Source organism: Shewanella waksmanii ATCC BAA-643, from assembly GCF_000518805.1.
Classification (GTDB): Bacteria; Pseudomonadota; Gammaproteobacteria; order Enterobacterales; family Shewanellaceae; genus Shewanella; species Shewanella waksmanii.
Map to the genome: position 1 here is coordinate 1 of NZ_JAEH01000040.1, position 56,211 is coordinate 56,211.

Genomic DNA, 56,211 nt, shown 5'->3' on the forward strand with positions numbered 1-56,211 from the left:
AAAAGTGCTAATACATTCCGATCAAGGTGTGCAATATACCTGTTCAGATTGGCGTAGTTTTCTTAAAGAACACAACCTTGAAGCAAGTATGAGCCGCAGAGGGAACTGCCATGATAACGCTGTTGCAGAGAGTTTTTTCTCACTCCTAAAGAAGGATAGAGTTAAGCGAAAAGTCTATAAAACCAGAGATGAAGCACGCTCAGAAATATTTAACTATATCGAATATTTCTATAATCCAGTGCGCCATCATGGTAGTAATAACGGACTGTCACCAATGAAGTTCGAAAAGCAGTATTTTGAGAAACTAGAAAGTGTCTAGATAACTAGGGGCTTACCACTGTGATCAGAAACTACAATTCCTACATCGTTGGGCTAAGAAGTGTTTCTTGGCTCACAGATTTCTACTTTGCTCTGCAAATCTCCTTGCTCAACCAATAACATTTGGTTATTTTGCTAAATAAGAAAATGTTGACTGAGATAAGCACCTTATGACTGAACAACAACTACTGCAATTAACTGCCCGTGCGGCAGTGCTAAAAGCACTGGCTCACCCCACAAGGTTATGGTTAGTGGAACAACTGCAGCAACAAGAGCGCTGTGTTTGCGAATTAACCGATGGGGTCAACACCGATATTTCCACAGTGTCTAAGCATCTCAGCGTGTTGCGCCATGCAGGCATTATCAGCAGCCGTCGTGAAGGCAAGCAGATCTATTACCGTCTGCAAACACCCTGCTTGCTAAAAATGCTTAGCTGCGTTGAAAACGTGATTGAGCAAAATGCATCTGCTCAGGCCAAGTTAGTTTAGCTAAACAGTTCGCAATAATGATCAAATCTGAGGTATGAAAATGAATATTGAAATTTTAGGTAGTGGCTGCAAAAAGTGTACGAATCTCGCCGAGGAAGTCTCACAGGTTGCCCAGCAAATGGACAGCGAGTTTAACTTAGACAAAGTCACGGATATGGCAAAAATTCTTGAGTACGGCGTGATGTCAACACCCGCTATTGTCATTAATGGCGCGGTCATTACCGCGGGCAGTGTGCCGTCAACAAAAGAGATTGAGAGCCTACTGCAAGCCCATTGCTAACACGTCACAACAAATTGGGGGATTTGAACATGACAACTTCTAAACAAGTGATTAAGTGGCTAACAGCCCTTGCCGTTTTACTTAGTTTAGCTTCATCACCACTATACGCCAAAAGCGACTTAGCGATTGCGCCAACAATTATCACGCTGGCTGACAACCAAGTATTGGCCGTGTACTACTTTCACGGCAATGTGCGCTGCCACTCTTGCAAACAAATAGAAGCACTCACCCGTGATGCCATTGAACAGGCCTATTCTCCGCAGTTACAAGCTGGGCAAGTAAACTTAACCATGGCCAACCTAGAAGCGGACGGAAATGCTCACTATATTGCCGATTTTCAATTGATCACCCGCTCAGTGGTTATTGCGGTTGAAGAAGCCGATCAGATAGTCGAATATCATCGCCTCGACGGAGTGTGGCAGCTTTACAACCAACCTCAACAGTTCACCAATTACATCTACCAACAAATAGGCAGCCTAATTGGCGAGCCGCAAACCCAGCTACCAGGATAAACAGTCATGGTTGAGTGGTTTATTATATTAGGCAGTGCGCTATGGTTTGGCGTGCTGACCTCAATTTCACCGTGCCCGCTTGCCACTAATATTGCTGCGGTATCGTTTCTCAGTAAGCAGGTTAATCACACCACCCAGTCGTTGTGGATGGGCGCGGCATACAGTAGCGGTAGAATGTCGAGTTATATGGTGCTAGCAGCATTACTGCTGTACGGCGTTGCCTCAACACCTAAGCTGTCTCACTTCCTACAAACCCAAATGAACATCCTACTTGGGCCAGTACTGTTGTTAGTCGGGGCTTGTTTGCTTGGGCTTATTCGCCTGCCAAGCAGTTCGTGGGGGTTATCAAACCAACTGCAGCAGCATTTAGCCAAGCAGGGTCAATGGGGCGCGTTTGCGCTGGGCAGTATTTTTGCACTGTCTTTTTGCCCCACTTCTGCGGCGTTATTTTTCGCCTCTTTATTACCGTTAATCATGGCGCAGCAATCAAGCTTTTGGGTACCTGCCATCTATGGTGTTGGCACCGCAATGCCGGTGCTCATTATCAGTGCGTTACTCACATTGGGAACGATTCAGGTAGCCAATATTTATAACCAATTAACCTTGGTTGAACGTTGTGCACGCCGCGCATCCGGAGCTATTTTCTTGCTAGCAGGGTTTTACTACTGCTGGCTCTACCTGATGCCATTTTTAAGGTAAGTCTATGTTTATTTGGTTTACATTACTGGCTGATTGGCTAGTTTATGATTGCTTAGGGCTTTCGAATCAAAGCCAGTTAGCCCAAGCGCTGCATTTTTTTGTTGAAGATACCAGCAAGATTTTCGCCCTGCTGATAATAATGATTTACGCGATTGGCTGGCTGCGCGCGGCGTTGAATGTCGAGCGAGTTCGCGGATATTTAGCCGGCAAGCCAAAATGGATAGGCTATACCATGGGCTCAGGTTTTGGCGCTGTCACGCCGTTTTGCTCATGCTCCAGTATTCCTGTGTTTCTTGGTTTTACCTCGGCAGGCATACCTATTGGTATCACCATGGCTTTCTTGCTCACTTCACCGTTAATTAATGAAGTGGCAATTTTACTGCTGTTTAGTTTGCTTGGGCTAGAAATTACCTTGCTTTACATCGCTACAGGCATGGCTATTGGCATTGTAGGTGGCGCTATTCTCGATCTATTAAGGGCTGAGCGTTGGCTACAACCGATCGCCGCCAAGGCCTATGCAATGGGGCAAGAGTCCAGCCAAGTGGCGACAAATCCGGCCAATGGCAACGCAGAGACAATCACCTGGCGACATCGGCATCAGTTTGCTAAATCTGAAACCAAAGAGATTTTTGGTCGGGTATGGAAGTGGGTGGTTATCGGTGTTGGTCTCGGTGCCGCATTACATGGGTTTGTGCCAGCCGGTTGGCTAGAGGCAAACTTAGGTGACGGTCAATGGTGGAGCGTACCACTGGCCGTTTTGGCAGGCATACCGCTGTACGCCAATGCCACAGGAGTCATCCCAGTCATGGAAAGCTTGCTGATACAAGGAGTACCACTTGGGACGACATTGGCATTTTGCATGAGCACGGTAGCAGCCAGTTTTCCAGAATTTGTCATGCTTAAACAAGTGATGCAATGGCGATTGTTAGCGCTGGTTTTTGCGCTGTTGCTCACATCGTTTACGCTAATGGGTTGGGTGCTTAACCTATTGCAGTAGTTAACACATTGCTGCAGAACCATGGGAGCTTTTCTATGATTCTGCAGTAATAAGTACATTAAGCAGTAAATCGGCAAGTTAATAAAGCATCTATCACTTAGATGCTAATATGGTCTTGCTGTTGTGACTGTGTCCCGCCAATACCAATAACCCAGCTAATATGCCCAAGTTTTTGACAAAGTTTTGCATCTCATGAGCCGCTTCTATACCGCTAAAGTTCCAAAAATCATGCAGACACAAGTTGATGACCACAACCATCAAAGCTAAACCCAGTGACACCATATAAGTATAGCGATTCGCTAATAGGGCAATAGCGGCTAAAACCTGTAGGGTGCCCGCCACGGCTAATAGCGGTTCAATTGCCGGCATGTTGTGCTTGGCCATCAACGCCACATGCATGTTCCAGCTAACAAACTTCATGATCCCGGGTAGCAAGAAATACAGCGCCAGCATCACCCGGCCGGCAGTCACTAACATATTGGCTTTGCTCATAAAGATTTCCCTATCGTGGCCAATTAAATCACTACACCGTTAACAGTCAGCGCCACATCAATGTTACCGCGCACCGCATTGGAATAAGGACAGACTTGATGTGCCAGCTTCACTAATTGCTGTGCTTGTGCCGCTTCGAGGTCAAGTTGAACATCAAGACTCACGCTAAGAGCAAAACCACCGGCTTCACGCGGGCCTATGCCAACCAGTGCGGTTACAGGTGCTTGCTTAAGGGCAACTTTAGATTCACGAGCTACATGCAAAATAGCATTAGAGAAGCACGCACTATAACCGGCCGCAAACAACTGCTCGGGATTAGTGGCCTCACCCGTTCCGCCCATGGCCTTAGGGTAACTTAATGCCACATCAAGTAGGCCATCGTCAGATTTTACGTTGCCGTTGCGCCCTGCACTTGCTGTGGCTTGCGTTTGATAAAGTGTTGTCATGGTTAATCCTATATTTGGCTATTTCATCGTATGTGGCGGCAAACACTTAGGTTGCGCACAATCTATTTTACAACGATACCAGCAAATTAAATTGCGCACAATTTAAATATCGAGATTCATTGGTGATTAAAAAACCATCGCATTCAGGTTCAGTTAAGGCGCGCCTCTCTACACTAGCCGCAACTACACACCAAAACATCAAATGAGGACAACCAGTATGAAGCAAGTTATCATCATTTCGACATTATTGGGTGCCGCGGCTTTCGGTGCACTTGCGCTGACAACTAACGTTGCTGATGCACAAGAGTTAAACCGTGATACTTGGACTCAAGTTGAAGACGGCAAACGTGAACAGGCCGCTATTATTGCTAAACTGGGCTATCAACAGATGCGGTTGGTCGCAATGGGTGATGAAGCTGCAGTGTTATTTACCAATGTAAATGATCAACTGTATTGCAACCGCCAAGATGCACTGTTCGAACCGATTGAGGCAAGCATCAATGTTAATTTAAACATGAATAATCAATCACAAACTGTATCACTGCCCGCTAAAATTGGTTGTGAGGCCGGATACTCTTTTGCATTAGTAGAAACCGACCAAAGCCAACAATTGATTGCGATGATGCAAGATGCAAAATCACTGCAGTTTTACGATCAAAGCTATTCACTAAAAGGCTTTGATGAAGCGGTTCAGTCGGTGATTGACTAGCTGCGCAATATATTCACGTAGCCGTTAAGCCTACTAGTTTTATAATGCGCTACAAAACGTCACAGTAAAACACTTTGTCTCTGCCATCGTGGGCGATATGCTTAAGCTATCACCCACACAACCTAAGGTGGCAATGGATGCAACACCCCAAACTCTGCGCAGATAACCTACTTTCCATTGCAACTAACTATGCTGGTAAGTGCAGCGTCAGCATGTTGTTCCCGGTATTACTGCTTATGGGCGCCCCAGCTCAAGCGGGGCAATGGCATTTACAACTCGACAACGACATTATTTATGGAGATGACGGTAATTATACCAATGGAATGGTGCTGGGTTGGTCAGCCGACTTACAGCAAGACTTAACTGCTGCCCCACGCTGGTTTCAGTGGCAAAATAAAGCCATGTTTAACCAAGACGTGACCCTCCAAAATTGGGGGATAACGTTAACCCAACAGATGTGGACGCCAGGCGAGATAGAATTAGACACCCCCCAGCCCTATGATCGACCTTATGCGGGCTACCTAGCCATTGAAGCTTTTAGTGCAAGTTACCATGACTCTCTTGCCCAAAAAAACTGGCTATCAGTCGGCGTAATTGGTCCAGCTTCGGGCACAGAGCACTTACAGAGTTTTGTGCACAAAATCACCGGATCAAGTGAGCCTAAAGGCTGGGATCATCAAATAGGCAATCAACTAACCCTACAAGCGGCATATGAAATTGATACGCTACTGTATCGCCAAAGCATCACTGAGCAAACTCAGTGGGAACTGTCTGGTTTTGGTCATGCTCAGGCAGGAAATTTTCGCAGCCAAGCAGATGTGGGGATGATCGTCCGCTGGGGTAATCAACTCAGCAATAACTTTGGCCACTTAAGCCAGCATACTGGCCACGTAGGGAACATAACCAGTGTCAGTCAGTCCAGCAGCTGGTTTACTTATGCGCGCGGTTTTGTTGGATATCGATTTAACGATTTAACCTTAGATGGCGATCTGAGTTACGACAGCCATGCCGAGCTAGAAAACAAACAAGCAGGGTTAGATATTGGTATTGTATGGGCCCAGTCAAACTGGTCAGTAGCATGGCGCTTTGCCACCTACACCAAAGAGTATCAGTCCGATCCAGACAGATGGCATGGCTATGGCTCGCTGCTTTTTGCCTGGTCGCTGTGATCAATGACTTTAGAAGCTAGAATCTAAAAACTAAAAGCCCAACCCAACATCGGCCCTTGTTGAACAAAGTCCATTGTTGAAGAGATCCCCTCTTGCTCAGTATCGTTACCTATTTGCAGGTAACGATATCCAAACCACACATTATGCAAATGACCAAAACGATACAAGCCCACGGCATTGAAGCCATAATTGCGATCATTGTCACCGACAATTTTGCTGTCTGCCGATATACCAAGTCCCCAATTATCCGTTAACCAATAGCGATATGAAATACCCACCAGCCAATCAAATTGATGCGATTTCGATAAAGGTATATTGGCCTCTACCTGAATCAGCCCTTCATCGACCACAGGTCTTACGTATAAATCAACTTGATTGAACACATGTCTGACACCTGTCAGTAGCCTTAGGCCAGGATAGACCTCATAACCAACCAATAGGTCGTTAACTGCCATATGCATATCTGTTTCGATAGAATGCTCGGGCGCAATAATCCCACCAGTAATTGGGCCTTTAAGGCCTTCGGTACGGGTTTCACTTCTTACATGCAGATAATTAACCCGCAAACTATATAACCAGCGACCTTTCTGCGCATACAGTTCGCCAATAACACCAAAGGTCAAATTATCGAGAATATTTTCAAACGGCACTTCAATATCTACACGTTCACTATCGGCTTCAATTTCGCCTTGAATACTTGGTGCCCAAATCATTGGAAATGCCACCAAGTAATGCCAATCATCTGCAGCTTGTATATAGCTCTCGGGGCCGATTTCATAATCAACTTGACCATAAACAGGCATAGTTAGCCCGTAAAAAGCCATCACTGCTGCAAACTTTGGCACATATCGAAACACTCTACTGAACGTCTGCAACCTATTCCCTCACTCTCATTACAGGTTCGTTATGGCTTAATCTTCAACCCAGTGCAGCACATCTTTTATCACCGACCATCGAGGTTGTTTGGGCTTGGCATTTTCACCCAGAATCCAATAATTATACAGTTTATCGACGTAGCCACTCGATTTTTGCAGCTCTAGCCAGCTGTTCATAAAGCTTTGTAATGATTGATTTTCCAACGCCACCACATAAGATGCAGGAAAGGAGCGGATCTCTTCTCGATTATATAAAGTCGTATAGCTAGGATACAAAATAGTCCACGTTTTTCCTGCCTCTAAACTCAATAATAACCCGTCCCACGTCTTGCCATCATCGTCAAAAAACACTTTATCCGAGGCAATACTGTCAAACTGCCAGTGTGGGTATTTGAGCTTAAGCATAGGGATAATGGAGTAATCACCCACCGAGGCAACTCGCAAATTAAGTTTGTTGATTTTCTCGGGCGTATCAAAGTCATCTGCGCGGTGATCTTTCACTACAAAGGTATAATGCAACGACAGTACCGGATTAGTGAAACTGACATACTGCAGACGCTTAGTTGTCATTTGAATGCCCGATATTGCCAAATCAAATTGCGCCGTGTTTAACGAATCCACCGCGGTATTAGGGCTATAGGGGATAAACTTAACTTCAACCCCTAACTCTAAGGCGAGCTTTTTCATCATCTCAATATCAAAACCTACCAGTTCATCCTTAGCGTTAAAGTAAGAGAACGGCACCTGAATCGGGTTATAGCCGACTCGCAGCTCGCCACTATCTACAATTTGCTTAATTGAACGTGGCTCGCCCGCCGCGATTGGCGTAGCATCAAGATCGATACTGGCCTCTGGAAGTTTAGTTGCCGCACTCATGTGCGCTACGACTTCATCCATTTTGTATTCGGTATTAACAATCTTATTCAGCGCCATTGATGTCACCAAGAGGCAGACACCAAATACCACCGGGGTCAATGCACTGTATATCAGCAAACGTCTCATGCTGACTTTAGCAATACCGGCCAACATGGCGGTGCCGCCCACCGCAAGAATGAAGATGTTCATTGCCGCTAGCAATGACGTAAAGCGACTGGTAAACAGGCTCGACACCATATAAAGCTGGAACAGATCTGATGATAACTCCAACGAATCAAGCAACATTGGAATAGTTAGGTAAACACTACCAAATAAGCTAATTAGTCCATTAACAGCCATTGGGAAATAGGTAATAAAGTCGAGTTCCTGGCCCGAGAACCATGCAGCAAACAGGACAAAAACAATGGTTAACAGTTTGCCCAAATTAGGGAAACTAAACACCACAGGCACAATAATATTAGCGTAATCATCGGTGTCTTTATCACCTAAATTATACTTATGGAACAAATCTTTAGTTCTTTCAATTAACAGGGGTAATACGATAAAGATATTGCCTGCTGCAAATGCGGTAATAAGTGCATCTTTTGCAATGCCAGAGATATCGCGATACGAGAACGGCGTAATAACCGCAATCAGTGCTGGTAAAACCCAGTAAGTTAACAAGCCTGTCATCACCACATGTGCAGCAAAGTAGACTTGTAACTTTTGAAATTCATCAAAATCCATTGTACCGGCCGTTGCAGCCGTCATGGCAAATATGCCTATCGGCATCATAGTCACAATGTACTGGGTCACTTTATTGAAAGAGGCACCAAGCAATTGCATCGGCTTTAGCAAAGACTCTTTATCATCGATGGAAATAAGCGCAATACCCGTCGCCACACAGAACAATACAATGGCTGGAATGTAACTATTAGACAGCGAGAAGAAGGGGTTTGATGGAATGTATAAATCTAAAATATTGACCGACTTTGGATCTTCCAGTGCCGTTAAGCTGAAGAACTCACCGGCAACCCAGTCGGGAAAAGTATACTTAATCATATACATAGCAACCAGGCCAAACAGCCAAATCACTAACATGAGCTTACCGACCTTCACCCCTAATGAACGCGCCTGATCATAGGTAAGATTACCTAAGCTCGAAATCAGTGAAACAATAATATAAGGAATAATGGTCATTTGCAGTAGCTTGATAAAGGCATCACCAATTACCGACATCCACGCCAAACGTTCACCGAAAAACAACCCACTAATAATACCAGCCGCGAATGACAACAACACAATTGTCGACATACTCATTTTTTTCTTAGGAGCTGCTGGGCTCACGTCTGCTTCTGTTGTGGTTTTTGCTGTCATAATGACATCCTATTCTCTTTAAACGGCGAACAATCGTTACCTGTCTGCTTTACCGAAATGACCCACTTGCTTCAGCACGGCTACGATGCGGAAAACTCATCGATTGCTTCGCTATAGGTGGCTAAGTATTGTGCTATTTTTTCTTCAGGATTAAATAACTGTGCGGCCCGCAAACGCCCGGCCTGCCCCATGGTTTGTTGCAGATGATCATCGGACAGAATAGTGACAGTATGGGCTGCCAGCTGTTCGATGTTGTCGGGCTCTGTCATCAACCCGGTGACCCCATCTTGCATCACTTCAGGAATGCCATCGACGTTACTGGTCACTGTTGACACCGCACTGGCCATGGCTTCGAGCACAACTAAACTAAAGGACTCTTTATAGCTAGGCTGGATCACGCAATCGGCATTGGCTAAATAGGACTCAACATGGGTCACATCCCCTAAAAAGCTCACTTTATCGATGATCCCTAAGCGTCGACACTCGACCTTAAGGCCATCAACATCCGGACCTGAACCCAACAACACTAAACGCGCATCTAATTGTTGCTGAACAATATTAAACGCATGCACCACGGCTTGGGTGTTTTTAATGGCGCGAAAATTGGACACATGCATAATGATTTTTTCATCATCGCCGGCCAAAGTCCTTCGTACATCCGTTGACGCATTGTCAGGGGTGAATACGGCTAGATCGATAAAGTTGTGAATGACTTCAATAGGATTAGAAATTTCAAAATTCTGCTTTATGTACTCACTTTGAAAAGCTGATACCGTAGTGACTTTATCACTTTTATTGATACTAAATTGGTTCAATGGATACAAGGGTTTATCTTGGCCGATAACCGTGACATCTGTGCCATGAATAGTCGTAATAGTGGGGAATTTGTGCTGGCTAATTTCACAGGCTAAGTATGCACATAATGAGTGTGGAATCGAGTAATGTGCATGTACCACATCAAGTTGATACTGCTCCGCCACCTCAACAATTTTCGCTGTCAACGCAAATGTGTATAACGGATCGGTAAACAGCGGGTAATGAATCGCTTCAACACTGTGAAAGTGCACATTGTCTAAATCTTCTAATAATTTAAATGGGCGAGTTCGAGAAATAAAGTGAACTTCATGCCCTTGTTTGGCAATACCAAGGCCTAACTGTGTGGCTACGAGGCCAGATCCACCAATACTGGGGTGGCAAACAATCCCTATGCGCATATCCCACCTTAATCATGTTAGCAAAAAGTTATAGCTACATTATTGGAAACTAACATTAAATTTTGATTTCAACAAAAAAATCTTATCTTCATGCTACTAAAGACTTAGAAATCGATTTTAGGATGTTTATTCAGCATAGTTCAGCTGTGAGATAATTGTGGAGGCACTTATTAAACATGCACTTTGGAAAGAACAGGCTGAGTGATGACAGAACTTAACCCAAGGTAGGCATAGCAGTATTTCAAATCCATGCAAATTACTTACCTTGTTAGCAACAGCCAATTAAGCCACACAACGAAAAGATAAGCGCGCTACACCTTAACCAACAAAGCAAAAAAAGTAGCGCTATTACAGCAATACCTTTAACTTGGTATGGCTTGTAATAGGGTGTTTTCCGCTTTAAAAAAGTTGTTCTCTACGATAATAAAAAAGCCAATGCTCAATCAGTTGATCGTCAAGCAGTTCACAAACATCAATCCACTCATCATCGAGTTCGACCTTACGTAACTGACCATTTTGTTCAACGCAATAATCAGCCGCTGGATTGCTTTGGTTTAGCATCACATTAGCCGTTACCTCTGCGTGAATTGGCGAGGTATGGCACACTAATATTATTGCGGTCCAATACACCAGAAAAATACTCAATAAGCCCGTTAGTGCCCAGCCAACATTCGCTTTATTCATCACAACTCCTCAGCGGTTATCACTTAGTAGCGCACCCAACTAGCAAGGCTAGTTGGGTGCGCTTGTGACCGTATATACTTAAAAACGATAACCTACGGTGAACATCACAGTGCCAAGGTCTTTGTTGTCATATCCATTTTTGAAACGCTTCGAGCTCATCGAGCCTTTGTCATTGTTGATATAACCCGAGCCATTCACTTTCATGTCACGGTCACCACTTTGGAAGGTGTAATGTAAGTTGAAGTTAAACCCATTATTTAAGTAGTACCCGATGCCCACCATCGGGCTGAACTCATAACTGCTACTCGCATTTAAACCTAACCCCATATCAGCTTGCACCGCAGACCCCGGCATTGTTGCTGCTTGAAAACCTGCATTGGCACGATATTTCGAAAAATCAGCCCCCGCTTTGACCGCTAAGTGACCTCTGCCAACAGCAAATTGGTAACCGACGTATAATGAGTGTGCCTTGTACTTATCATCAGAATAGGCATTCACTTGTGCCGAGCTTTTTTCAAGACCAACAGACTCAGATAGTTGTGAACTATTCGCACCACCGGTATAGGTATAGCCAAACAGTACATCACTATAGCCAAGCTCAATACCCGCTGCGACATTGGATTTAAATGCCTTATTATGGGATACACCCAACAAAGGGTTTACGGTAAGCTCTGCTGCATGACTAACAGAAGATACTGAAACTAGACCCGTAAGCGTGGTAACAAGTAATAATTTTTTCATTTGCTCTCTCTCACATATTAAAATCGACAACAGCTATTGAGTAATACAGCTGACAACAGCAGCATTAGCTGAAACAGAATTTTCATCCGCTGCCCTATTGATGAGCGAATAATATGGAATGAGAATTTACTAAGCATTACTAAGTAAATTAGTAATGTTTGTAATAAGCGATAATGGCAAACTGTTCATATTGAAATAACACGAGTTTGGACCTCACCAATGATTACGGTGAAAGGAAAGCACAAACGGCATTAGGAAAAAGTCATGACTATGAAGCTATCGCAAAATGCTAAACTGGAACTCGGGACACTTATGGTTAACACCGACGAGTTGACCGACCTGCTAACCCTGTTACCTAAGGAAAGGTTAGCTCAGTATCCTCAACTGCAAAAAGAGCTTTTCAGTAAACACCCCAAGGTAAAAGCCTATAACAAAGCCATTAAAGATAAGCGGTTTAGCAAGGAGGAATATCTCGACCGAATTTTTGCTCGGCTAGATATATTTGCTTATGAACTGGCAATTGAAATGAATAATGACTTTTTGATTGACCGAGTCAGACTTATCGTCGGTGATGACATTGACCAAATCGATGAATTATCTATTCCTGACATAGGTGCCGACGTCATCGGCAGAATACTAAGTGGAATGGCTAACCAAGTGAACAAACAGTTTAGCCCCAAAACAGAACACCCCTTTTTAGCTGAGCGCGGCCGAATAGACCATAGCTTTTGGCGCCATGCTGATAAAGCATATTTAGCCTTTGAAGAGGGGTATGTCACTCAAGCAGCACTGGATGCATGGTGTCAATTGAACCTTAATACACGCTGCCCCCAGAGCTTTATACGCTGGCTTAAGACCCATGGTGACCCTAGGGAACTAAACAGTTGGCAACAATACGCCAAATAATCAAATCTCAGGCCTACACTTTCCAATGACAGTTAATGTAGGCCACATCTATCATTCTGCGAGTATCCAATGCGATGCGCTTTGCATTATGCGATATAACACCACTAGTTAACAACAATCACCTTTAAATACAATAATTTAAATATTGGCACCACTCGTGCATAGCTTATCCTACCTAGCTAATGTGAGGGATACATCATGCCAAGATTAACCACACCACTATCTTTAAGTTTGGGCTTAATAGCAATGAGCCAACTGACTTATGCAGGCGAATTTCAAGCCTGCCCTACGCAAGCATTTATCATCCAAACGCCTTCTTCTACACCTAAAACCTTTGGCGTTGATCTCGCAACCGGTAGCTATAACACGTTGTCTGCTGATATGGGCCGCACTAAAGCCTATAACGGCGTCGGTTTTAGCTACCATGACAACTACATTTATGGTTGGGATTATCAAAGTAATACCTTAGGCAAAGTCGGCGACGACTATCAGATCACCCCCTTGAATATGAGCAAAGATAACGATGCAAGTAGTGCGGGGGACTTCTTCGTCGGCGATGTCGCGATAGCCGAAAATGCGTGGTATGGCTACCGTAAAAACAAAGGTCTTTTTAAGGTAGACCTAAACGATAGCAACAACTATTCAATGAACATTGTTGCTGGTAGTAAAAACCGCGCGACTTTCAATATTACTGACTTTGCCTTTCATCCAACCGATGGTTACCTCTATGCACTCACTAACGGCAGTATTGGCCGACTAATCCGCATAGACCCTCAAACTGGGTCTGCCACTACCCTCGCCGATGTATTGACCTCGTCAGGAAGTAACTTTGTGTTCGGTGCACAATTTTTTGACCCCGATGGCAACCTGTATGTCAGTAACAATAGCAATGGTAATATCTACCGAGTCAACGTTAACGACGCTAATCCACAGGGTGAGTTATTTGCCTATGGTCCTTCATCATCAAGTAATGATGGGGCTCGCTGCGCACTCGCCGAAGTGCCAGTTGGCGACAATGTCGACTTCGGCGATGCACCTGACAGCTATGGCACGTCAATGCAGAGCAATGGTGCCCGTCATTCCATTGTGGCAGGGCTCAATTTAGGTAGCTCAGTTGACAATGAAGCCGATGCGTATGTTGCCCCGCTAAGTGATGACAGTAGCGACGGTAGCAATGATGACGATGGTATCAGTATGCCTACAGGGTTCGAGCTAGGCGAGACTGCAATCGTACTGGTTGATGTAACCGGCAATGATGGCTACCTCAATGCTTGGTTTGATTGGAACCGTAATGGTGAGTTTGAAGCTTCGGAGCAAGCCATCTTGGCAGAGCCCGTCGACAATGGCAGTAACACCATTTTTGTCGAAGTGCCTTCGTGGGCACAAACCGGTGACACCTGGGCGCGCTTTAGATTAAGCACTCAGCAAGATATTGCCGCTACGGGCGGTGTCGGTGACGGCGAAGTAGAAGACTACCAGATTAGCCTGACCGAAACGGGAGTCACAATAAACTACTACCCTTCCTCGTCCACTTACACTTCTATTGCCTATGAAGATCTTTACCCTGATCAAGGTGATTTTGATATGAACGATGTCGTGGTACAGCTGCAGTTTGCTGAATACATTAAAGACAACAAAGTTCGCCGTATCAGCATCAAAGCGCAACTCGCCGCAATGGGCGCAGCCTATCACAACGGTTTCGCAATCCAACTGCCTGCAGTTGCTCGTAGCAAGGTCAAAGAGTCGCTGGTTACCTTATATGTGGATGGGGTTAAGCAATCCGACAACCCACTTGAAGCGGGGCAAACCAATGCGGTGATGATATTCACCCAAGATCTTTCTGATCACGTCACATTAGCCCAGGGTTGCCAATACTTGCGTACCGAAGCTGGCTGTGACACGGCATATCGCACCACTTGGGAGATGCAAATTCCTTTCAACACGCCAATTGAGACAAGTGCAATGCCAGCGTTTCCTTATGATCCATTTATTTTTGCCACCCCCAATACCGACCATGGCGAAATTGCTAAATACTACACCGACGGTAACAACCCGGGACGAAAGTGGGAGGTTCACCTCAAAAACATGGCCCCCACAGATACATTTGAGCCTAGCTACATTGGTGCCCGTGATGATGCCGCAGATGCCAGTTTAGGTCGATATTTCCAAACGGAGAGTGGTATGGCGTGGGCACTAGAAGTCCCTGTTGATTGGCAGCACCCGATTGAGGAGCAGCGCCTTGACAGTGCCTATATCGACTTCGTTGACTTTGCAGCAGACTCCAGTGGTGAAACAAAACCAAACTGGTACTTAAATCCAAACAATCAACTTGTATTCGGCAATCAATAAGCAGCTAAGGATAAGACTATGAATACCTTAACAAACTCGTCAATGAACATGGTGTTAAAAAGCCTCAAAATAGCCCTAGCCGCTTTCGGTGTGATTGTATTATCTGCCTGTGGTGGAGGCGGTGGCGATGACGGTGGTAGCTCACCTAGTGCTGCTGCGCCGTCAACAACGACACCGCCGGCGACCACGACGCCACCAGCGACGACAACACCACCTCCGGCAACGACACCGGATCCAGTGCCCGACCCAAGCTCATTAGATGACTTAGCGGTGGACCCTGATAACATGTTGCAATCGGTTTTTGAGTTAGCCATAGATATTGATTTGGGCAGCACCGAACGGGCTTACTTCTCGCTTTGTGACCAGTTCCAAAACCAAGGTAGTGACTATAAAGTGAACTATAACTCTTGCTTGTATCGTGGGGCATTAACAGATGGAAAACTAAGCAGTGCCATCAAAGTGGCAAACCACCAAACAGAGTTATTGGCAGTGTTATGGAAATATGATGGCTCAGCGCCAAGGTTTCAGCTTTGGCAGCACCAGCAAGGCACCAACCCAAAACTAACCATCAACAACTAAAAACTAAAAAGGCGATACTTAACGTATCGCCTTTTTTATCTGACAAATAGCGCCACCTACATGACTTTAGCACTTGCCACAGCGTTAAAATCGCGGCTATATCGTAACTCAAACTCTTCTCGAGTTTGCGCAGATACCGGCATAGGAACGAGTGGTGACACTTGCAGACGCTTATCTAAATCTGCTGCACCATATCCAAGAGCAAATGCATCACTCGCCTCACCTGCTGCAAGCGTTTGCAACATACCCACATCATCACGCTCAGCAACAATCAGCGCTTGGTTGGTTATGCCACCGCCCATCCAATGAAATTTCACATCTTCAGGTAGCGGTGCGATAAACAGACTGCTGTTTTGGCTAGCTGTATAGACATTACGATAAATGTATCGACAGTACGTTGGATCTTCAGCACAAAACGGGCCACCACCGGTGTAAATTCGATCGGCATAGTGACCGACAAAATCCATTTGTTCAGTTGCGCCTTGAAGCTCAAAAGTCACCTGCGTAGCTAAATTATCTCCTTGGTCTTGATGTGATGGGAACTCAACATCAAGTTGGTAGTCACTAATATCATCAAATGTGATTTGCTGCGCTTGTGCTTGACGGCGTTGAGACCACATTTGTAGCTCATTAACGCTAGACTGGCGCACAATAATGGCGGCTTCATCATCAGCAACTGGCGCCCAAATTGTGGCATCCAGTGCTTCAGTCATTACGTCTGCAGCAAGTGGATACTGACTGTACTGTACGACAGTGCGATCAGCACTCATTGGTGATTCCACAGTCAATAGCTCGCTTTCAATTGAAGCAGTCACAGTGACTTCATCTTGAGCCTCAAAATCACGGGTATCAAACAACTCAGAGAACAGCAGTTGACCAGCGTCATCATGGCTAGTTACCAGCAATGGCGACTCTTCTGCGAGGTTAACTTGCAAAACATCTTGGCTCAGTACGCCGTTGGCGACATATTGCAGTTGCTGACCACCACTTTGATTGACAAAGCTCAGTGATTTAACTGAATCCTGAATTGCAGCACATTGAGCCACATCACCATCATCGATAGCATGCAGTAACACTTTACTTGCCTGAGAAATCAAGCTGATCTCATAAGTCGCGCTACTCCAAGTTTTAAAGTCGGGATTTTGGCTGCGATAAAAGTAACTCAAATAACGGCTATCTTCGGGTAGCTCTTCTAACAAAATGGCACCATTTTCATTAGACTCGCCACTGATTAGCACAGCACCTTGAGTATCATAAATCGTATACTCAACACCGGCGATACCACAGTTAGGGCTTTTCTCACTGCTGATATACAGTGCATGCACCAACTCTTCAGCTGGTGGCCAGTTGTCTTCCGGTGGAGTGGGCGTACCGTCGTTAGGGTTATTCGAGTCACACCCAACAATAAGCAATGACAACATGATGGCTAAACTAGTTTTTTTCATCAAAATTCCTTACTCATACCCGATGAAACTGGGTTTCACCGGATACGAAATGATAGGTGGATACTTAGAATTGGTAGTTAACTTTTAAGTTGAAGTAGCGCCCTGGCTGGCTGTAGGTCTCTTCGGTCACACCCAGATTAGACATCAAATACTTTGACTGACCGGCCACATCGGCATACTCCACATACTCAGTGTCAAACAGGTTGTAAACACCAGCACGCACGGTCCAATTATCAGATAAAGTCACACTCGCAGTTAGATCAAATACCGCGTAACCGGCGGTATTAAATACCTCATTAAACGCTTCTCCAACCGGGAAAATGTTCAGATCAGTGGTTCTGTCCATCTTGTCTGCAAAACGCACGGTTAAGCCAAAGTCGGTTTCTTTGTTGGCAAGGTATGCATAGTAGTTCAGGCCAACATTACCTTTTAATGGGCTCACACTATTGAGGTAATCACCGTTTTCATCTTCACCATGGGTGTAAGCTATGTTACCCCAGAGTTGAATATCATCATTTAACCATTGGCTGAACGATGCTTCCGCACCGTATAAGGTCACTTTGTCATAGTTAATATAGCGATACTCTAACGAAGCAGGCGCAAGACAACCTAGTGGTCCGCCACAACCTACAAACTCCCAATCAATGTAGTCATTAGCTTGGGTGTAGAAAGTCGTCAGTTCATACTGGGTATCACCATGGTGACCGCGCACACCAACTTCGATGGTGTGGCTAGACTCAGACTCTAGGTCATAGTTGGCTAAAATCTTTACAGGAAATGGCATTTTGCCATCTTTAACTTCTAGCTCGCCCCACTTTTGATCTGGGGTCGGCATCTTGTAACCGTATGCGTATTGCGCGTATACGTTAACGTTATCAGTCACATGGTAAACTAGGCCCAGTTTTGGCGACCAAAAACCATCACTCATCTCGGCAAAGTCTTCAGGATCACGTCCGGCATCTGCAGCTTGCTGCTGATCAGGAGTATTCTTGAAATAATCGTAACGTAAACCAAGAATGGCATTTAGCTTGCCATCATAGAACGTCATGTCATCTTGAAAGTAGGCCCCGACACGCAGACTTTTGGTATCAGCAAAAGAGAAAGTATCGGTATCAGACGGATTCCAATTACCATTGCCATCAATAACTTGATAGTCACGTGGACGGCTCATTTCTGATTGCTCAACATCTAAACCATAAACCATATTATGATCATGGCCTGTCAGTGACAGGGATTTGCTGAATGTGCTGGCAAAGCCGATACGATACTCATCAAATTGATAGTCACGGTGCTCATAAATATCACGCTCGTAACCTTGGCTGCCATTGTAGTAATCACGCTGCTCACTTTGATCAGTCTTACCATAGTACAGCACGAAATCGACATTATCGTGGATACCACGGTCTTTAGATGAGCGCAGGCGCAATGAAGTATTTAACACCTGAGTTTGACGGTCGTAGTCAACTGACTGAGTGTTATCTTGACTATCTTCCCAGCGGTCTAGCTGCTGGTTAAGGTAGTCAACGGTAAGCTGCAAATTAGTGTCATCGTTAAAATGGTACTTGCTCTTAACTAGGAAACTATCGGTGATTAAGTCGCTCAGGGGCAGCGTCTCATAATAGTTTTGCTGCTCTTCGCCGTAGCGGCGCTGATAGCTCACTAGATTGTCAAAGTTACCCGCGGCAAATGCACTAGTAAAACCACCACTATATTCATCGTTCATACCGGTGTAACCCGCGTTTGCAGAGAAATAGTAGTCACTGCCCTGTAGGTAATCATCGGCATCTTTTGAAGTCATAACCAAAACACCACCAAGGGCATCTGATCCATACATAGTTGAAGCTGCAGCTTTAAGTACTTCAACCTGCTTTAGGCCTTCAATTTCAGTTAAACCACGGCCGGTACCTTCAGCACCTGGGCCGAGTGGTGAGGCATATTGGTTATTAACCCTCACACCATCTTTAACCATCATGACGCGGTTGCCACCGATACCACGAATAGTGACCGAACTAGGTTTACCCGCACCACCTTTGACATCAACGGCAGCTTCGGTTCTAAACAAGGTTGAAAAATCAGTCGACATATTGCGAGCAATCGCTTCTTCGTCAATAACGACCACAGAACCGGCAACCTGATCGAGTGTCTGCTCCATACGAGAGCCAGAAACGACAATCACTTCGTGAAAATTTGAGTTTGTTGTTACTTCTTCTTCAGCCATGGCTTGTGGCGCTAAAACAGCTGCCACTGCGGCACTGATCGCTTTGATCGAAAGCTGCTTCATTAATCGCAATCCTTAATTAAACCTTAATAGGAATTAATCTCATCTATGGAGGCGCAGGAGTCTACCATGAACAAAAATTAACGAAGCGATCACGATCCCATTCTTCAATCGTTACAGAGTAAATTTACCGGCTTTTCAGCACCTTTGTTAACGACGGGTAAATAAGCGAAAAACCAACAACATTAGCAAACGCTCAAGCATTTATTTGGACAACAAATGTATTAAGATGTATCACGCTTTATTCACCAGATTTAACACACAATTGCTGTTCATCAGCTTAATCAAAATGAACCCGCTCCTGCTAACCATGTCGCGACAATTGCCACATATCTTGCTGCTAGCTAAAAATAATTTAAAAAGTATCTCACTGAGCGTACACGTGTAAGCTAATGAAAAAATTACCTTTATTAATCTTATTGCCGCCACAAATTCAAACAACCGTTTAAAAAGGTTGTTTAGTGTTATTGATCTAGTTCTCATTTTATGACGTAATGTGATTATTATTTCTGGTCGGATGAGAATAAAATGAGTATAAGAACCCAACTTAAAAAGATAATGCCAAGCATTTCAACAACCGAACAAGAAGCCCTTGATGCGGGAGATGTATGGCTAGAAGGCTCAATTTATCAAGGTATTCCTGACTTCGATGCACTACGTGCTATCCCGAATGCCAAACTGAGCGCTGAAGAGTCTGCTTTTTTAGCGGGACCTGTGACAACACTGCTGGAAATGATTGACGATTTCGCCATTCAAAGCAGCAAGCACTTACCCGACAATATTCTCGACTTTTTGAAGGCCAACAAATTCTTTTCCCTGATCATTCCCAAATCGTTTGGCGGCCTAGAATTTAGCCCCTATGCAAATTCAACCATCGTTGCCACTATTGCGGCGAAAAGTTCTGCCGTTGCGGTCACCGTCATGGTCCCTAACTCGTTAGGCCCTGGTGAGCTACTGATGCACTACGGCACCAGTGACCAGCAGCAATTCTGGTTACCTCGCCTTGCTGAAGGAACCGACATCCCTTGCTTTGCATTGACCAGCCCTGAAGCAGGTTCCGATGCCGGCGGCATCCCGGATATTGGCACGGTCACTATGGGCGAATATCAGGGTGAACAAGTACTCGGTTTATCAATAACTTGGGATAAACGCTATATCACGCTCGCCCCCATCGCTACGGTACTCGGCTTAGCATTTAAAGTACAAGACCCTCAAGGGCTGCTGGGTCAGCAACATGATTTAGGCATTACTTGCGCACTGATCCCACGCTCGCACCCAGGTGTTGAGCTGGGCAACCGTCACGACCCAATGGGCGTGAATTTCTACAACGGTACCACTCGCGGCCAAGATGTCTTCATCCCAATGGACTTTATTATTGGCGGCCAGAAAAACATCGGCCGAGGTTGGGCAATGTTAGTTGCTTGCCTAGGCGCAGGACGTGGTATTTCATTGCCGGCCTTAGGCGTTTCAGTGAGTCAATGCTCATTTAAGTCATCGACTGAGTACGCGGCTGTGCGTGAACAGTTTGGCCTATCTATCGGTAAGTTCGAAGGCATTCAGGAAAAGCTCGCCGACATTGCCGGTAAAACTTACTTGCAAGAGTCGATGCGGGTCCTGACAACTGAAGGTCTGGGTATCGGATTAAAACCCTCTGTGGTTACCGCAATTGCCAAATATCATATGACTGAGCTCGGTCGCGATATTCTTAACTCCGCAATGGATATCCAAGCAGGTAAAGCAATTCAGCGCGGCCCACAAAATACCTTAGCATCGGGCTATGTTGCGCAACCTATCGCCATTACCGTTGAGGGCGCGAATATCCTTACTCGAAATCTGATGATTTTTGGACAAGGTGTGATGCGTTGCCACCCTTACCTGCAAAACATGGTAGAAGCGATCCATAGCAACCATGACAATGCCGATAAAGTATTTAATGGAATTTTACGAAAAACTGTTGGCTACAGTGTCAACAATAGCTTGCGCGCACTGCGTCTAGGAGTACTGCCATTTACCGCTTCAGCAAACTCAAAGCTACCTGAAGTGGTCAGCTATGAGAAAAATGTCCATAAACTTGCGGCGAAACTTGCGGTATGTGCTGACTTTTCACTATTAGTGCTTGGTGGCAAGCTAAAGCAAGCCGAGATGCTATCTGCGCGTTTGGGCGATGTGATGAGCTATCTATACGCCGCCATGGCATCCATTCGCTACTATGAGACGAAACTCAGTGCTGAAGAGCGCGTTGAAGCCGCACCCTACTTCCATTATGCAACACGTTGGTCATTGACCCAGGCAGAGAATGCCTTAATGGCATTCTTAGATAACTTCCCAGCGTCTGCGCCGCGCAAACTGATGCGCACGCTAACGATGAGTTTTTCTCACAAAATGCCAAAGATCAACGATGACTTGGTACGCGAGCTTGCCGAGCAAGCTCAGCTAGACACTCAATTTAAACGTCATCTAACCCACTTAGTACAGCCTGTGGCTGGGGATGGTAATGACATCAATGAGCAGGCTTACCACGCCAAACTTGCCTGCTTACCTTTGCTGGCTAAAGTGAAAAAATCGCTTCGCCGAGGTGACTTTAAAGGCGGTGCACATTTTGCGGTGACATTAGAAAACGCCTTAGCTGCCAAAATCATCAACCAAGATGAGTTTAAGCAACTGATGGATTACAACAGCAAACGACTGCGTGCAATTCGAGTCGATGAATTTGACTTTGACCTGAACCCTATTGTCGTCAAAGCCGATTTAAAAATCGCTTAACACTTAAAAATAAAATGAAAGGCAGCCTTCGGGTTGCCTTTTTTGTATCGACATCCGAGTAATCTTGCCCCGCTTACCGTGGCAATTGCCACAACTTGATATACCGCAATACCGCATTTAATCCGCACAATGTCAGCGATTTCACACCATGTACCCTCAGCCACCAGCAAAAAGCACAATAACGACATATCAATAACTGGGTATCAATAACTTGTCGGTTGATATTTAAGCAACTATCTTCAATGTAGGCAGTTGTTTTCTTAGTGTAAAGAAGCAGCTGTATCATAATAATGTCAGCTAATGATAATTATGAATGCGCTGCCGTACTGAGCGAACGGTTAATACTTTCGATAATATTAAGGATGCATATATGAAAAAGATCAGCGTTGCACTTGTTGCCCTCATGCTTGCCGCGTGTGCTTCATCACCCGCCAATTGGAAAGGAATGTCTGAGCGCGAGATTGTTGATTGGAAAGAGATAGGATTTGATGCTGCCAAAGCCCAGGCTTGGCGCGGTGGTGGATTTACACCAGAGCTTTCCGAAATTTGGACTAAAGCCGGTTTTAGCTTAGAAGATGCTACCGCATGGAAAGGCCAATCTTTTAATGCAGAAGAAGCTAAGACTTGGCGTGGCAGTGGCTTTGATCTTGAAAAAGCTATCGAGTCTCGCGAACAAGGATTAACCCCGGTAAAAACCAACTAGCGCGGCCGTTATCTAGGCCCCGTTACCGCTTGAGCATCAACCAACAATACAGTTAGGCCATGTGTCCGCTACGTTTATCACCTTGATAAAAGCGTACCGACACATGGCCTAAAACAAGCAATCTAAAACATTGGATGGTTCCAAGCTTAGGGTAAGTGCAGCACAATACTGCGATTATCAGGTTTGACTCGGCCACCATCGATGGCATCCGCCATGTGCTTGATGATTGGGCTGACCGTATTGCCCGACTTATCGGTCAAAAAATAACTATGGCCTTTTAAGTCCAATTTATTGTTAAAGTCATCACAGTCAACTTCGTAGACTTTATTAGGTAACCGAGATAGCTTCTCAGGCCCTGTCATCCCCATCCGCCGTGAAAGGGTTTTGTTACGGATATTGGCAAGTTTCGACGCCGGCATTGATAAATCATCATTGGCAAAATACACCACCACATTTCTGCTACTATCGACGATATGCCTGCCGGGCTGATCTTGCTCTAAAATCTCATTTTTGACATCCGCTGCAACCATAAAAGTGTTACGGAACAACTGCGGCATATTGCCCGCAGCATGCTTTTCCGACCAGTCGTTTAGCGCATTTTTAAGCACCCGGTTACCCATTGAGTGTGCCAACACATTGATTCGCTTAAGGCAAGGCTCTGCTTGCTGCGCCTCAGCTCGGCGCCAACTATCAAATTTACCTAATAATCGCGCAAAAGCTGGACCGCTGGCATCTGCAGCATCTTGATCATCCCAATAGTCGTCAGCAAATGCGACTGCACTATCGTCATCACATGGCCAGATAAGCGGGATAACGTGCACTAGTCCGGGCCTTTCATTGTCCATCAGCTGTTGCAATTTAGCGGCATTATTGAAAATGTCCGGCTCCATATTATTGTTAAATCCATGAATATAGAACAGCAGCTGAGTCTCTGCTGGTAACGCTTTTAATCTTTTAAATAGTTCAGGGCTTTTAATCTCGACATAATCATCTTCACCGCGTCGTTCACAAAAATACAAATATTGTGCCGCAGCGGTATTGTCATAGTTGAAACTGATTTTTCGATTACGCTTTGATTTAGCTGATTGTTTTGGTGTGCGGCTGGTAATAAACAGCATCATCCACCTCCTTTTTAATTATGTTGGGCATCCTATTGCGATACAATGAGTAAATAACAAACATACAGTTTGGCGACCTTATTACCCATTGCATTAAAAAATAGCTGAGCAAATTGAGAACACCAACGACAACATCCCAATTTCAGCAATAATCAGTCTTTCGCCTACTCAAATAAAAAAAGATAGCCGGAGCGCAAAGCCCTATGGAAAACCTCAATTTAGATTTCAGCCAAACCGTCCATATTGATACCGAGCAGCAACCATGGCTGCCAAGCCCAATGCAGGGCGTTGAACGTAAACCATTAGCAAGGCAGCAGCAGGAATCAGGGCATGCAACAAGCATTGTACGTTATCTGCCTGGCGCTCGCTTTAAGCGTCACTTGCACCCTATGGGAGAGGAAATTCTGGTGCTATCGGGCACCTTTAGTGATGAGCACGGTAATTATGGGCCTGGCAGCTACATTCGCAACCCGCCTGGCAGTGCTCATGCGCCTTTTAGTGAGCAAGGATGCACTTTGTTTGTCAAACTAAACCAATTTGATAAACAGGATAGCGCCAGTGTGAGAATTGACACACAGACTACGCTTTGGCAACCGGGACAAGGCGGATTACAAGTGATGCCATTACACGATTATGCAGGTCAACACACGGCACTGGTTAAGTGGCCCGCTGGTGAGCGGTTTTTATCACACAAGCACTTTGGTGGCGAAGAGATATTAGTATTGAGTGGCTGTTTTGAGGATGAATACGGTAGTTACAACGCGATGAGCTGGCTTCGAAGTCCACACTTGAGCCAGCATCAGCCTTTCGTACAACAAGATACCATTATTTTTGTCAAGGTCGGACACCTGCCAGTCAGCTAGCCGACACCGAACCTAAAAACTTCTATTGGCTGTGTCATTACTTAACGCTATAGCCTTTAGCTTCTAAACAAGCTGCACGAGCACGCAGAAAATCTTGTTGTCCTTCGGCATTGCTTTGCTCAGCAGCCTGAACCGCCTGCTGTTCCGCCGCCACTTGTTGCTTTGCTTGTTGCTGGTTTGCACGGCGACTTTGGCGTCTTGCGGCGACTGCGCCAACCCAAGCACCATTCTGTGCCGCATCACTGCGATCATCATCTCCAAACTCTGCAACCACCGCACCGGTCGCCGCTCCCGCCATGGCACCGCGCATACCTGAGCCTCGCTCTGCACCTTGATCAACGTCTGTAGTCGCTGGTGTTACTGCAACCTGAGGGTTAGCAGGATCATAGTGGCTTTGTTCTATCGCCCAAGCATCACAGCTTGATTCATCGAGTTGTTGTTGCTCTGCAGATTGACCTTGCTCTGGAAACACGAACTGCTCATTCGCACTGACGGTCTGAGATAATGACGCGCCAAGTAAAAGCATCATGGTTAAGCCAAGCTTACCGATAATCGATGTTGCTAGATGAGATTGAGTCATAAAGATTCCTTTAAATAATATAGCTGTTTTGCAATCATCATTAGCAGAACAAGTGAGGCTTGCTCGCTAAACCGCGATAGTTCATTGCTTTGATTATTTAATCACCATTATAGTGTCATCATTTAAAACATAAACAGCAACCAATAGAACCAAAGGTTCTGAAATTCGGAACCCCTATTAATATAGACACACAACTTAAACCTATAAGCTGGAACCATGTTCTAAAGTCATGACCTAAAAATACGGTGACATAACCCCAAGGCAGGTGGTTTCCGCTGACAAGGTAAAATTCACTTCATTAGCCAACAAGGGGTACGTTGTTATTATTTTATTCACTATTGACCATTTTACTCACGCCAGTTTGCGCAGCCTGAGCGAGATCCATGTTGGCAAACTCGGCCACAATAAAATCGATAAAACGACGTTGCAACAATGGCATGAACTGATTGGATCGGTACAACAACCAGCTGTGTACTTCATATACTGGCGTTGAAGCATAAACACATTTTAGACTTCCCAGCTTGACCATCGCATCACCAATATGGACAGGCAGAGCGACGATACCGACCCCAGCAATTGCCGCATTAAGTATCGCACCCACATCATTACTGGTGAACACGGTACGCATATTCTGCGGTTTGAATTTGCTTGTCAGCGGCATACGCAGTAATTCTCCACCGGGCATTCTTGCTTGAATATAAGGCAGTTCAGCTAGCTGCTCTATATGACTCGGTAGATTGTGTTTAGCTAAAAATTCACTACTGGCATACAAGGATAATTGTGCAGTTTTTAGTTTACGCGCAATCATCTCACTATCAGGTAAGCTTTCACCATAATGAAAACCAACATCAACATGCTTAGCAATGATGCTTGTCGTATCGTTACTACTTAGTATCTCAACGGTAACCTGCGGATGACTCGCCATAAAACGGTAAACAAGATCATTAATAGCATGGCTGTGAGCACTGGCCGCTAATTGCACCTTTAAATGACCACTGACTTGTTGTTTGGGAAACTTAATCGCATTGATGGTATCGTCAAACTGTTGCAACATTGAGATAGCGTTATCGTAAAACACTTGCCCTTGCTCGGTAAGCTGCAAGGCGCGAGGCTGACGAACAAATAGCTTAGCCCCTAAAAAATGCTCCAGTGCTTGTATTCTGCGGCTCACATTAGACTTAGGTAAATCCAGTAACCCAGCAGCTTTCACTATGCTGCCACTGTCTACGACCTGAATAAACAGCTTAATGTCTTGAGTTTTCAAACGTGACCCTTTCCCAACCTATCACCCATCTAGTGTTCAAACCTATCACACTTAATGGCCCATTGGCATGGTCAACACCCGCTTCCATATTTGCGACTTAAGGAGTAATAGCAAAGATATTCCCGCCTATTCTAGGTTGGCATTGTCATGACGGTTTACTTCAAAATGCACTATGCTAAATTGGAATTAGTATCGACCAAACAAGGAAATGTCATGTCTGTAGTGAGAAATAAAATACTGATTTTATTTGCACACCCTTCACTTGAGCGCTCTGAAGTCAATAAACCCCTGTTTAATGCCAGTCTGCGCCATCAAGATGTCACCGCTATAGACCTTTACCGTGAATACCCCACTTTTGATATCGATATTGAAGTCGAGCAGCAACGTTTGTTAGACCATGATGTCATCATTTTTATGTTTCCACTATTTTGGTATTCAACCCCCGCTATTCTCAAACAATGGCAAGACTTGGTGCTTGAATATGGTTTTGCCTATGGAGCCAATGGCACTGCGTTAACGGACAAAGTGTTTTTCTGTGTCACAACCGCAGGTGGTGCTGAAGCCGCTTATCAGCAAGATGGCTATAATCACTTTACCTTAAGAGAGTTGCTTCACCCTATTGAGCAAACCGCCAATTTAACTCATATGAAGTACCTGCCTCCTTTTGCGCTATTTAGCAGTCGCAATGCTGCCGAACAGGGGCGGATAACCGAACATGTAGACCAATTTATTTCTCTGCTTACAGCCTGTGCTGAGCAGCGATTAGATATCCAGCATGCTGCCACTTTACCGCTGCTCAACCATGCACTGACTAGTGCCCATACCCCATTAACTGGCGAGTGAGGATTACACTATGACAGGCTATTTTATTGATGCATTTATCTACCTATGCGCAGCGGTAATTGCAGTCCCGCTAGCCAAGCGTTTTGGTTTAGGCTCTGTGCTGGGTTATTTGGTGGCTGGGGTAGTTATAGGTCCGATTGTTGGCAGTGAGAACACCAATAGCCTGCAACACTTTGCTGAGTTTGGTGTGGTCATGATGTTATTTTTAGTCGGGTTAGAATTAGAGCCCAAAAAACTGTGGGAAATGCGCAATCGCTTGATGGGTCTAGGTGGCCTTCAAATTGGCTTAACCACGGCAATCATTACTGCAGGCGGACTATTTTTTGACCTCGGCTGGACCGTGGCGCTAACCATCGGCCTGATATTCGCACTATCGTCTACGGCAATTGTGCTGCAAACCTTCAATGAAAAAAACCTCACTAAAACTGAAGGCGGCAATAACGCATTTTCGGTATTGCTGTCTCAAGATATTGCCGTCATTCCGATGTTGGCTTTATTGCCATTGTTGGCACTACCCGAACTCGTCGCGCAAGCTCAACATGCGACCGCGCAAGCAGCTGAACATCACGAAGAGTTATCATTAGTCGCAGGGCTACCGGGATGGGCTTACGCTGGTGTGCTTCTGCTCGCTATAGGTTTTGTCGGTGTTGGCGGCCATTACCTCAGCCGGCCATTATTTCGCTATGTTGCAAGCTCAGGGCTGCGAGAAATTTTTGTTGCGACGTCACTGATGTTAGTCATCGGCATCGCGGCGCTAATGAGCTTGGTGGGTCTCTCTCCAGCGCTCGGCGCATTCCTAGCCGGGGTGGTGTTAGCCAACAGTGAGTTCAGGCATGAACTTGAATCAAATATCGAGCCCTTTAAAGGATTATTGCTGGGATTGTTCTTTATAACCGTAGGTGCCGGTATTGATTTTGCCATTCTTGGTGAGAATTTATTGGTGGTTATCGCTCTGACACTTGCAGTCATGTTTATCAAAGCGTTGGTGTTGTACGTGCTGGCACTCATCTTCAAAATAAAAAATAGCGATCGCTGGTTGTTTACCTTAAGTCTTGCTCAGGCGGGGGAGTTCGGCTTTGTACTACTAAGCTTTACCGTGCAAAACAACATTCTTCCCGGTGATATTGCCAAAATACTCTTACTGGTGGTGGCGTTATCGATGTTCTTGACTCCAGCTCTGTTTATCTTTTTCGACAAAGTGATTTTGCCTAAATTTGAGCAAACTGAAAACCAAAGAGAGGCCGATGAGATCACCCACCAAGGCAGCGTGATTATCGCGGGAGTGGGTCGTTTCGGTCAGATGGTCAATCGTTTTCTCCGCGCTAACAAAATCGAAACCGTGGTACTCGACAGCCAAGTATCTCAAGTTGATAACTTGAAGAAAATCAATGTACAAAGTTACTATGGGGATGCTACCCAGCCAGATCTGTTGCATACCGCAGGTATCAGCAAGGCGGCCATGTTAGTCATTGCCATTGATAATAAAGAAGCCGCAATTGAACTGACAAAATATGTGAAGCATACCTACCCTAAAGTGAAAATTTTCGCTCGCGCATTCGACCGAGGGCATCACTTTGAACTTAAACATGCAGGGGCGGATTTTATTGTCAGTGAAACCTACCATTCAGCTCTGGAGTTAGGCAAAGAAGCGCTAATATCAATGGGCGTTCATCCTTATAAGGCAGAGCAGAAAAAGACCACCTTAAGACGATTGGAGCTTAGCTACAAAGACTCTTTATTTGATCTTTGGCGCAATAATACTGAAGACAGTAAGTACAGTATTCACTTTAGAGAACTGTTTATTGAGCTGGAAAACGCTATAGCTAAAGCGATGAAAAGTGAAAACGTAGATGAACAAGCTAAAGTCGAGCGAGGCTGGACTCCGCCACCGAAGAACTACCTCGATGATTTCAAGGACTAAGCTGCGCTGATGCAATGCTCAGCTGATGTGAGCACTGCACACGTATTAACGGTGTTCAGGACTGATGGCGGCAATTGTTGCAGCGAATTCCCCCATTTCAACCACAGTGTAACGACTCACAACTTTAGTATCGCTAGCAGGCTGATGCAGTAGACTCACCCCGTCACGGTAAGCCTGCTTAGGCCGAATAGGCCTAGGCGTAAAGCCACCGCCACAATTAGGACACACATTTTGTAATTGCTCAGCAACGCAGCGACGACAAAAAGTGCACTCGTAACTGCAGATCATCGCATCGGTAGAGTCCGGGCTAAGCTGCACTTCACAGCATTCACAGTTGGGTTTAATCATTAACATGTTTATGCCTCTGTGTTTGCTCAGTCACTTACGGGTTGACGATATTAGTAATGATGTTGGTTTTTACCGAATTGGCGATAAAGCACTGCTCATGGGCTAAATGATGTAAATGTGCTAACTGCTCTTCACTGGGTTTGTCTGCGCCATTGTTATTGCTAAATACCACTTTAGGATTTAATACCAATCAGTATAAACATTTAGTCACTCAGCGAGAGTTTAGCGGTACTGAGGCAAGGCAACGAGTGAAGAGCATAGTTGTTCTACGGTTAAACTCGTTAACACAGCATCAGAACCGCTAAAATTCGCCATTCTGGCGCGTTTTTGGCTACCTATTTCTGCGTTGAATAACCTCGCAAGGGAGCAACCATTGTTTCAGTTATTCGCCTTGAATTAGTTTGCCAAAAGCGCGCTGAGTTGATCAAATTCTTATACTGATTGGTATAACACTACTTCAGTCATGGCCAGTTTCCCTTGCTCATCCTACGCCATTTTTCCGCAAGCATTATCCTCATAGGACTGCACGATGTAACCCGCCTTTGCGGCAAAGTGCAGCAAAAATAGCATATGGCAACTGGATAATGAGGCAACAAATGCTTCTTCAGGATCAACCGCATTTTCATCAGAAAAGGGTAAAGGCACAATATGTGGCGATGACGATGCTGCGAGTTCAGCGCCACCATCGAAGCTCCACGTATGGGCTCGACTGTAGCGACCTTTTGTAAAATCATCCTCATCACTGTGTTGCCATTGAACTCGTGCATTGTAACTCGCCATATTCTATTAACCCTCTACTTTAACTCGATTTGTTATCGAATTATCCCTTGAAGCTTAGCCATTAATAAAGCAATATTATTTCACCAGCTATTAAGTAAAACTCACATCATGTCTACTCACTACTCACTCGCCGCTATTCAGACCTTTACTGTTGTTGCCCAAGAGCTGAGCTTTAGTCGCGCTGCAAGCCTACTCAATATTACTCCCAGTGCCGTTAGCCACCAGATTAAACTACTGGAGCAACAATTAGATGTGAGTTTATTTAATCGAAAATCCCATGGTGTCACACTTACAGTTGCCGGTGAAAATCTGCAAAAATTTGCCACCATGGGCATACAAAACATTCAACATGGCGTCCATCAAAGTCAATTTGCTAGCCAAAGAACCCGCTTAGTGATAGCGGCAATCCCCTCGTTTTGCCAACGTTTTTTGATCCCTAAGCTCAGTCACTTTCAAGCCCAGTATCCCGACATCGAGATAGAAGTTATTGCCCTAGATAAAATAGTCGATTTCAATACCACCCAATGCGACGCCCATATTCACTTCGGCAGTGGCGACTATGCCAATTTGCACAGTGAGTGGCTTGCAAAGGAGTCAGTCTATCCCGTGTGTCATCCTGCACTACTCAGCCATCAGCACATAAAAAACCAAGAGGCTAGCCACGCATTACTGCACAATCACACATTACTGGGATATCGCGCTGGTATAGAAGATGCGCCGGGAGGTGTCAGTTGGCCAGCTTGGTTTAGTCAGTTCAACATAGAAAGAGCTAGCAACCAAAATCAGCAGTGGTTTAGTCAAGTCTCGCTGGCGCTGACTGCCGCTGAGCACCAACAAGGAATTGTACTTGGTTGGCATCACTTGCTAGGCACTGCAATGACTGATGGTAAACTTGTACGCATAGGAAATGCACAACTTGATACCCAATTTCAATATTATCTGGTGGCGCCACCTGCACATTGGCACAAACCAGAATTAAAGGCCTTTCACCAGTGGCTCAAACAACAATTTGCTCACTAATAACTGCTATTTCAGCCACAAAAAAACCACTTTAAAAAGTGGTTTTTTTGTCTTACTCCCGCTTGGGAGTGTTAATTAGCAGGCTAGACCAGCTTCATCTCTTGCACAATTTCATGGGCAATTTCAGGCGTAGTGCTTACCGGCTTTTCATGTAGGTCTGATTTAAGCTGACCTTTGCGATGCTTTAATGCTGCATCGAGTTTTTTGGCTGCTGATGCAATAGCGGGATACATCACACTATTACCACCAGAGGCGGCTATTCGGCTTCCTTCATATTTGGTACTGATTTCAACCTGAAACTCGCCGTGCTCTTTCGAGATAATGATGTCGAGCGAAATCAAGGTTGGGAAATGTGTCTCGATTTTGGAAAACTTTTCGTTCACATGTTCTTTGATTGAATCGGTAATATCAACGTGGTGACCAGAAAGATTTATTTTCATAGGTTTTCCTTTTAAGAATTACTTCACTAATAGAACTGGGGACGCTCAACTGCAATCTCAAGGCCTATTAAACACTTTTTTATGTCTTACCCAATAACTCCCTGCATTTAGTGAATTTATGACATTTGTATCAATGTGCTTAACTCTACTGTGCACCTAAAAAAGCGTGCTGACAATCGAATTTGCATGATTTTTTGTTTAACTAATCAAAATCTGAACAACTAACAACGGATCAAGAATAGTTCATAAATCACATTTGTGTGCTTGTTCAGATAACATTCAGCTTAATTAGTTTATTATTCCACCATCAAAAACTTGGGGGAGTTAATTATGCAGGTCAATCAAAGTGTACAAAGTGTCAATCAGGTCTATTCGCAACCCGCGGTAACCCCAGCAGCTAACAGCGCCAATACTAGTAATCGCAGCAATACAGCGGCGCATGCTGATACCGTAACAATCTCTGCGCAAGCTATGGCATTGAGCCGCAATGATCGGTCAAGTTTACCAGGCACACTGCCCGCATTACCTAACAATGGTGATAAAGTTGATGCGTATGTCGACTACAAAAAGGCCCAGATGCAGTACCAAGTAGCCTCAGATTTAACCGGAATTGCAACTGGCAATGGCAACGGTATTTCAGCGCCCACGGCTTACTATCTAAACAATAATGATGATGCCCGCTCGGCAGTGGTCAATCAGCAAGTTCAACAACAAAACCTCGCTGCGATGCAAGCATACGCGACCGCTAGCGACAACGCCCAGCAGTGGTATGAAGAGTAGTTGACACATTTCCCCCACACAATAGAGTACACCAAGAGCCAGTCCATACTGGCTCGCATCACTATCCCACCCCCAAAATAGTAAGCAATCACTTTAGCAACCAGCCAAATATTGGACTTTGGCGTCCCCACAAGCCTATTTGAATTTGTAAGCTACAATGCTAGGCTAGCCCTTTTGCGCCAAAGGCCCGCTATGTTGTTCTCATCAAAATTAACTTGGGCTAATCGCCAACACACTAACTTAGCCACACCACTGGCATGGTCACGGCAACATCAGATTAGTTTGCAATCAGGTCAGATACTTGAGTGTTCGAGTGCAGCCGCTTTTAATGGCGATGCAGATAAAGCTAACCCAGAGGAGTTATTACTTGCTGCAGTCAGCAGTTGCCATATGTTGAGCTTGCTGACCATTGCAGAGAAAAAGCGCTGGCATGTTACTGCATACCAAGACTATGCCCAAGCGATACTTAGTCGCAATGCTCACGGTTTGCAGTATATTAGCGAGATCACTTTAGCCCCTAAAATTAGCTTTGCAGCTAGCTCTCCAACAAGTGACCAGTTGGAAAAAGCCCATCAATTAGCACATCAACATTGTTTTATTGCCAATAGCATTAAAGCTAAGGTGATCATTAATCTTGATTAATGGCCAAAGAAGCCGTACTACTCATCTCGCCATCGCTCCATCACTTCGACCACTTGTGGTAAGCATTGATTGACAAACGCCTCTGCTAGTTGAGGGTCAAAATGGCCACCAGCTTCAGTTTTTATTAACTCTACCGCTTCTTCAACACTCCAGGCTCGCTTGTAGGGGCGGTTACTGGTTAGGGCGTCAAATACATCGGCGACCGCTACAATACGGCCCTCTAAAGGAATGTCGTTACCCGCCAAACCGTTAGGGTACCCAGAGCCATCCCATTTCTCGTGATGAGTTAACGCCACAACCTTAGCAACCCGCAGCAATTCAGACTGATCATCGCCGAGAATCTCCGCACCAATCGCAGCATGGGTTTTCATCACTTGCCACTCATCGTTATCAAGTTTGCCGGGCTTTTGTAATATCGCATCCGGAATGCCTATTTTGCCCACATCATGCATAGGGGCTGCGGCTTTTAGCAATCTGGCATCGGTTTCATCCATGCCGACAGCCAGCGCTAGCAAATAGGTATAATGGCTCATTCGAATAACATGCAAGCCGGTTTCATTGTCTTTGTATTCAGCAGCTCGGCCTAGTCTCTGAATCACCTTTTTTTGATTGTTAGCCAAATCAGCTGTCGCTTCGCGAACTTTTCTATCTAACTCGCGGTTTTGATTGTAAAGCGCCAAATGCGTACTGACCCTAGACTTAACAATAGGTGGGCTGATAGGTTTAGTAATGTAGTCAACTGCACCTAATGACAATCCGTGCAGCTCATCTTCTTGGGCTATTTTGGCTGTCACAAAAATAATCGGAATGTGCTTTGTCAGCGGATCAGCTTTTAGCTGTCTACATACCTCGTAACCATCAATACCAGGCATCATGACATCCAATAAGATCAAATCTGGCGGGCTGGCTAGACGGGCAATTTTTAAGGCTATCTCACCGTTTTTTGCCGCTTTAACATGGTAATCCTGCTTTAATATTCCCACCATGACATCAATATTTTCAGGGGTGTCATCAACCACTAAAATGGTCTCTCTCTCTAAAGCTTTGTCCATATACGCTTTCCCCTTATTGTTTATCAATGGCCGCTTGCAACTGGGCGACTATCTCTATTGCTTGATCATACTCATAGTCATCTGTCGCACTGCAAAGCTGTTTAAATAACTGTGCAGTCGCTCCTTGCCCTAAAAACGCTAAGTCAGTTAAAATATAGTCATTAATTTCTGCATCGTAGTTCTCTAGCATAGACAACAACTTAGCTAACATGGCTTGACTTTCATCACTGGAAACACTCATCGTGGGCTGCTCGTTTTGTTGCACGCTAAGCTCAAGAAAAGTGGCGATTTCTTGTTGTACCAGCAATAACTCAGCCAACACCTGTGGCAAATTCTCATCACCCAATGACGGCGCCTCAGCTTCAAGTTTAGCAGCCAAATCAGCTAAATTTTGTGCACCGATGTTGCCAGCAATCCCTTTTAAGGTATGAGCAACTCTCTCACAGGTTGTAGCATCTTTTTTACCAATCGCGTCGACATACTGCTGTTCAAAAATTTCGGTGGTCGTATTAAATCGGGCCATTATTTTTAGATACAACCAGACATCGTGACCGGTACGAGCAAACCCAGCTTGGTGATCGATATGAGTAAAGTCAAACGCTGGCAACTGCATTGCAGGCCGAGTTGGCCCGGCCCCTTCAACGCTGGCTGGGTTAGCAGGCGTAATCCACTTGGCCATGGCCACAAACATGTTATCAACGTTAATTGGCTTAGCGATGTGATCGTTCATACCCGAACTAATGGCTTTTTCGCGATCGCCAGCCATCGCATTGGCCGTCATCGCTAATATGGGTAAATCGGCAAATTGAGGCTGCTTTCTAATTGCTGCAGTAGCGGTGTACCCATCCATCACTGGCATTTGGCAATCCATTAGCACGCCGTCAAACTGCTGCTTATCAAGCCACGCTAATGCCTGCTCGCCATGCTCTGCAATGGTGACTTTAATGGCATGTTTTTCGAGTAAATCCTGAATTAATTCTTGATTGAGGTCGTTATCTTCGACTACCAATATCTGACTGCCGGCTAATGACACAATCGCTCGTTCGGTGATCTCTTTCTTATCCGCCCGACGAGATTGACTGCTCACTTCCGCGCCTAATGCTTGCATAATGCTATTGAGCAAATTTGATGAGGTGACTGGCTTGGTCAAAATCTGACTCACCTGCATATCTTTCGCGGCAACAACAAGCTCCTCTTTACCAAAGGCTGTCACCATGATGACTTCATTATCATAGCCTTGCTCACGCAGGGCCATTAAGGTTTCAATGCCGTCAAACACCGGCATTTTCCAATCCAGTAGCGTGACATCAAAGTCTTGCTCAGCGGCAAGTTGCAATGCCTCATGGCCACTTTTCGCCACCTGATAATTGATGCTAAAGCTCTCTAACATGTTGGCAAATATCTGCCGTGCACTGCTGTTGTCATCAACAATGAGCACCTTGACTTCATCAATATTGATTGGCAATCGTTGCATTGCCGGCTCTTTGTTTACCTCGGCTTTATCGACCGCAGCAAAGGTTAAATCAAAGTAGAAGCGGCTACCTTTGCCAAATTCGCTACTAAAGGCGATTTCGCCTCCCATCAACTCTACCAAATTCTTACAGATCACCAGTCCAAGTCCGGTACCGCCATGTTTACGGGTAACAGAGCTATCAGCTTGCGAAAATGCCTTAAATAGACGACTACTTTGCTCGGCATTCATACCAATGCCTGTGTCAGTCACAGAAAAAGCTAACGTCGCATTGTCACTACTCACACTAGTGGCACTGACCTGAATCACCACTTCGCCTTGCTCGGTAAACTTGATGGCATTATTAACTAAATTGGTGAGGACTTGGCCAAGCCTTAATGGATCGCCAATCAATAAGCTGGGGGTATTGGCTTCAATATCAAATAGCAGCTCTAGGCCTTTATCTTCCGCTTTAAAACCGACTAAGTTAGAGACACCTTCGAGCACATCTTCGAGCTTAAACACAATGTGTTCAACATCGAGCTTACCCGCTTCAATTTTAGAAAAATCAAGGATGTCGTTGATGATCCCCAGCAGTGATTCGGCTGAGCGGTTGACCTTGGTAATGTAATTACGCTGCTTAGGATCAAGCTCAGTATCTAACGCGAGGTGAGACATACCAATAATGGCGTTCATTGGTGTGCGGATTTCATGACTCATATTGGCCAAGAACTCGCTTTTTGCCTTATTGGCACTATCGGCCTTTAATCTTGCTTGCTCTAACTCTTGCTCTAACTGTTTAGATGCATCAATATTGACGTGAATACCACTGATCCGCAGTGGTCGATTAAACTCATCCCTTTCAAATACTTGGCCGACGTTAAGAATCCACTCATAATGACCCGCTTTATGTTTTAAGCGCAGTTCATGCCGATAGATTGCTGAGCGCTGCTCAATATGCTCTTCCATCGCTTGGATATGCTGTTCTAAGTCATCAGGGTGAATTAGCGATAACCAGGTTTTATCCGACGCTTTAAGCTCTGACCATTTCGCATCACTGACACACAAGTCAGTCATATCATAACCTAACATTTGTGCATAAATATGATTAATGACGGTTTTATCTTCTTGTGGGAATGTATCCCACATACCAAGTTGCGCGCTGGTAGAGGCAACTTCTAAGCGCTCTTCTGATTCATGTAAGCGCAACTCAGCCTGTTTTTGCTCGGTAATATCGAACAAGCTGCCATCGATATAATCGGGTCCACCATCAGTCGACCTAGAAAATTGTGCCTTAAGCTGACCGTACCTAAATTCGCCTTTGGCATTATAAAATCCCATATCGAGTGAAAATGGGATACCTTGTTGTTGCCCTTTCTCCATCTCTCTCGACAGTTCAGCAACATAGCGTTCATCGACAATTTCTAGCAAGCGAGCTTTAGGTGGACTGCACAAGAAATCTTCTTTGGCATAACCGGTAATACTTTCAATGGTGGAGCTGGCATATAGCATTTTCGAGTTACGCCAATTCTCTTTGAGTAAAAAGCGAAACACCGCCCCTTGAATATTATTAGCCATCGACTCGAACTGATCTTGATTATTCTTTAACTGCTGGCGAACTTTCTCTCTTTGGGTTACATCTAGCAGCGAAATACGGTGCTCCTCAACCTTGTCTGACTCATCGGTTTTAGTCACCACATTAAGCGATGCAACAACCACTTCGCCACTGGGCTGTTCAATTTCAACTCGCACATCAGTACAAGGCTCACCCCGCATGATACGGGCAATCAGCTGTTGACGTTGTTCAATTCGTTGATGATTTTCTTGACTAAAAGTGAATACATCAGAGAGTGTCAGCCCGCTAAATTCATTGCGATCTTTACCCACCAAACTCGCAAAAGCCAAGTTGTGTTTAGCGATCTGTCCATTGGGCTCAACAGAAGCGTAGGCCACAGGTGAATTCTCATATAAATCCCACAACCTTTCTTCACGCTCTTGCAGCTCTGTAGTGCGCAACTTTACTCGGCTTTCCAGCTCGCTATTGACCTCAATCAACTGATTGTGCACTTGTCGTGCTAACCATAGCGATGCTGATAGAATCAGCGCTATCAGCACCATCACGCCCACAATGACCCCATACACTATCTTTTTAAGGTCATCGTAATTACTGCGGGCCTCTTTGAGCGACATTTCGGCAATAATCCCGAAACCGTAGCGGTCACTCCAACGCCAAGCACCGATAACTTCTACACCACGAAAATCTATATAACCTTCAAAATCATAACCCCGTTGATGCTGACTAACTTGTGCCGCACTTTTCGTTAGCGGCCCTAAGGTTTGCTGATCTTCTGGGTTAGCCGCCGACAACTCTCGACTAGGCTCAGATATGGTTAAATTAAGTACACTGGTTTCATTTACGTCCAGTAAACCCAGTTCATATAGTTCACTGGCAAACCGACTTTCAGATAGGATCTTGCCTTGCTCATTAACAAAGTAAGAATCACCGGTATCCCCCACATGGCTGCGACGGGTCAATAGTGCAAACTCTTTAAATGGATTGATACGCAAGATAAGTAACGCAGGAGTGTGGCCACCGCGCATCTCAATCGGACTGATAACGAACATGGTGGGCGTTCCTGCCTCCTCCATGCCATCAACTGAAGGCAAACGCACTTCGGACGGAATTGGCGGCGTTAATACCACCTCCCCCGCAAACGCGCGCGCAACTAAACTTGGAAAATAACGGTAAACAATACTCTGTGCACCGAGCGGTTCGTCTCGCAGCGAGGCGATATTGACACCATCTGGGGTAATAATAGAAAAGCCAAGAGAGCCAAATGGCTCGCTATAGCGGGCATAAGCCGATCTCGCCCACTCAACATGAGAGCTTTGCAACAAAGATTCTTTATCTTTTGGCAGCTTAATCATATCTTCAACATGATCATGCAATAGTGGGTTGATAGCCACACTGAGGACTCTATCTTCCCAGCCTTCAGCCCAAGCTTTAACCGCCGCATCCGCCGTATCAACAATGCCAATAAGCGACTCGCCACTTTTCTCTCGCTCGTGCCGGTCTGCTTCAGAAAGACCGATCTCGGCCAATGTAAAAATAATGGCCACGAAGATCACTAAACCTAAAGCCGTTATCTTTGAGTAACGCGACAATTGATAGAGCTGTTGATTACCGCGAAAAAGTAGCTGACGCAGCCGAGCAAACACCAAAACTAATGCGACAACTAACACACCTAAAATTATCAATAACAAGGTTTTTTCCATGTCGCATTACCTTTATCTAGCTAGTATGTGTATATGACAAAATCACTTATTCAAATGTCACTGTGACGTTAGTTAGGTTCTTTTCATCATTGACTTGCATATCTATATCGAGCCCCTGCACTTCGGCTAACAGCTTAGCCGAATAGGTACCTAGGCCCGCACCTGTCGCCGTATGAGTCGTCACCCCTTTGTCCCAAAAGCGGTTGCGAATTGTTGAGTCTACGGCACCAATATTTTGAACCCTCACCGCCAATGGCGTAGTTAAACTCAAGGTAATCGATACCCGAGTTTTATCGGGTGCCGCCTCACAAGCGTTCTTAATCAGGTTAAAAAACAGTGAGTAACATAAAATGGGGTCAGCATTGACCGTAAAGGGATGCTCAGGTTCTTCCTCAAATGGTTCAAGGAAAATCACCTGATTTTTCTCTGCAAAGGTTTTTTGCATCAAGGTGACGATACGTTTGAGGGTGTCATGTATCGAAAATGCCTGCGGCTGATGCACAAAACGGCCCGTTTCAATTTTTATCAGCTCGCTCGACAAAGTCACCATATAAGATAGCTGCTGAGTCAAGTTATCGAGTTGCTCTAAATTGTACTTGCTCTCTTTTGGAGTTAGATGCTCATTGTGCATCGTCTTTACCGTGGCGATTAGCGCACCAATTGGGCCTTTCAAATCATTATTGAGGATCGTCTCTACGCTTTCTTGCAGTCGTTGTTTCTCTTTTAAGTCATCATAGTCAGCTTGCAGGCTTTTATGACGCGCCATGTAACGCATCAGATTGGCGATGCGTAACTTTAAAAGTTCTGGTTGTATAGGTTTCGTGACGTAATCGACTGCGCCACCCTTTAAGCCCTGCAGGTTACTTTCCATATCCGTCAGTGCGGTAATGAAAATCACTGGAATATGCTGTGACTGCGGATGTGCGCGCATTTTCTCAATCACTTCAAAGCCACTTAACCCTGGCATCATCACATCTAGCAGAACCAAGTCAGGCGGCATATCGCCCTGGACTATCGCCAGTGCTTTCTCACCGGATTTTACGAGTTTGACGTCATAATCTTGTTTCAATAATCCACCAATCAAGGTTAGATTATCACTGCTATCATCGACCACTAATACCGACTGACGAGCTTTTTTACTATTGGTCTCATTATCTTTTGCTGCAGCCAGTCTATCGGTCAGACGGCCACCTTTTAGGGCAGAAGTCACCCGCTGCCTTAGCATCCCCACTGTGAACGGCTTGATCATTAAGTCAGTCACGCCGGCTTTAATCGCCATGACCATCTGTTCACGCTCTGCATCCGCAGGGGTCATGATAAACGGGATATGCTTTAATTTCGGGTTGCTGCGGATTGCCTTAAGTAGCTCTAGGCCATCCATTTTCGGCATTTCCCAATCGGAAATAATTAAATCTACCTGACGTTCGCGCAGATAAGCCAGTGCCTGCATACCATTGTCGGCTTGCTTAACATTACCTACCCCAAATCGGCGCAGTTGATCTGAGGTGATGCGGCGGATCACATCCATATCGTCGACAAGCAGCACTGTGTACTTATTTAGATCCATCGCAACACCTTTCACTTACATCACTTAAAGAACGCTTATTAACAATATCTATTCTGCAGGTATCTCTATGTCATCGCCGTTTTCGGCAACGGTATCAATCCATGCAATAAACAACTTATAGCCAAGCGCTAGCACTACGGCACCAACAAATAAGCCGACAATTCCAGACATCATCATGCCGCCTAGTGCACCAAGTAGAATGACCAACATTGGAATATCCACGCCTCTGCCCATCAGCAAAGGCTTTAATACTGCATCACTCGCGCTTACCAATATGCCCCATACCATGAAGATCACCGCTACCGTTGAAGATTCAACAGAGAACACGTATGCCATCAGCGGCCCAAGAATTAAAATAGGCGGTAATTGTATAATGGCTAAAATAAGTACCGCTAACATCCAGATACCGGTACCAGGGATCCCCACAACAGCCATACCAACACCTGCCAGTACCGACTGGATCACTGCAACCCCTATTACCCCTTGCACAACACTGCGAACCGTCGCCACACCCAAAGAGGTAAACCCTTCACCTCGACCAGGCGCTAAACGATTGGCTATTTTATGAAACACTTCTGTCGCGCCTTGGCTATTTTTCATAAACACGCCAGCGATAATAATAGAGATAACAAACTGCAAAACGGTGAAACCTAGGCTTCCAAGCGCCGATGCCGCTTTGCCTCCATACTGCTTGATTTGAGGCGCGTAAGTTTTAATCACCCCTTCAAGGTTAGATGAGGCCTTGCTCCATATTTGGTGTAATGACTCTCCCACCAAAGGTAGCTCTGCAACGGCGTCTTTTGGTGGTGGGATCACTAAAGTTCCCTCTTGAATTTCACCGATAAACTCTTGAGTTCCGCTAAAAAGCGCACCAGAGAACATAAATGTGGGCACCAACAGCGCTGCGAGAGCAATAATCGTCACCAATGCGCTAGCGCGTCCAGCCGTCATTTTCATACTGCTGCTGACCTTCATCACTAATGGATACAAGGCAATAGCGATGATCCCGCCCCACACGATTGGCATAATAAAAGGACGAACAATTTGAAAGCACCAAATCAATACGACGAATAGCAAACCTATCTTAATAGCTGCATCCATCGCATCGTGGCTAAATGTCGATGTTTTCTGCGGGCGGGGTTCCATATTTCACTCCTGAAATAAGTTAATTTGGTTGTTTTAAAAACAATAACTCCAAGCTATAGCATACTTAGCTTGTTATCAAGCTGTTATACCCTGTTATTGTTGCGTTTTTTAAATCTAATTACCGAGAACAATAGGCAAAAAAATAGCGCTTCTAGAAGCGCTATTTGTGTCACTGAATTCGCTTATTTATCATTCTCGATAAAATCTTCGCTAAAATCGGTTTCCCAATACTTATAGCCTTGTACTGTTGCCTGAGCAGCAGCTCCCATTAGGTTAACCTGGTAGGTTTTAACCCCAGAAACATCCACTGACTGGTTTGCCGATGCTTGCTCACCGCTGCCTTCATATTCAGCACTGGCTTCAGCCTGTGCTTGACCTTCATAGCCAGACTCTTTAAAACGCGCCAGCGCAGCTGGATCTTGGAAAGCCTGAACAAAAGCAACTTTCTTAAAGCCGATACCTGCACCCACACCACCGGTAGCAAAACGGTAATAAGATTGCTTACCGCCTTCATGCAGCACACAAATTCCACCACCAGTAGACAGCGCGAACAAATAGCTGTTGCTACCCGTGCACACCACATAACCCACCGAACCTTTCACTGCCGCCGGTGCACCTTTGTGCTCTGAGTAAATCTCTTGCAAAGCTGCTTGAGTCTCTTGCCTTGCATGTGCTTTTTTGGTCTCTGGAGTATCACCTGTTGCACAGCCAAAAAGCATAGTTGGAACCAATAAACTCATCAGTACTTTTGCTAGTTTCATTAAATTTCCTCATTAGAAAATGATAATCAGTGTGTTGTTTCAATGTTGACGATTATATCGCCAATTCAAATATAAACTTACCATTTTGCGCCAACCGTAATCGCTAATATCTACCGTTTTAATTCTGCGCACTATAAGTGTAGAAGCTATTTTAACTCTTGCCGTTAATTACATTCTTTTCTGGCAAAATATCTAATATTTTTACTATATTACCAATCCAGCAGCTGCATACGACTACCATAGCAATCAGTGCATAGGCTTCACCGAGTAATAAAGTGAAGATCACTGATGTAGACCAGCCTACGCCGCCCCAGGTAATTGAAAATACAGCCAGTAACACCATGGTTTGCATAACTGCTCCTGTTTAATCAATGTAGCTAGTCTACCCAATTGCCCTCACAGCAATTTACCATTTCACGCCAGTCGCGTTTAATCGGCTTTTTTGCAAGTTATCGGCCCTAATTACTCAAAGGCTCCCACAAAAAAACGCAGCCACTGGCTGCGTTTTTTAACGGGTAAGATAATAATCTAGTCGCCAAAATCGTCCAACAGAATATTCTCTTCCTCAACCCCTAAACTTTCTAGCATTGTGATCACTGCCGCATTCATTATTGGCGGGCCACACATATAGAATTCGCAGTCCTCTGGTGCCTTATGCTGCTTTAAGTAATTCTCATACAGCACATTATGGATAAAGCCAGTATAGCCATCCCAGTTATCTTCCGGTAACGGATCGGACAAGGCCACATGCCAAACAAAGTTGTCATTTTCAGCAGCAAGCGTATCAAAGTCTTGCTGGTAGAAAACTTCGCGGGTAGAACGAGCTCCATACCAAAAGCTCATTTTACGCTTTGTGTGCTTACTCTTTAGCTGATCAAATATGTGCGAGCGCATCGGTGCCATGCCCGCACCACCGCCAATAAACACCATTTCCGCATCAGTATCTTTCACAAAGAACTCGCCAAATGGTCCTGAGATAGTCACTTTATCGCCAGCTTTGAGATTGAAAATATACGATGACATTTTACCCGGCGGCACATTATCAGCAGGCGGCGTGGCAATACGCACATTAAGCATAATGCGGCCTTTTTCATCTGGATAGTTTGCCATTGAATAAGCACGTAGCACTTCCTCATCTACCGTTGAGACAAGGTCAAACAACTGATACTTTTCCCAATCATCACGGTACATTTCAGGAATATCAAAATCGCTATACTTTACCTCATGGGCAGGAGCTTCTATCTGAATATAACCACCCGCCTTAAACTTAACATCTTCACCTTCAGGTAGCTTCAGCAGCAATTCTTTGATGAAGGTGGCAGTATTATTATTAGAGATCACCTCACACTGCCACTTTTTGACCCCGAATATTTCCTCTTCGACCTCAAGCTCCATGTCAGTCTTTACCGCCACCTGACAAGCTAGACGACAACCCGCCTTCGCTTCTTTCTTGGTAATATGATCAAGCTCAGTCGGTAAAATATCACCACCACCCGACTTAACCGTTACTCGGCACTGGCCACATGTACCGCCACCACCGCATGCCGAGGGAATAAAGATATTTTGCCCAGCAAGAGCGCCCAATAACTTATCACCTACCGGTGTGTTGACAGCTTTTTCTGCATCATCGTTAATGCCGATTTTGACATTGCCCGTTGCAACCAATTTACTTTTGGCGACTAATATCACCATCACCAGCAAACTTACCACTAAGGTAAACATACCGATGCCAATTGCCATTTCCATCGTTTCTACCTCTTAAATTGCAATGCCAGAGAATGCCATAAACCCAAGTGCCATTAAGCCCGTGGTTATGAACGTAATACCTACGCCCTGCAAGCCTTCAGGAATAGCATGAAACTTCATTCTCTCCCTTAGCCCCGCTAACATTACAATTGCCATCGCCCAGCCTAAACCAGAACCCGCAGCAAACACCGCTGATTCAGCCAAGGTGTAATCACGGTTAGCCATGAAAATCACCCCTGCAAAAATGGCACAGTTCACTGTCAGTAATGGCAGGAAAATCCCTAAGCTTTGATACAAGCTCGGTATGTATTTGTCCAACACCATCTCTAGGATTTGCACTAAAGCTGCAATGACCCCAATAAAAGTAATTAATTGCAGGTAGCTTAAATCCAACTCAGGGTAGCCAGCCCATGCCAAGGCGCCAGGTGCTAGCACACCAGAGTAAATGACTTGGTTAAGCGGTACCGCCAAGGTCATGACCACAATCACCGCAATACCCAAACCAAACGAGGCGGAGACTTTCTTTGATACCGCCAAAAAGGTACACATGCCCATAAAGAAAGACAGTGCCATATTGTCAATCAGCGCGGCTTGAACGAACAAATTAATATAATGTTCCATGATGATTATCCTCGCTTACGCTGAACAACATTGATGGCCCAAATCATGACGCCAATCAGGAAAAATGCGCTCGGCGGCAGTTTGAACATCTCGTTAGCCAAGTACCAACCACCGTTCTCGATGGTCTGTAATATTTCATGACCGAACAGAGTGCCACTACCCAGTAGTTCGCGCACAAAGGCGACACCTAACAAGATGACGCCATACCCCATGGCATTGCCCAGCGCATCAACCACAGCAATGTGCGGCCTATTTTTCATGGCGAAGGCTTCAGCACGTCCCATAATGATGCAGTTGGTAATAATCAGACTCACAAATACAGACAGCTGGCGCGACAGCTCGTAAGCGATATCTTGCAGCACCATGTCCACAATAATCACCAAGGAGGCAATAACCGTCATTTGCGCAATAATCCGTACGCTGTTTGGGATCAGGTGACGAATTGTTGAAATGATGAGGTTAGAGAACACCAAAACGAAGGTTACCGCCAGCGTCATCACTAATGCTGTTTGCATTGAGTTACTGACTGCTAATGCTGAGCAAACCCCCAAAACCTGCATCGCAACGGGGTTGTTAGCAAATATCGGCGTCGCTAGAATCTCTTTGGTTGATGCCATATTCTTGCTCATCTTGCTGCCTCCGATGCTCTAATTTTGTCGAAGAAGACTTGGAACCCTTCAGTACCAAACCAAAACTGAATTACTCGCTGCACACCACGGCCAGTCATTGTCGCGCCGCTAACGGCATCTACGCCATGAACATCGCCAGCTTTAGCGCCACCTTTGACAACAGAGAAAGACACTTTGCCCTTGTCATCAAATAGCTGCTTGCCTTGGAACTTGTCCGTCCATTCTGGATCGTTAAGAAAGTCGCCAATACCTGGCGTTTCACCGTGCTCATAAAACACCACGTTTTCAATGGTATTTAAGTCTGCTTCTACTGCCACGTAGCCATAAATCATTGACCAAAGCCCTTTGCCATAGACAGGCAGCACTATACTAGCCAACTTGCCTTGGCCATCTCTGACTTCAAAGACTCTGACATCTTGGGCACGGCTACGAATTCTAGCGGTATCTTTTTTGGGTTTAGTCGCGGTTTGCGGATTAATTGCAGCCATGCGTTCATCAAAATTCATGATATCAGCAGTTGCCATCGCTTCAGCATCGCCCGTATTAAGGTTAATCAGCTTAGGCGTAACACGTTCATCAAATACGCTGCGAAAATCTTGGCCTTCGGCCACCTCAACATTAGAAGCTATCAGGACAAAACGTTTTATTTCATCGCGCTGTTTCGCCAACTTACGCTCTTTTAGTAACTCAGCGGTGCCGGTTATCATAAACGAACATAACAAGCACAAAGTCACGGTAAAGATCATGGTGCCCATGACCGTATCTTTTTTAAAGGCCATTACGTTTCACTCTCCGCTTCATGTTGGCGCGTGCCACCAGATAATCAAGGATCGGCGACCATAAATTAGCAAATAGAATCGCTAACATGATCCCTTCTGGCATCTTCAGGTTCATCACGCGGATGAGCACTGTCATAAAGCCAATTAATAAACCGTAGGCAACCTTGCCTTGACGTGTATAAGAAGTGGTTACTGGATCGGTGGCCATGAACATCATCGCAATAGCAAATCCACCGGTGACCAAATGCCAGGTCCAAGGCATGGCAAATAGGGCGTTCTTCTCAGAACCAATCAGATTAAATAAGCCCGCCGTGACTATCATGCCTACCAGCACACCAGCTACTATTCGCCAGTCCGCTAAGCGGGTAATAATGAGAAAGGTACCGCCTATCAACAGGGCTAAAGTGCTGGTCTCACCTATGGTCCCGACAGTAAAGCCAAAGAAAGCATTGAGCCAATTGGGGTCAGTAAAAGCTTGGTACCAAGTGTAATCAGTGAAAACTAACTTACCTGCAGCGGCTTGACCTAAAGCGGTTGCACCAGCGAAGCCATCAACGGCGACAAACTGGCTGGTTTCCATCACTTTAGTTGGATAAGCAAAAAAGATAAATGCATAGCCTGCTAACGCTGGGTTGAGGAAATTGTACCCCATACCACCAAACATCTCTTTAGCGACAATCACCCCAAAGGTAATACCGATAGCCACAATCCATAATGGTGTAGAGACCGGTATAATTAACGTAAACAGTAAAGCGGTAACAAAGAAGCCTTCATGCAGTTCTTGACGGCGAACTTTGGCAAACACAATTTCCCAAAACAGACTGACAACCAGCGCAGTCAGATAAATAGGCAGGTATAAACTCAGGCCAAAAGCAAATTTAGCCACCATGCCACTGTTTTCAGTTAGCCCACCAAATAACCAAGTAAACGGCATAAGTTGCCACAGCTCAATCGTAGCAGAACCGGCAATTACCGCTAATTGGGCTTGTAAACCAATGTTATAAACGCCAAACAAAATTGCGGGTAATAAACACAAACCAACCATCGTCATGGTGCGTTTTACATCGATGGCATCACGAACATGCACTTTACCTTGGGTTGCACGGCCATTAGCAACAATTAAAGAGCGTAAATAGCCTTTAATCGCGTGCCCCGGAGCATAATAGTCCTCTTGGGCATCGAGTTTTTTGTTTTTATCAGTCATTAGCCTTCCCTCTCAATGATGTCGAGGCAGGCCCGAAGTTCTTTTCCAAAATCATATTTTCCAGGACAGACGAAAGTACATAAGGCTAAATCTTCCTCATCAAGCTCCAGCGCACCTAATGCTTGAGCTTCATCGGTGTCTTTAACCACTAAATCTCTCACCAATAATGTCGGCAGAATATCTAAAGGCATAACCCGATCTAACTGACCAAAAGCCATCATGGCGCGCGCAGACCCACCGGTATGTGTGGTCATATCAAACAAGCGTTTTTGGCGTGTAAATCGCGATACAACCGCGCGTGTAATGGAGAAAATATTGGTGCCGCCATGTATCCAAGGCAATAGACGGTGCTGGGCATCTTCTTCAAGCACACTCACTTGTTGATGAAAACGTCCAAGGTAATCGAGCGCCCCAATGGCCGTGTGGCCAGCGAGAATAGAACCTGACACGACTCGGTGATGGCCCGGCTTAATTTCATCAACAACCAATTGGCTTAACTGTGCCCCAAGCTGAGTTCTAACTAGCCTTGAGTTCAACACACTAGGGCCTGCCAGCGCGACAACTCTGTCTGTATATAGCTCACCACTGGTAAACAATTTGCCAAACGCGATCACATCTTGGTAGCCGATGTGCCAAACAGGTCGTTCAATGCTAGCCGCCAAAGTAAAGTGTATGTGAGTCCCCACAAGCCCAGCTGGGTGTACGCCAGCAAAATAGCGAGGCTCAATTCCAGGTTGTTCTTGCCCAGGTAATGGTTCGCCTTGGTCGCTGCAGAGGTAAACCGGTCCTTGAGTCAGTTTGGTTAATACCGCTAAACCATCACTAAAGGCTTGCGATTGCTCAGCAATGATCACCCTTGGGGAAGCGGCAAGTGGATTGGTATCCATGGCTGTGACAAAAATTGCCGCCGCTTGTGCATCTAATTGCGGAACTCGAGAAAATGGGCGGGTACGCAGCGCCGTCCACATGCCACTTTTTACCAGTAAATCCTGTGCAATCTGGCGATCGATTTCAGCTATAGATTCGGGTACTTCAAAGCGGATTTGGTTATCGGCGTCATGATCGCAATCAATTACCACAGATTGTAATACTCGACGTTCGCCGCGGTTAATTGCACTAACAACACCACTTGCAGGAGCGGTATAGCAAACGCCAGGTGACTTTTTGTCTTCAAATAGCACTTGGCCTTTGGCGACTTTATCACCCTCTTCAACCAGCATTGTGGGCTTTAAACCAACGTATTCCTCACCGAGTAAGGCGACCTGGTTAGGTTGGGATGCAGGGCTAATTTGTTGCTTGGGTTCACCAGCGATCGGAACATCGAGTCCTTTCTTGATGATTTTTACTTGAATTGAATTATCTGCCATAACAAACAAAAACCGTTAATCGTTTTGGATAAGTAATGTTACTTGCTAATCAACTAAATTACCGCAATAAATGTCACATTCTCACAGCAAAATGTAATTTAATGACAAAAAAACCACTTTTTTTGTCGCACAGCTCACAGGTAACCCGGTTTACAATTTAACATTGTAGTTTTATAACTATAACGCACACATTGATTTTTCCTGCTGACGCAAACTTTTTACCGCCTATTTTCTGCTGCAATCTCAAGCATACTAAGTCAGAAATATAACAGCCTAATGACCCATTGCTTGTAAAAAAGCAAAGTTAACACGACCATGATTCCGCCAGCGCATAAACGACTAGCGCTTATATCGCTATGGTGAAACCACGGTCAACTGAGCACCTTTTTCAGCCACATAGAAAACAATGATCTTTGCCGGCTCATCACCATTGTTTTGTCCATAGTGCTCAGTATTGACTAACTCTATTAATGGGTCGCCCGCCACCATCTGTCTGGTAAGTGAACCACTGTGCACAGTCAACTCACCGCTGGCTAAAATGCCCGCATTAATCACTGGATGAATGTGTAAAGGTAGGCGTTCTCCTGGCGCAATAATAATCTCTTTAATCGTCACTTCTGGCTGCTGCAGTGTTTGGGCAGGTAATGGCTCACCATTCCAGCTCTGGGTACTCTTAATCAAATCCCTACTGGTTGCTCCCTGACAGGCCAAACTGGTCAGCAGCGCCGCAAAAGCTATTGCATAACGTAATTGCACATCAAACTCCTAATTTTAACACTCACTAATATAGCAGCTATATCAGCAGCAATTGCCAAGGTTTACAAGTACAGGGCGCTAAAAGGGGCCGCGGGATAATTTATCAACGACTGAAACCTTGGCAGCTACTGGTCGCTGCCAAGGGATTGGTATACACTGATTTTTTTGTTAATTAGAGTGAGTTCACCATGTCATCACGTGTATTTGTATTGGCCCAATTTAAGCCTAAACCTGGTAAAGAAGCTGAGTTATTTGAAGTCCTTAAGGCACTTGAGCCCGACGCACTGCGTGAACAAGGTTGCATGCAGTACATTTTGACTCGCCAAATTGATCATCCAAGCGCGACTCGCAATGAATATCCTATTGTGTTTAACGAGATCTGGACCGACGGCGAAAGCTGGGCCGCCCATGGTCGCCGCCAACAAATTCAACACTTCTTTAATAGCCAAGTTGTCGCAGAGGACGGCATAGTAGCAGATGCGATTGTCACCGCTTATTCCGACGAAGGTTACAACTACGACGCCCCCGTATTTGAATAGCCAATCCTCAAAGGCCACTTTCGAGTGGCCTTTTTTGTTTTCTTCCTTGCCGTTGAAATGAATACAGTGACAGATAGCCACCAAGTTACTGAGATAAATTAGACATCTAGACGTCTAATTGCTATGTTCAAGTTTCATTTCATCGACAAGGGCCGTTACATGAAACTTGAATCACTAGCACTTCATCATGGTTATCAATCTGAAGCGACTACCAAAGCCGCTGCAGTGCCGATTTATCAGACCACCTCTTATACCTTTGATGATACTCAACATGGCGCCGATCTATTTGATCTCAAAGTACCTGGTAATATATACACGCGAATAATGAACCCCACGACTGACGTGTTAGAGCAAAGACTTGCGGCGATAGAAGGTGGCATTGGTGCGCTAGCCGTCGCTTCAGGTATGGCCGCCATCACATATGCGATACAAGCGCTGACCCAAGTGGGTGACAACATTGTTAGTACAAGCCAACTGTATGGTGGCACGTACAATTTGTTTGCCCATACACTGCCGCGCCAAGGTGTCGATGTTAGAATGGCTGCTTTTGATGACTTTGATGGACTCGAAGCATTAATTGACGGCAACACAAAAGCCCTCTTTTGCGAATCAATCGGCAACCCCGCAGGTAATGTTGTCGATATTCAACGTCTCGCTGAACTTGCGCACCAACACGGGGTACCACTAATCGTTGATAACACCGTTGCCACCCCAGTTTTGTGTAAACCATTTGAGTTTGGTGCCGACATCGTCATTCACTCGCTAACGAAATACATTGGTGGCCACGGCACCACCATTGGTGGGGTGATCATCGATTCCGGCAAGTTTGATTGGTCGGCACACCCACAGCGCTTTGCATTGCTCATTGAGCCCGACCCTTCTTACCATGGTGTTGTTTACACACAAGCATTTGGACCCGCAGCATTTATCGGTCGATGTCGAGTTGTGCCACTACGCAACACAGGAGCAGCTTTGGCGCCGCAAAGTGCGTTCTTGCTATTGCAAGGGCTTGAAACCTTAGCTCTTAGAATGGAGCGTCATTGCAGTAATGCACTAGCACTGGCGAAATATCTAGATAACCATCCCGATATCAGTTGGGTCAACTATGCGGCCTTAGCTAACAGCCCTTTTCAGGATAACTGTCAGAAAATAACCGGTGGTAAAGCCTCAGGCATTATCAGTTTTGGTATTAAAGCGAGTGCCAATAGTGACGCAAAATCCGTGGGCGGTAAGTTCATTGATGGTTTAAAAATGATTTTACGCTTGGTAAATATTGGCGATGCCAAATCACTCGCTTGTCACCCGGCATCAACCACTCACCGACAACTCGATAGCGATGAGTTGGCAAAGGCTGGCGTCAGCGAAGATTTAATCCGCATATCGGTCGGTATTGAGCATATAGACGATATTATTAGCGATGTAGAGCAGGCTCTGCAGTTTGCTAAAGCCAATAGCTAATTAACAAAAGCCAGCGTCAACGGCGCTGGCTTTAACTATTTAAGCTTTATTTTATATCAGTCGCGATTAGAAGCGGCCTATTACACCGACACTCATATCTACGCCGTCATAATCAGAATCGACTACTTTTGCTACAGCAAAATTGGCAGAGAAGCTGTCAGATATGCGCAGCCAGTAGGCAGTGCGCACATCAAATGCATCATCGTCATCACTGTAGTGATAACCCGCACCGACTGACCATGAGTCGGTCACATACCAGTCTGCACCAACATTGAACAGATCATCTGAGTCAAAATGGGTCCATGCGGCTTGCAAGTCTACACCCGAGGTTGAGGCTAGAGGTAGATAGCTGCGGGCTTGTAGGCCGTAACTTTCTTCAACACCATCTTCACCGTCGTTGTAAAACGCGGCCACTGCTGACGTTTCATTGAAGTAAAAACCTAACTGCGCGCCATAGGTGTCTACGTCAAAACTACCCACTTCAGATTTCTGATAGTTCGCACCAATAAACCACTTTGATGCGAAAACATAAGTACCATCAACACCATAATTTTCCGCATCTGCAGCATCAAAATTACTGTACTGCGCGCCAAAATTAGTTGTCTGAGCTAAAAAGCCATTTAATGCATATGGACTATTAGCTTGATCAACCGGGCTCACGTAGTAGCGGTAGTTTGCATTCCAAATGCCATCACTCACCTCTTCTGAGTTGGTGTTATAGGCAATGCCTGCTTGGTGCTGGAATGGGTTATCTTGAGCGGCAAAAGCCTGAGTGCTTGCAAGCGCCGTAAGTAGCGCAATCTTGGTAAGTGTTTTCATCATATTCCCTTAATTAATTATTAGGCTAGGAGAACACGACGAACGCAAAGTAAAGATATACAAACGTATTATATTTCAATCCATTGCAGCCATCCGGGTGGCATTTCTTGACTTCGCTCTCCTAGCGGCCGCTACCATAATCGACATTGACAAAAATTCAAAACACTATTTTAGGGAAAATGAAATCTTTTGGGTTAAGTGACCAAAAATGAGCCGCAACAATAACACCTTTGGTGGTTATTCAAGCAACCAATAATACTATTGGCTAGACAAAACAATGAACACAGCGAAATCAACTGATGAAAATGAAAACTAATTTTGCTCGCCATTGGCTTGTTTGTGGAAAGTGCCCGCTCATTCATCTAGCCGGGCTTTGCGCGCATCTAATATGCTCATCGCTTCGGTAATCGCGACTACCGCCCGAGACTTAAACTCACGCTTATATAAGGTATAAACCACTAAGAGTGAAGCCAAAATAAACAGTAAAGGATGAAAGAACCAGCAGAGAACCGCCATCGCAAAATAGTAGGCTCGTAAACCATTATTATAGGAATGTGCTGCTTGATCTTGCACCACAGCCATCTGCTTAGCGTAGCGTTGCAATGCCTCATTGCCTCCTTCTTGATCAATAGGCGCCGCCCCCACCATCACATTTAAAAAGCCATATTGACGCATAGACCAAGTAAACAGGAAAAAAGCATAAACAAAAATAAAGGTGAGTAAGCCGAGCTTTATTTGAATGACCGCATCGGTCGGTGCAGCACTATATGGAATAGAGGCGATAACAAACTCTAGACGTTCTATTTGTGCAAACAAAGTCAACACACCCGCTAGCACCAGCATAGTGGTTGATGCAAAAAACGTAATATTACGCTCAAGGTTGGCCAGCAATGCCGCCTCGCCGACACGCACTTCTCGACTAAGTAGCTCATTCATCCAATGGATACGATGCTGGTGCAAACACCGAGCAATACAATTAGTGGTTTTGGCTTTTTTGCGCGCAAAACGGGTGTAACCAATCCAACAACTAAAAAAGCAAATGACTGCTAACAAGTCCAACAACATAATTGTCTATACTGACCTCTAATACTCTATTAGATCCAATGTACTGCAAATGCCCACCAAACGACAACTACCAACTAACCAAGGCAGTAGTTATGGCATGCATTAACCCCTTCCGTTATACCAAAGCGGAATAGATAAAGGTACAAATGTAAGCGTTTATGCTATAACGGGGCATTGGTCTAGTTGATAGATTTACTGGGTAAAATAAAGGATTATTTATGAGGTTACTCCCACGCAAGTATTTTCGTACTTTCATTGTCTTAAGCAGTTTAGCTATTGCCGGTTGTAGTGGCGGCGGAAGTACAACGGCAGACACGAATTCTGGCAACACCGGCTCAATTGGTACTGGTGGCTCTGGAACCGGCTCTGGCAATAACTCCTCTACAGAATGGGTCGCTGGGGAATTTACTCCCTATACACAGCTTGCTAATCAATGCAGTGCCGATCAAACGGGCTCAGCCATGACAGAAAAACTGTGGCTACGTTCATGGAGTGACGATACTTACCTGTGGTACTCCGAAATTTTAGATCAGGACCCTGCCCCATATACTGTTGCAGAGTATTTTTCAGTATTGATGACGCAGGAACTAACAGCGTCGGGCGAACCAAAAGATAATCCAAATTTTCACTACTCAATTCCAACCGACATATGGGAACAACAAAGCCAGTCAGGCGCCTCTTTTGGGTATGGTTTCGAAATAGTCATTCAACAAGCAAGTAATCAACAAGAGCGCAAAGTCAGTGTGGCTTACTCTGAGCCAAACACACCGGCAAGTAGTGCCAATATCCAACGTGGTGCAGTCATTGTTGCTATTGATGGCGTCAATGTTGCCAGCGCCAACAACGACAGTGAATTAGCGGTACTTACTAATGGTCTGTTTCCATCGCAATCTGGCCAGCAAACCGAGTTTTTGGTACGTGATTTAGGTTCAGTCGACAACCGCACTATAACGCTTACGGCGCAAACCGTGGTTTCCACGCCAGTACAACAAACCCAAGTTATCGATACCGCCACAGGGAAAGTGGGTTACGTGCTATTTAACTCTCATATCGCACCTGCTGAGCGTGGTCTTTATGATGCCATAAGTACCTTAAGTCAAGCTGGGATTGATGATTTAGTCCTTGATTTACGCTATAACGGCGGCGGTTTGTTAGCCATGGCTAGTCAACTGAGCTATATGATTGCTGGTGAGCAAGCCACCATAGACCGTATTTTTGAGCGCACTAGCTTTAACGATAAATACCCCAACACCAACCCAGTCACCGGTGAGCCATTAACGAGTATGCCGTTTATCACAGAGAGTATCGGCTTTAATACCGGACTATTGTCAGCAGGCTTAAATTTGCCCGTGTTAGATTTACCACGAGTTTTCGTGCTTACCAGTAACGGCACTTGTTCTGCCAGTGAAGCAATAATGAACGGCTTACGCGGCATCGACATTGAAGTCATTCAAATTGGCGCGACCACCTGTGGTAAACCCTATGGTTTTTATCCGACGCCTAATTGCGGCACCACCTATTTCACCATTCAATTTCAAGGTGAAAACAACAAAGGCTTTGGTGAATACTCAGATGGATTTGCAGCGGTTAGCAACCCAACTTTACCAAGCGAACTACCAGGGTGTTATGTTGCCGATGATTTAACCCATGACTTTGGTGACACCAATGAAGGTATGCTCAGTGCCGCTCTTTATTATCGTGATAATGGCCAGTGTCCAATCAGCATAGCAAGTCGTTCACCTCAACTAAGCAGCACGGTACAATCTATTGATACATCGTTGAAAATTGAAGATGCTCGCCAACAGAACTTCTGGAAGCACAACCGTATCGTCAACAATATGGGAAGCCAGTAAATGAAGAGCATAACGCGATGGTGCGTGTTGGGTCTGTCCGCGGTAATTGTTGGATGCTCGGTGTCAGCTACGCCACTGACCGACAAAGCTGAACCCGCACTGCGCACAGACAACAGCGCTGAGGGCACCGAAGAAATTAAACAAGCCATCGCACAGTTACTGGCGCTCAAGCAAGTGAACCTTAGCGAACAGGCGTTTACCCAGCAAACCAGTATCACCATTGAACGCACTGCTCACAAGGTCAATGGCCAACTGATTATGGGGCGTAACTATGAGATGCCGCAGCAGGTTAATTTGCTAACAGAGGGCGGTCGTTGTTATGTGTCACACCCTAAAAGCCAGCAAAGCCAACAGTTATTTAAGGTGCACTGTCAGCCTCAGTAACTCCCTTTGAGCGAGTTAATGAATTGAAGTACAAAAAAAGCCGTATCACAATACGGCTTTTTCTTTTTAGGGTTTGTCCCGTCCTGAGATAAGTTGACACTTTGGAGACTTATCTATGAAACCTTCAAGCACAATCAGCATTAAACGTACACAACGTGATTACACATTAGGCTTTAAATTAGCCGTTGTCAGTCAAGTAGAAAAAGGCGAGCTAACCTATAAGCAAGCTCAACAGCACTACGGTATTCAAGGTCGAAGTAC

The 56,211-nt window shown here is 45.2% G+C and carries 54 protein-coding genes and 1 pseudogene; 24 read left to right on the top strand and 31 right to left on the bottom strand.

The features are described 5' to 3' along the window. The 6 genes from L865_RS0114775 to L865_RS0114800 form a co-directional block, all read left to right on the top strand. A partial coding sequence (locus L865_RS0114775; protein WP_028773939.1) for an IS3 family transposase occupies positions 1-319 on the top strand: 319 nt, incomplete at its 5' end. Between the two features lie 169 nt (positions 320-488). Further along, a complete protein-coding gene (locus L865_RS0114780) occupies positions 489-806 on the top strand; it encodes an ArsR/SmtB family transcription factor (protein ID WP_028773940.1) in 318 nt (105 codons plus the stop codon). 40 nt (positions 807-846) lie between these two features. Continuing rightward, positions 847-1,086 carry a thioredoxin family protein gene (locus tag L865_RS0114785; RefSeq protein WP_028773941.1) on the top strand — a complete coding sequence of 80 codons (240 nt, stop codon included), beginning with the start codon at positions 847-849 and terminating at the stop codon, positions 1,084-1,086. Positions 1,087-1,115: 29 nt separating this feature from the next. Further along, the gene (locus L865_RS0114790; protein ID WP_028773942.1) at positions 1,116-1,598 is read left to right on the top strand and encodes a nitrophenyl compound nitroreductase subunit ArsF family protein; all 483 of its coding nucleotides are present in this window, start codon (positions 1,116-1,118) and stop codon (positions 1,596-1,598) included. A gap of 6 nt (positions 1,599-1,604) precedes the next feature. After that, positions 1,605-2,297: an aromatic aminobenezylarsenical efflux permease ArsG family transporter gene (locus tag L865_RS0114795; RefSeq protein WP_028773943.1), complete on the top strand. Its 693-nt coding sequence runs from the start codon at positions 1,605-1,607 to the stop codon at positions 2,295-2,297. 4 nt (positions 2,298-2,301) lie between these two features. Next, positions 2,302-3,294, top strand: a complete 993-nt coding sequence (locus tag L865_RS0114800) for a permease (RefSeq protein WP_028773944.1) — start codon at positions 2,302-2,304, stop codon at positions 3,292-3,294. Positions 3,295-3,387: 93 nt separating this feature from the next. Here L865_RS0114800 and L865_RS0114805 read toward each other — a convergent pair whose 3' ends face one another. Further along, complete coding sequence (locus tag L865_RS0114805; RefSeq protein WP_028773945.1) at positions 3,388-3,786, bottom strand: DoxX family protein; 399 nt, start codon at positions 3,784-3,786, stop codon at positions 3,388-3,390. Between the two features lie 23 nt (positions 3,787-3,809). Continuing rightward, positions 3,810-4,232, bottom strand: a complete 423-nt coding sequence (gene ohr / locus L865_RS0114810; RefSeq protein WP_028773946.1) for an organic hydroperoxide reductase Ohr — start codon at positions 4,230-4,232, stop codon at positions 3,810-3,812. Between the two features lie 217 nt (positions 4,233-4,449). Between ohr and L865_RS0114815 the strand changes: the two genes are divergently transcribed. Together L865_RS0114815 and L865_RS0114820 are read left to right on the top strand one after the other, a co-directional pair. Then, on the top strand, positions 4,450-4,941 hold the full coding sequence (locus tag L865_RS0114815) for a hypothetical protein (RefSeq protein WP_028773947.1): 492 nt from the start codon (positions 4,450-4,452) through the stop codon (positions 4,939-4,941). A gap of 137 nt (positions 4,942-5,078) precedes the next feature. Then, entirely contained in the window at positions 5,079-6,110 is a 1,032-nt protein-coding gene (locus L865_RS0114820) for a lipid A deacylase LpxR family protein (RefSeq protein ID WP_084632552.1), read from the top strand. A gap of 23 nt (positions 6,111-6,133) precedes the next feature. Here L865_RS0114820 and L865_RS0114825 read toward each other — a convergent pair whose 3' ends face one another. From L865_RS0114825 to L865_RS0114845, 5 genes are all read right to left on the bottom strand, one after another. After that, on the bottom strand, positions 6,134-6,955 hold the full coding sequence (locus tag L865_RS0114825; protein ID WP_211237703.1) for a hypothetical protein: 822 nt from the start codon (positions 6,953-6,955) through the stop codon (positions 6,134-6,136). A 66-nt stretch (positions 6,956-7,021) separates the two neighbouring features. Next, positions 7,022-9,217 (bottom strand): cation:dicarboxylate symporter family transporter, encoded by a 2,196-nt coding sequence (locus tag L865_RS0114830; protein ID WP_028773950.1) that lies wholly within the window; start codon positions 9,215-9,217, stop codon positions 7,022-7,024. An 80-nt stretch (positions 9,218-9,297) separates the two neighbouring features. Next, complete coding sequence (gene bshA, locus L865_RS0114835; RefSeq protein ID WP_028773951.1) at positions 9,298-10,431, bottom strand: N-acetyl-alpha-D-glucosaminyl L-malate synthase BshA; 1,134 nt, start codon at positions 10,429-10,431, stop codon at positions 9,298-9,300. Between the two features lie 399 nt (positions 10,432-10,830). Next, complete coding sequence (locus tag L865_RS23940) at positions 10,831-11,115, bottom strand: DUF333 domain-containing protein (protein ID WP_037471286.1); 285 nt, start codon at positions 11,113-11,115, stop codon at positions 10,831-10,833. Between the two features lie 78 nt (positions 11,116-11,193). Next, a complete protein-coding gene (locus tag L865_RS0114845) occupies positions 11,194-11,856 on the bottom strand; it encodes a hypothetical protein (protein ID WP_028773952.1) in 663 nt (220 codons plus the stop codon). Between the two features lie 264 nt (positions 11,857-12,120). On the opposite strand from L865_RS0114845, the gene L865_RS0114850 reads away from it, so the two are divergent. From L865_RS0114850 to L865_RS0114860, 3 genes are all read left to right on the top strand, one after another. Continuing rightward, on the top strand, positions 12,121-12,762 hold the full coding sequence (locus L865_RS0114850; protein ID WP_028773953.1) for a hypothetical protein: 642 nt from the start codon (positions 12,121-12,123) through the stop codon (positions 12,760-12,762). Between the two features lie 198 nt (positions 12,763-12,960). After that, entirely contained in the window at positions 12,961-15,111 is a 2,151-nt protein-coding gene (locus L865_RS0114855) for an LruC domain-containing protein (protein WP_028773954.1), read from the top strand. 18 nt (positions 15,112-15,129) lie between these two features. Next, complete coding sequence (locus tag L865_RS0114860; RefSeq protein ID WP_028773955.1) at positions 15,130-15,690, top strand: hypothetical protein; 561 nt, start codon at positions 15,130-15,132, stop codon at positions 15,688-15,690. A 56-nt stretch (positions 15,691-15,746) separates the two neighbouring features. Here L865_RS0114860 and L865_RS0114865 read toward each other — a convergent pair whose 3' ends face one another. Together L865_RS0114865 and L865_RS0114870 are read right to left on the bottom strand one after the other, a co-directional pair. Continuing rightward, positions 15,747-17,135: a hypothetical protein gene (locus tag L865_RS0114865; RefSeq protein WP_028773956.1), complete on the bottom strand. Its 1,389-nt coding sequence runs from the start codon at positions 17,133-17,135 to the stop codon at positions 15,747-15,749. A 64-nt stretch (positions 17,136-17,199) separates the two neighbouring features. Then, positions 17,200-19,416 carry a TonB-dependent hemoglobin/transferrin/lactoferrin family receptor gene (locus L865_RS0114870; RefSeq protein WP_028773957.1) on the bottom strand — a complete coding sequence of 739 codons (2,217 nt, stop codon included), beginning with the start codon at positions 19,414-19,416 and terminating at the stop codon, positions 17,200-17,202. A 525-nt stretch (positions 19,417-19,941) separates the two neighbouring features. Here L865_RS0114870 and L865_RS0114875 point away from each other — a divergent pair. Together L865_RS0114875 and L865_RS0114880 are read left to right on the top strand one after the other, a co-directional pair. Beyond that, the gene (locus L865_RS0114875) at positions 19,942-22,176 is read left to right on the top strand and encodes an acyl-CoA dehydrogenase (RefSeq protein WP_028773958.1); all 2,235 of its coding nucleotides are present in this window, start codon (positions 19,942-19,944) and stop codon (positions 22,174-22,176) included. A 370-nt stretch (positions 22,177-22,546) separates the two neighbouring features. Further along, entirely contained in the window at positions 22,547-22,879 is a 333-nt protein-coding gene (locus tag L865_RS0114880) for a hypothetical protein (RefSeq protein WP_028773959.1), read from the top strand. Between the two features lie 146 nt (positions 22,880-23,025). Here L865_RS0114880 and L865_RS0114885 read toward each other — a convergent pair whose 3' ends face one another. Continuing rightward, positions 23,026-24,000 (bottom strand): alpha/beta hydrolase, encoded by a 975-nt coding sequence (locus L865_RS0114885; RefSeq protein WP_211237704.1) that lies wholly within the window; start codon positions 23,998-24,000, stop codon positions 23,026-23,028. Between the two features lie 200 nt (positions 24,001-24,200). Between L865_RS0114885 and L865_RS0114890 the strand changes: the two genes are divergently transcribed. After that, positions 24,201-24,860, top strand: coding sequence for a cupin domain-containing protein (locus tag L865_RS0114890; RefSeq protein WP_028773961.1), 660 nt, complete (start codon positions 24,201-24,203; stop codon positions 24,858-24,860). A 37-nt stretch (positions 24,861-24,897) separates the two neighbouring features. On the opposite strand, the gene L865_RS0114895 is transcribed toward L865_RS0114890, so the two are convergent. Then, positions 24,898-25,440: a hypothetical protein gene (locus L865_RS0114895; protein ID WP_028773962.1), complete on the bottom strand. Its 543-nt coding sequence runs from the start codon at positions 25,438-25,440 to the stop codon at positions 24,898-24,900. A 328-nt stretch (positions 25,441-25,768) separates the two neighbouring features. Continuing rightward, positions 25,769-26,704, bottom strand: a complete 936-nt coding sequence (locus L865_RS0114900; RefSeq protein WP_028773963.1) for a LysR family transcriptional regulator — start codon at positions 26,702-26,704, stop codon at positions 25,769-25,771. 213 nt (positions 26,705-26,917) lie between these two features. Between L865_RS0114900 and L865_RS0114905 the strand changes: the two genes are divergently transcribed. Further along, on the top strand, positions 26,918-27,547 hold the full coding sequence (locus L865_RS0114905; protein WP_028773964.1) for an NAD(P)H-dependent oxidoreductase: 630 nt from the start codon (positions 26,918-26,920) through the stop codon (positions 27,545-27,547). 10 nt (positions 27,548-27,557) lie between these two features. Next, positions 27,558-29,468, top strand: coding sequence for a monovalent cation:proton antiporter-2 (CPA2) family protein (locus L865_RS0114910; RefSeq protein WP_028773965.1), 1,911 nt, complete (start codon positions 27,558-27,560; stop codon positions 29,466-29,468). A gap of 45 nt (positions 29,469-29,513) precedes the next feature. On the opposite strand, the gene L865_RS0114915 is transcribed toward L865_RS0114910, so the two are convergent. From L865_RS0114915 to L865_RS23945, 3 genes are all read right to left on the bottom strand, one after another. Continuing rightward, the gene (locus L865_RS0114915; protein ID WP_028773966.1) at positions 29,514-29,822 is read right to left on the bottom strand and encodes a DUF1272 domain-containing protein; all 309 of its coding nucleotides are present in this window, start codon (positions 29,820-29,822) and stop codon (positions 29,514-29,516) included. A 28-nt stretch (positions 29,823-29,850) separates the two neighbouring features. Continuing rightward, the gene (locus tag L865_RS25570; RefSeq protein ID WP_157577597.1) at positions 29,851-30,006 is read right to left on the bottom strand and encodes a hypothetical protein; all 156 of its coding nucleotides are present in this window, start codon (positions 30,004-30,006) and stop codon (positions 29,851-29,853) included. A 296-nt stretch (positions 30,007-30,302) separates the two neighbouring features. Continuing rightward, entirely contained in the window at positions 30,303-30,596 is a 294-nt protein-coding gene (locus L865_RS23945; protein ID WP_051484638.1) for an OsmC family protein, read from the bottom strand. Positions 30,597-30,704: 108 nt separating this feature from the next. Here L865_RS23945 and L865_RS0114930 point away from each other — a divergent pair, with 108 nt between their 5' ends. Next, positions 30,705-31,616, top strand: a complete 912-nt coding sequence (locus L865_RS0114930; RefSeq protein WP_028773967.1) for a LysR substrate-binding domain-containing protein — start codon at positions 30,705-30,707, stop codon at positions 31,614-31,616. Positions 31,617-31,699: 83 nt separating this feature from the next. Here L865_RS0114930 and hpf read toward each other — a convergent pair whose 3' ends face one another. Then, a complete protein-coding gene (gene hpf / locus L865_RS0114935; protein ID WP_028773968.1) occupies positions 31,700-32,056 on the bottom strand; it encodes a ribosome hibernation-promoting factor, HPF/YfiA family in 357 nt (118 codons plus the stop codon). Positions 32,057-32,386: 330 nt separating this feature from the next. Between hpf and L865_RS0114940 the strand changes: the two genes are divergently transcribed. Further along, positions 32,387-32,836 carry a hypothetical protein gene (locus L865_RS0114940; RefSeq protein ID WP_028773969.1) on the top strand — a complete coding sequence of 150 codons (450 nt, stop codon included), beginning with the start codon at positions 32,387-32,389 and terminating at the stop codon, positions 32,834-32,836. A 192-nt stretch (positions 32,837-33,028) separates the two neighbouring features. Continuing rightward, entirely contained in the window at positions 33,029-33,478 is a 450-nt protein-coding gene (locus L865_RS0114945; protein WP_028773970.1) for an OsmC family protein, read from the top strand. A 17-nt stretch (positions 33,479-33,495) separates the two neighbouring features. On the opposite strand, the gene L865_RS0114950 is transcribed toward L865_RS0114945, so the two are convergent. The 13 genes from L865_RS0114950 to L865_RS0115010 form a co-directional block, all read right to left on the bottom strand. Next, positions 33,496-34,530, bottom strand: a complete 1,035-nt coding sequence (locus L865_RS0114950; protein WP_028773971.1) for an HD-GYP domain-containing protein — start codon at positions 34,528-34,530, stop codon at positions 33,496-33,498. Positions 34,531-34,543: 13 nt separating this feature from the next. Then, positions 34,544-39,256 (bottom strand): response regulator, encoded by a 4,713-nt coding sequence (locus tag L865_RS24610; RefSeq protein ID WP_051484639.1) that lies wholly within the window; start codon positions 39,254-39,256, stop codon positions 34,544-34,546. A gap of 46 nt (positions 39,257-39,302) precedes the next feature. Continuing rightward, positions 39,303-40,823 carry a hybrid sensor histidine kinase/response regulator gene (locus L865_RS0114960; protein WP_028773972.1) on the bottom strand — a complete coding sequence of 507 codons (1,521 nt, stop codon included), beginning with the start codon at positions 40,821-40,823 and terminating at the stop codon, positions 39,303-39,305. Positions 40,824-40,871: 48 nt separating this feature from the next. After that, complete coding sequence (locus tag L865_RS0114965) at positions 40,872-41,969, bottom strand: AI-2E family transporter (RefSeq protein ID WP_028773973.1); 1,098 nt, start codon at positions 41,967-41,969, stop codon at positions 40,872-40,874. A 182-nt stretch (positions 41,970-42,151) separates the two neighbouring features. Beyond that, a complete protein-coding gene (locus tag L865_RS0114970) occupies positions 42,152-42,730 on the bottom strand; it encodes a lipid-binding SYLF domain-containing protein (protein WP_028773974.1) in 579 nt (192 codons plus the stop codon). Between the two features lie 151 nt (positions 42,731-42,881). Beyond that, complete coding sequence (locus tag L865_RS0114975) at positions 42,882-43,082, bottom strand: hypothetical protein (protein WP_028773975.1); 201 nt, start codon at positions 43,080-43,082, stop codon at positions 42,882-42,884. A gap of 176 nt (positions 43,083-43,258) precedes the next feature. Further along, complete coding sequence (gene nqrF / locus L865_RS0114980) at positions 43,259-44,476, bottom strand: NADH:ubiquinone reductase (Na(+)-transporting) subunit F (RefSeq protein ID WP_028773976.1); 1,218 nt, start codon at positions 44,474-44,476, stop codon at positions 43,259-43,261. Positions 44,477-44,488: 12 nt separating this feature from the next. Next, positions 44,489-45,097, bottom strand: a complete 609-nt coding sequence (gene nqrE, locus L865_RS0114985; RefSeq protein WP_028773977.1) for an NADH:ubiquinone reductase (Na(+)-transporting) subunit E — start codon at positions 45,095-45,097, stop codon at positions 44,489-44,491. 5 nt (positions 45,098-45,102) lie between these two features. Further along, on the bottom strand, positions 45,103-45,726 hold the full coding sequence (locus tag L865_RS0114990; RefSeq protein ID WP_028773978.1) for an NADH:ubiquinone reductase (Na(+)-transporting) subunit D: 624 nt from the start codon (positions 45,724-45,726) through the stop codon (positions 45,103-45,105). Further along, positions 45,723-46,505 carry a Na(+)-translocating NADH-quinone reductase subunit C gene (locus tag L865_RS0114995; protein WP_028773979.1) on the bottom strand — a complete coding sequence of 261 codons (783 nt, stop codon included), beginning with the start codon at positions 46,503-46,505 and terminating at the stop codon, positions 45,723-45,725. Before L865_RS0114995 ends, L865_RS0114990 begins: the two co-directional genes overlap by 4 nt. Then, positions 46,495-47,709, bottom strand: a complete 1,215-nt coding sequence (locus L865_RS0115000) for an NADH:ubiquinone reductase (Na(+)-transporting) subunit B (RefSeq protein WP_028773980.1) — start codon at positions 47,707-47,709, stop codon at positions 46,495-46,497. The genes L865_RS0114995 and L865_RS0115000 overlap by 11 nt, the downstream gene beginning before the upstream one ends. Next, a complete protein-coding gene (locus L865_RS0115005) occupies positions 47,709-49,076 on the bottom strand; it encodes a Na(+)-translocating NADH-quinone reductase subunit A (protein WP_028773981.1) in 1,368 nt (455 codons plus the stop codon). Before L865_RS0115005 ends, L865_RS0115000 begins: the two co-directional genes overlap by 1 nt. 354 nt (positions 49,077-49,430) lie before the next feature. Then, a complete protein-coding gene (locus tag L865_RS0115010) occupies positions 49,431-49,832 on the bottom strand; it encodes a cupin domain-containing protein (RefSeq protein WP_028773982.1) in 402 nt (133 codons plus the stop codon). A 188-nt stretch (positions 49,833-50,020) separates the two neighbouring features. Between L865_RS0115010 and L865_RS0115015 the strand changes: the two genes are divergently transcribed. Continuing rightward, positions 50,021-50,371 carry a putative quinol monooxygenase gene (locus L865_RS0115015; protein WP_028773983.1) on the top strand — a complete coding sequence of 117 codons (351 nt, stop codon included), beginning with the start codon at positions 50,021-50,023 and terminating at the stop codon, positions 50,369-50,371. A 159-nt stretch (positions 50,372-50,530) separates the two neighbouring features. After that, positions 50,531-51,829: an O-acetylhomoserine aminocarboxypropyltransferase/cysteine synthase family protein gene (locus L865_RS0115020; RefSeq protein WP_028773984.1), complete on the top strand. Its 1,299-nt coding sequence runs from the start codon at positions 50,531-50,533 to the stop codon at positions 51,827-51,829. A 66-nt stretch (positions 51,830-51,895) separates the two neighbouring features. Here L865_RS0115020 and L865_RS0115025 read toward each other — a convergent pair whose 3' ends face one another. Next, a complete protein-coding gene (locus tag L865_RS0115025) occupies positions 51,896-52,648 on the bottom strand; it encodes a putative porin (RefSeq protein ID WP_028773985.1) in 753 nt (250 codons plus the stop codon). Between the two features lie 354 nt (positions 52,649-53,002). After that, positions 53,003-53,713 (bottom strand): DUF599 domain-containing protein, encoded by a 711-nt coding sequence (locus L865_RS0115030; protein ID WP_037471292.1) that lies wholly within the window; start codon positions 53,711-53,713, stop codon positions 53,003-53,005. A gap of 218 nt (positions 53,714-53,931) precedes the next feature. Here L865_RS0115030 and L865_RS0115035 point away from each other — a divergent pair, with 218 nt between their 5' ends. From L865_RS0115035 to L865_RS25575, 3 genes and pseudogenes are all read left to right on the top strand, one after another. Then, positions 53,932-55,566: a S41 family peptidase gene (locus tag L865_RS0115035; RefSeq protein WP_028773987.1), complete on the top strand. Its 1,635-nt coding sequence runs from the start codon at positions 53,932-53,934 to the stop codon at positions 55,564-55,566. Further along, a complete protein-coding gene (locus tag L865_RS0115040) occupies positions 55,567-55,950 on the top strand; it encodes a hypothetical protein (RefSeq protein WP_028773988.1) in 384 nt (127 codons plus the stop codon). A 115-nt stretch (positions 55,951-56,065) separates the two neighbouring features. After that, a pseudogene (locus tag L865_RS25575) lies at positions 56,066-56,211 on the top strand (IS3 family transposase); the annotation flags it as partial.

Coding starts and splice junctions, on each gene's coding strand:
- L865_RS0114780 (WP_028773940.1), top strand. CDS start 489: ATGACTGAACAACAACTACTGCAATTAACTGCCCGTGCGGCAGTGCTA.
- L865_RS0114785 (WP_028773941.1), top strand. CDS start 847: ATGAATATTGAAATTTTAGGTAGTGGCTGCAAAAAGTGTACGAATCTC.
- L865_RS0114790 (WP_028773942.1), top strand. CDS start 1,116: ATGACAACTTCTAAACAAGTGATTAAGTGGCTAACAGCCCTTGCCGTT.
- L865_RS0114795 (WP_028773943.1), top strand. CDS start 1,605: ATGGTTGAGTGGTTTATTATATTAGGCAGTGCGCTATGGTTTGGCGTG.
- L865_RS0114800 (WP_028773944.1), top strand. CDS start 2,302: ATGTTTATTTGGTTTACATTACTGGCTGATTGGCTAGTTTATGATTGC.
- L865_RS0114805 (WP_028773945.1), bottom strand. CDS start 3,786: ATGAGCAAAGCCAATATGTTAGTGACTGCCGGCCGGGTGATGCTGGCG.
- ohr (WP_028773946.1), bottom strand. CDS start 4,232: ATGACAACACTTTATCAAACGCAAGCCACAGCAAGTGCAGGGCGCAAC.
- L865_RS0114815 (WP_028773947.1), top strand. CDS start 4,450: ATGAAGCAAGTTATCATCATTTCGACATTATTGGGTGCCGCGGCTTTC.
- L865_RS0114820 (WP_084632552.1), top strand. CDS start 5,079: ATGCAACACCCCAAACTCTGCGCAGATAACCTACTTTCCATTGCAACT.
- L865_RS0114830 (WP_028773950.1), bottom strand. CDS start 9,217: ATGACAGCAAAAACCACAACAGAAGCAGACGTGAGCCCAGCAGCTCCT.
- bshA (WP_028773951.1), bottom strand. CDS start 10,431: ATGCGCATAGGGATTGTTTGCCACCCCAGTATTGGTGGATCTGGCCTC.
- L865_RS23940 (WP_037471286.1), bottom strand. CDS start 11,115: ATGAATAAAGCGAATGTTGGCTGGGCACTAACGGGCTTATTGAGTATT.
- L865_RS0114845 (WP_028773952.1), bottom strand. CDS start 11,856: ATGAAAAAATTATTACTTGTTACCACGCTTACGGGTCTAGTTTCAGTA.
- L865_RS0114850 (WP_028773953.1), top strand. CDS start 12,121: ATGACTATGAAGCTATCGCAAAATGCTAAACTGGAACTCGGGACACTT.
- L865_RS0114855 (WP_028773954.1), top strand. CDS start 12,961: ATGCCAAGATTAACCACACCACTATCTTTAAGTTTGGGCTTAATAGCA.
- L865_RS0114860 (WP_028773955.1), top strand. CDS start 15,130: ATGAATACCTTAACAAACTCGTCAATGAACATGGTGTTAAAAAGCCTC.
- L865_RS0114865 (WP_028773956.1), bottom strand. CDS start 17,135: ATGAAAAAAACTAGTTTAGCCATCATGTTGTCATTGCTTATTGTTGGG.
- L865_RS0114870 (WP_028773957.1), bottom strand. CDS start 19,416: ATGAAGCAGCTTTCGATCAAAGCGATCAGTGCCGCAGTGGCAGCTGTT.
- L865_RS0114875 (WP_028773958.1), top strand. CDS start 19,942: ATGAGTATAAGAACCCAACTTAAAAAGATAATGCCAAGCATTTCAACA.
- L865_RS0114880 (WP_028773959.1), top strand. CDS start 22,547: ATGAAAAAGATCAGCGTTGCACTTGTTGCCCTCATGCTTGCCGCGTGT.
- L865_RS0114885 (WP_211237704.1), bottom strand. CDS start 24,000: ATGATGCTGTTTATTACCAGCCGCACACCAAAACAATCAGCTAAATCA.
- L865_RS0114890 (WP_028773961.1), top strand. CDS start 24,201: ATGGAAAACCTCAATTTAGATTTCAGCCAAACCGTCCATATTGATACC.
- L865_RS0114895 (WP_028773962.1), bottom strand. CDS start 25,440: ATGACTCAATCTCATCTAGCAACATCGATTATCGGTAAGCTTGGCTTA.
- L865_RS0114905 (WP_028773964.1), top strand. CDS start 26,918: ATGTCTGTAGTGAGAAATAAAATACTGATTTTATTTGCACACCCTTCA.
- L865_RS0114910 (WP_028773965.1), top strand. CDS start 27,558: ATGACAGGCTATTTTATTGATGCATTTATCTACCTATGCGCAGCGGTA.
- L865_RS0114915 (WP_028773966.1), bottom strand. CDS start 29,822: ATGTTAATGATTAAACCCAACTGTGAATGCTGTGAAGTGCAGCTTAGC.
- L865_RS23945 (WP_051484638.1), bottom strand. CDS start 30,596: ATGGCGAGTTACAATGCACGAGTTCAATGGCAACACAGTGATGAGGAT.
- L865_RS0114930 (WP_028773967.1), top strand. CDS start 30,705: ATGTCTACTCACTACTCACTCGCCGCTATTCAGACCTTTACTGTTGTT.
- hpf (WP_028773968.1), bottom strand. CDS start 32,056: ATGAAAATAAATCTTTCTGGTCACCACGTTGATATTACCGATTCAATC.
- L865_RS0114940 (WP_028773969.1), top strand. CDS start 32,387: ATGCAGGTCAATCAAAGTGTACAAAGTGTCAATCAGGTCTATTCGCAA.
- L865_RS0114945 (WP_028773970.1), top strand. CDS start 33,029: ATGTTGTTCTCATCAAAATTAACTTGGGCTAATCGCCAACACACTAAC.
- L865_RS0114950 (WP_028773971.1), bottom strand. CDS start 34,530: ATGGACAAAGCTTTAGAGAGAGAGACCATTTTAGTGGTTGATGACACC.
- L865_RS24610 (WP_051484639.1), bottom strand. CDS start 39,256: ATGGAAAAAACCTTGTTATTGATAATTTTAGGTGTGTTAGTTGTCGCA.
- L865_RS0114960 (WP_028773972.1), bottom strand. CDS start 40,823: ATGGATCTAAATAAGTACACAGTGCTGCTTGTCGACGATATGGATGTG.
- L865_RS0114965 (WP_028773973.1), bottom strand. CDS start 41,969: ATGGAACCCCGCCCGCAGAAAACATCGACATTTAGCCACGATGCGATG.
- L865_RS0114970 (WP_028773974.1), bottom strand. CDS start 42,730: ATGAAACTAGCAAAAGTACTGATGAGTTTATTGGTTCCAACTATGCTT.
- L865_RS0114975 (WP_028773975.1), bottom strand. CDS start 43,082: ATGCAAACCATGGTGTTACTGGCTGTATTTTCAATTACCTGGGGCGGC.
- nqrF (WP_028773976.1), bottom strand. CDS start 44,476: ATGGAAATGGCAATTGGCATCGGTATGTTTACCTTAGTGGTAAGTTTG.
- nqrE (WP_028773977.1), bottom strand. CDS start 45,097: ATGGAACATTATATTAATTTGTTCGTTCAAGCCGCGCTGATTGACAAT.
- L865_RS0114990 (WP_028773978.1), bottom strand. CDS start 45,726: ATGAGCAAGAATATGGCATCAACCAAAGAGATTCTAGCGACGCCGATA.
- L865_RS0114995 (WP_028773979.1), bottom strand. CDS start 46,505: ATGGCCTTTAAAAAAGATACGGTCATGGGCACCATGATCTTTACCGTG.
- L865_RS0115000 (WP_028773980.1), bottom strand. CDS start 47,709: ATGACTGATAAAAACAAAAAACTCGATGCCCAAGAGGACTATTATGCT.
- L865_RS0115005 (WP_028773981.1), bottom strand. CDS start 49,076: ATGGCAGATAATTCAATTCAAGTAAAAATCATCAAGAAAGGACTCGAT.
- L865_RS0115015 (WP_028773983.1), top strand. CDS start 50,021: ATGTCATCACGTGTATTTGTATTGGCCCAATTTAAGCCTAAACCTGGT.
- L865_RS0115020 (WP_028773984.1), top strand. CDS start 50,531: ATGAAACTTGAATCACTAGCACTTCATCATGGTTATCAATCTGAAGCG.
- L865_RS0115025 (WP_028773985.1), bottom strand. CDS start 52,648: ATGAAAACACTTACCAAGATTGCGCTACTTACGGCGCTTGCAAGCACT.
- L865_RS0115030 (WP_037471292.1), bottom strand. CDS start 53,713: ATGTTGTTGGACTTGTTAGCAGTCATTTGCTTTTTTAGTTGTTGGATT.
- L865_RS0115035 (WP_028773987.1), top strand. CDS start 53,932: ATGAGGTTACTCCCACGCAAGTATTTTCGTACTTTCATTGTCTTAAGC.
- L865_RS0115040 (WP_028773988.1), top strand. CDS start 55,567: ATGAAGAGCATAACGCGATGGTGCGTGTTGGGTCTGTCCGCGGTAATT.